Genomic DNA, 57,671 nt, shown 5'->3' on the forward strand with positions numbered 1-57,671 from the left:
GAATGTAAACGGGAGGAAATTAGATTGAAGAATCAAGTTTTATTTACTAGGGTTGGCTATTCATATTTACCAACTACAAAAATGGAAGATTCCATCAATTGGTACACAAAGAATCTAGGGCTAAAGTTAATCACTAAATTTGAAGATCGAGGGTCATTTATTGGTGTTTTGCATTATCCACATAAAAATGCTATAGCAGTAGTATTGATTGAAACAGAAGATTACAAGCCGCTTGAAATCATCCGAAATGGCATCAAATTTCCAGTAATGGCTATCAATTGCCCAGATATTGAATACACTCATAAAATACTAAAGGAAAATGGAGTAGAAGTTGAGAATATCAATGTTTTAGGTAAAGGAGAGGCAAAGTATTTTTATTTTAAAGACAATGAAGGTAATTTATTAGAAGCTGCATGGTCGACATGGGACGCAGAAGATGAGATTAAAGAAGACTTTTTTAAAGACTGAGTCGATGTTTCGGAACATTGGGCTTTTTTGCTATTAGGTATTTATGGTAAAGTTATTTGGCTGATTGCATCTGCTATCATGATTGGTATAGGACATATAGGAATACACATTCAGCATTTAAAAGCGATAAAATAAGTTTTGCAAATTCCAAATTTGTCTGATTGAACAAAACGAACATAATGTTTGGTTGAGTCAATGCATGTTTTTCTTATTTAACATAACAACTGAAAAAGCGAACAAACCGCATTATTTAAAATGAAACTTCACACATTATTGTATTTTGAAGTATACATAATTTTTGGGAGGAATTAAGTGAAAGATAATACAAATTGCATTAGAGAAAACTGGAGTAAAATTATAAACGAATACAATAAGTTATTAAGAAGACGTTTTTTAATAAAGAAATATGATAATAATCTTAATAAAGGAATAACAGATGAGCAAATAAAAAAAGCAGAACAAGTATTAGGATTTTCATTTCCAAGTGAATTAGCAGAACTGTACAAATGTAATAATGGAAATATTACTAATGGGGAGAAAAATGTTTATCTAGGTGCTATATTAGGATTACAATTTATATCACTAGAAGTACTTATATATACATGGAAAGAGTGGTGTGAATTTACCAATGAAAAAGCTCTAGATGAATATTGTACATCAATTGATGAAGGTAAAATAAAATGTTTATATGCTAATGATCATTGGATTCCATTTGCTTCTGATGGGTGGGGAAATTACATTGGTATAGATTTAGATCCAAATATAAATGGAACCATAGGACAAGTTATAAACTTTGGAAGAGATAAAAATGATAAGATTGTTTCATCAAATAATCTAAATGAGTTTCTTGAGCTTATGATTAATATTATCAAAAGTAAAGATTTTAAATTGGTAAAAAAAATAGGAGAAGAAGCAAAATTTTATCTTGGCAGTGGAGATAAAGGAATACATGCTATTGATTATTTAAAAAAGACATTAAGAAATAAATAACGCTTTTACAAATTAATTTTAGGAAAGAATTAAAATACCGTAGTATTCAAGTGAATTTGCTATAATCATGAAAATATATAGAAGACGTGGTATAATTTTGATATCAATTAAGTCATAGTCGTAAATTACTACGATGTTAAGGAGGCTTTTATGTCAGATATTATAATCAATTTACTTGAGGAGTCAGATGCACAGGAACTTTTTACATTCGAACTTAAAAATAGGGCTTTTTTTGAGAGAGTAGGTTTCCCAAGAGGAGATAACTATTATGAATTAAATAATTTCAATACAATAATAAAGGAATCAATCGAGGAACAAGAGAAAGGATTAATAAATATGTATTTGATAAAGAATCATAACGGAATGATTCTTGGCAGAATAAATTTAGTATCAATAGTAAGAGGAAATTTTAATAAGGCTGAACTCGGTTATAGAATTGGTGAGGAACATCAGGGGAAGGGGTATGCAACAAGTGCAGTAAAAGTTATTTTAGATAAAGCAGTCAATAATCATAAACTTCATAGAATAGAAGCAGGAACATCACCTGATAACATAGGTTCTCAAATAGTATTAATTAAGAATGGCTTTCAATTTGTTGGACGTTATAATAAATATATTTATAAAAATGGAAAATGGTGTGATAGCATATTTTTTGAAAGAATACTTGATTGAATATATGCTGTAAAATACAGTTAAGGCGCATTCTTCTTATTTAACGTAATAATCGAAAAAACGAACAATTTAAAAAACACTGCATTATTCAATTTTGAATTCTGCAGTATTTTTACGTCGCATTTCAAATACTATGCGTAAGATTAAGAGTAGAAATGCTCTTTTTATTTTATCTTTTATTAGATTAATACTTAATATGAAAATTATATGTATTAATCTATAAACCTAAATATATGCATATCCTTTGAAAATTAAATAATATGGTGTTCAAAGCGCTTATTCCTTTATTGTAAAACTTTATGTAATAATGTTACAAATGTGCTATAATTTCTATATGTATAGGCCGAAGTTGTAATATATAACGAACTAATTAAAATAATGGAGAGATACATATGAAAAAATCTACAGTTAATATATTAAAATTTATATGGAATTGCTTATCTTTTGCAATTGGTTATTATTTGCATAATACTTATGGTATTGGATTATGGAAATATATACTTATAGTATCCCTATTATTAATAATTGGAGACCTTTTAGCTAAAAGATTTACTGAAGTAAATGAATAGTATGTATTACAATGTTCTTATAAGCTTTATTAATCATGAACTCATGAGATTTGAACAAGCTTTATTGTGGCTTAACATAAATAAGTGAGGTTGAAAATATGAATAATAGAATTCCCAATATAATAAATCCTTTGCTATATGAATATAAATCAAAAATTAAAAACTGTTTTGGTAATAAAATATTTGGTGTATATCTGTATAATTCAGTTGCATTAGGAGCATTTGATATAAATAAAAGTGATATTGATTTTATTACTGTAATAAATGAAGAATTCACAGATGAAGAAATAATTAAATTAAAAGCAATACATAAGGAATTAAACACTAAGTTCAAATATGCTAAAAGAATGGAAGGAATGTATATAAATATAGATAAAATTGGTAAGATTAATACTGATATAACCCCATACATATATTTTGCCAATAAAAGTCTCCATGATTATGGGTATTATGATATTAACTATGTTACATGGTGGACATTGAAAAATAATGGTATAGGTATAAATAGTCCTGATATTAGCAATTTAAATCTAAATGTTGAATGGAATAATATTATAGATACAATGAATTATAATTTGAATGAATACTGGAAAAAGAAAATTAATACTAAACTTATCTTTCTTACAGATTATTGGGTTGAGTTCTCTATTTTAACATTGTGCAGAATTTTATATACACTTGAACATAAAGAGATAATTTCTAAAACTGAATCAGCAAAATTTCAAATGAACAATCTGCCCTATAATTATAAATTGATTATTCAAGAAGCGTTACGAATAAGAGAGAATACTTCTAAAAAGTCTTTATATTCATTAAGAATAAAAAGATCAAAGGAAGTTAAAAGCTTTATCGGTTATATCATAAACTACTGTAACGAAAAATATAATTTTCTTTCAGTACAATAAAGTAATATTTTTATTTAACGGCACAACTGAAAAGACGAATAATTTATCTGAATACCGTATTATTCAAACTTGAATATTGCGGTGTTTTTTGTGTCACAATATAAAAAGAATATCTATTTATTCAGAGTTTACTCTCCTTTGGGATAGTACCTAACAAAAAAGTACATACTTGCTATTGATTATATATTAATTTATCATAGAGACAACAAATATTCAAGGAGGATAATATTATGAAAAAAGAAATACAAGTATTTGATTATGCCAATGTGATTATGAAAGCGCTTAAAACAGGTGTTTTATTAACAACAAAGGCAGATGATAAAGTTAATTCTATGACTATTTCATGGGGAACGCTAGGAATAGAATGGGAGAAACCGATTTTTACAGCTTTTGTGAGAGAAAATCGCTTTACAAAACATCAACTTGAAAAAAATCCTGAATTTACTATAAATGTACCCTTTGGTGAGTTTAATAAAAAAATATTAGGGATTTGTGGCACAAAATCTGGTCATTCAAGTGATAAAATTAAGGAACTAAACTTGACACTGGAATCACCTAATAGTGTTTCAGTTCCTGCTATTAAGGAGCTTCCACTTACACTTGAGTGTAGGGTTATATATAAACAAAAACAAGATGAGAGTGAGATTAAAGAAGAAAATAAAAATAAATTTTACCCACAAGATGTTGAAAGCTCATTTCATGGTGCAAACAAGGATTTTCACACAGCTTACTATGGAGAAATTATAAGTGCATATATAATTGAATAATGAGGTGTTAGAAAGTGGGACTATTTTACATTTATTTAGAATTATAACATTTGCTGTAATATAAATGTGATATAATTATTAATAGATAAGTCAAAATAGTAAGATATTGTGATGCTGAGATTATATATTTTGGGGCGTGATCTATCTATATGATAACTCATAGAAAAGAAACAGTCTATACTTTTTTCAATTTATCTATATAATTATTATTGTTGCAACAAATAAATAATCGAATTGGAGAAAGAATATGATAAAGAAGAAAATAGCAAATGTACCTTTTGGACCATTTATTACAGTTTTGGCAGGGGCGATGGTTAATGGAAAGCCAAACTATGCCACACTAGGCGCATATGGTGTTGTAAGTGAGAAACCTGTATTGTACATTTCATTGAAAAATTCTCACTATACAACTTCAGGGGTAGTGGAAAATGGATTCTTTAGTGTAAACATACCATCCTCTGAATCTATTGATAAGACTGATTATTGTGGGTGCGTCTCTGGTAATAAAGAAGATAAATCGAATGTTTTTGATTCGTTTTATGATGATGCAGGAAATGCGCCAATGATAAAAGAGTGTCCTGTAAATTATCTTTGCAAGGTAATACAGACAATTCCTATATTTGATTTTACGATGTTTATTGGAGAAATTGTTGCAGTATATGCGAACGAAGACTGCTTGGAAAATGGAAGACCAAATGCTCTAAAAGTTAAACCAACAATAATGATGGGTTCAGGGTACTTTGATCTAAAGGATAGAGTTGGTTCAATATTTGAACATATAGTACCATAAGTAACGTTGATTCTAAATAATAAGTATTAATATAAGGATGATACAGAATTTTCTTATTTAATAACTCAACTAAAAAACAGGAATAATTTACTGGAGCACCGCATTATTCATATTTGAATTTTGGGGTGTTTTTCGTCGCATTTCAAATATAACATTAAGCTATTGTAATTTTATAATAGTTTAATATTATGAAAATATATAGATATAGTGGTATAATTTTTGTAAAGATTAAATTAGGAATATAATATCATACAATAATTGTTGGGAAAAATTGTATTTATTAAAGCATAATAGATGAATATTAAATAGAGGGTGAAAATTTGAATTTTATCGAGGTGTTTAGAGAGTATAATAGGTATATTTATTCTTATGCATATAAATTAACTAACCATAAAGAATCAGCAGAAGATTTAACACAAGAGACATTTCTTAAAGCATATAAAGAGATATCCCAATTAAGGGATAAAGATTCCATTAGGTTTTGGCTTCGAAGAATATGCTTTAATACTCATTTAATGAATCTGAGGAAGCTGAAAAAATTAGCAGAAATCCCATACGGCGAAATGCTTGAGTTACAGCAACTTGGAAACTTGATAAATATTGACAATTCAATTCCGAGCATTGAAGATGAAATAATAGTGGAAGAAACTATTAAAAAAATTCAAAATGGATGTTTCTTAACAATGGTTCATAGATTATCTGAGAACCAAAGAATAGTATTTTCTTTAGTTGATATGTTTGGTTTAAGCACAGAAGAAGTTTCGAAAATAATAAACTTAACTGAATCAGCAACAAAGGCTTTACTCTATCGTGCTAGAGTTAAATTAGATAAGTTCTTTGGAGAGAATTGTAGTTTAGTAGATGTTAAGAATCCATGTAGTTGCAAAGCTTGGAATGAGTTCACTAATCATAGAGAAAAGATGAAAAAAAATTTTTTGGAAAGTAAGAATGATAGAAAAGGTAATTTAACTTGTTCTTTAGAAATAATTGATTCAGATATAGAAAAAAAATTAAGATATTTGTATGCTAATATGCCTGACCATAAGCCATCTAATGAATGGTATGAAGATGTGTTATCAAATTTAAAAAAAATGTTTTAAAAAGAACAAAAATGGCACAACTTTAATTATTTTAATGCATCTTATATAGTATAGGTCAATAAATGATTAAGGAGTTGTGAGATTATGTCAAAAATTTTTCCGGAAGTAGTTGAAAATTTACCATTTGCAGACATCCCTTTGAAAGGGGTGACAGCTTTTTTGTCTCAAGGAGAGAATCAACAAATATTATTTATGGAATTTGAAGAGGATGTTGATTTGCCTGAACATCAACATGAAAGTCAATATGGCATTGTTCTTGAAGGTAAGATTGAACTAGTTATTGGTGGCATAAAGAATACTTATGTAAAAGGTGACAGATATTATATTACATCGGGTGTAAAGCACTATGGTAAAATTTATGCTGGATATGCAGATATCACATTTTTCAATCAAAAGGATAGATATAATACAAAATAGCATTTTAATACTGTACTTATTACTTAAGCACTGCATTATTCTAAACTGAATGTTGCAGTGTTTTTTGTCGCATTTTCAAGATGATATCTAGTTGCTATAAATTTATAATAACTAGGTATTATGAAAAAACTGAGAAATAATTAATTGCATATGGTCTTTGAAAATTGGATAATACGATATTTGAAATATGCTATAATATGTATAATTGGAATATTTTTAAATCCAATTGTAATTTATTATTACATAATTAAGAATATATTTAGGAGCATAATATTTATGAGTAAGAGAATAGGCATGATTTACAAACTTGAACCTCAAAAATTACAAGAACACTACAGCTTTAATAGGATAAGCGCTAATGATATAGATGACTTAGCGACTTCTATGTTAGATGCATTTAGAGATACAGAAGACTTCGAAGGTGAAACATTAGAGGAGTTAGGCGAAGAACTCCGTGAGATTGTTGAAAGTACTTTTGGCATATTTATTTCCGATGCTTCATTTCAAATTAGGCAAAATGCAGAGATTGCGTCTGTAATTCTTATCAGTTTATATGAAAGTAAACCATTAATTTCAGAATTATTTACCAGAAAAAAATATATGAATTTAGGTATGGCAAGTAGCCTTTTAAAGAAAAGTATAAACGCATTACTGAGGTTAGGATATGAAGAATTAGTTTTGTACGTACACCCTAAAAATGTACAAGCGATTAATCTTTATAAAAAAATTGGATAATTTACTCAAACACCGCATTATTCATAAATATCTTTTATATGTAAATTATGATATAATTCCTATTGATTAAGTAAAAATAATGAAATATTGCGTAATACTTACAGTATCAACTTGTGAATAGGTATACTTTGGGAGGAGTTTGTAAATGAATTTAGAAACAAAAAAGATAAAAGAAAAATAAAACAAATAGGTGTAAAAGGATTTAGAAAGTATGTATTTAGAGCTTTAATTTGTATAGCTATTATTTTATTAATTGGTTTTTCATACGAAAAAATTGGTGAATATAAGGATGCTAACAACTACCCTCCAGTGGGAAAAATGGTTGATGTAAATAATCATAAAATAAATGTTTACAGCAAAGGTGATGGGAATGTTACTGTAGTTTTTTTATCAGGGATGAATACTCCAAGTACATATGCAGATATGTACCCCCTTTATAACGAAATTTCAAAACATACTAAAGTAGTTGTTTATGACAGACCAGGGCATGGATGGAGTGAGATAACAGATAAGCCAAGAGATATAGATTCTATTGTAAAGGAATTGCACACTGCACTAATAGAATCAGGACAAAAACCTCCATATATATTAGTTGGCCATTCACTAGCATCTTTATCAGTACTAAGATTTGCACAAACTTATAAAAATGAAGTATCTGGATTAGTGCTAATAGATGGTGGCGCTCCAGAGTTTTATGCAAAAAATAGTTTGGTAGTTCCTAATAGTACAGCATTTAAGTATAAGTTACTAAAGACTACGGGTATAGCAAGGTTAGTACTTTATCATACAGATTATTATTCAAAAAATCTTAACTTCATACCTGATGATTTAAAACAATTATATTTAGGAATGATTCTAAAAACTATGTATAATAAAAATATTATTGACGAAGGTATTATGGAAAGCTCTGGTGCAAAAACCGTTTTAGCAAACAATCAGTTAGGGAATATACCACTTAGAATATTTACTGCTGAAAGCAGTAGTTTAGATACTGAATGGGAAAATAGCCAAGAAGCTTTGAAAAAATGGTCTACAGATAGTATGCAAATGGTTGTTAAGGGTTCAACACATGCTATACACCATACTTCTCCTGATGTTATAAATAATGAAATAAAAAAATTGATAAAAAATCAGAAGTAGAATGTACCTAGCTTTAATGCGAGTAAAGTGCCCATAATACTATAAACAGAAGTCTTGGCTTCAGTTGGAGCTTTGACTCCATTTAATGATTCAAATATAAAAACAAACAATTTACTAAATAGTAATTTATCGAGTTGTTTATAAATTATGAAGATAATTTATAAATAATGAAACCTAAAATCAGAATTTTACGCTTGAAAATATCACCATCCGTTTGCCGGAGGGGTTTATCATGGGGCTGATCGGCCCCAACGGTTCAGACAAAACAGATTGGTGTTTCCGTCAACAGCTATATAATAGCGGCGTTTTTACAGGCAGACAGTAAACTTAACTGTACTTGACTTACCAACAACTTATGGCGGCTGCAAAATTGAAAAGATGCAGAACTTAAAAGAGAAAAATGAAATAACAGCAAGTAAAATCAAGCAGTAATCTCTCTATTTCTTTATAATAAATGTAGGACGGTTGAAACGGGGTGAACAGACGAATGTACGAGTGGCAGAAGCAAATTCAAATAATCGTTGATGAAATTGACAAATGTATTAAAAATTATAATGATGAAGCCTTGACACTACGCTTTCTTTCTCGCAGGCTGGGTTATTCCGAATTTTATACAACGAGAAAATTCAAAGAAATATCGGGTATGCAATTTAGGGATTATCTGCGGCATAGAAAATTAGCCTTTGCACTAAAAGAGGTTCGGGATAGTGAAAAAAGCATTTTGGATATTGCCTTTGATTATGGTTTTTCATCACATGAAGCTTTTACCAGAGCTTTCAAGGGAACATATGGTGTAACTCCAAGTGAATACCGAAAAAAGCCTAATCCTGTCGTTCTTCGTACAAAAATAAACCCTTTCGACCGCTACTTTTTAGGATTGGGAGAGATTGGTATGATGAAATCTACAGATGATGTTAAAATTTATTTTGTAACCATTCCCGCACACAAATTTTTGCACATTAAAAACTATGAGAGTAATGGGTATTGGGATTTTTGGCAAAAGCAAAGTCTTATTCCGGGACAGGACTGCGAAACAATTTGCGGCTTACTCGATAGTATCAAGGGCAAATTGGATGATGATGGTGGGAGCGAATCTAACAGCGGCAGCGGTCAGATTATGGCATACATTAATGACCCGGACGGCAGACTCTGCGATTGGGGTATTCCACGTACAGAGTGTTATGGTGTACGTCTTCCTTTTGATTATAAAGGCGAAGTACCACCACAAATGCTTATGATTGATGTTCCCGAAGTCGAGTATATTGTTTTTGAACATGGGCCATTCGATTATGAGCAGGAAAATCGTAGTGTGGAGGAAAAGATTGAAAAGGCAATGGCAACTTTTGATTTTGCAGGCACTGGTTACTGCTTTGATACTTCCCCCGGTAGAATAATTTACTTTTATTTTAATCCGGAACGGTTTTTTAAGTATATCAGACCAGTGCGGAAGTAAATAAAATCGACTGCCTATCCACTATTGTTTCTAACGAGAAAACCAAACAGGAAATAACAAATTCCAATTTAAGAGTGAGTAATATAAATAGTAATTTAGGGAGGATAATCTATGATAAAGCAGGCAGAAGAACATGATATTTTAGTGATTGAGGAGATATTATTAGATGCAGTGATGTGGATGGAAAAAAATAAATTACAGAATCAATGGAATGAAAACAGTATAAAATGGAATTCTCTATCAAAAGATTATCAGATTAATGATTTTTATATTGATTATCAGAATGGGGTGCCTGTAGGATGTATGGCTATAACTGATTTAGACACAAAGTATTGGCCTGAAATTCCAAAGGGAAAGTCACTTTATATACATAAGTTGGCTGTTAAGAGAGTGATTGCAGGTAAAGGTATTTCAAAAGAACTTATTAATTTTGCCAAAAATTTATCATTAAAAAATGGTATTAATTCACTAAGATTAGATTGTAATTTACAAAGAAATAAATTGAGGATGTTATATGAAAATGAAGGCTTTATATATGCAGGTAAGAAGAAGTCAAAAAATAATTATGATATGGCACTATATGTATGGCATATATAAAATTTTACTTAACTATAAATTCCAATTTAAGCTTGAGTATTATAAATAGTAATTTGTAGAGGTGATAAATATGTTGATTCAAGAAGCTACCCCAGGAAATGGTTGAGAGGTGGAAAGTAGTCTGGAATAAATACAAAGACAAATTACTTCCAAATAGGAAGTCAGGCAAAGAAGTTGTGGAATATTTAAAAAATAAGTATCTTCTAGAGGAAGTACATGATGATAATGCAAAGCAGGTAGTAATTAATAATGTACTTTATAACAAGCCCTACGCGGATAAATTGCCTATAGGAGCAGAAATGTCAGCAGTTACTTTTGTCGTAGAAAATGAAGGTAATGGAAAGTTTCTTTATGAAAATCAAGATGAAATTTTTAAGGGAAACAATGTCTTTGTTGGAGTTGAGCTGGAATCAGGATTTTTCTGTGTTGAAGGTAGTAGTCTACTTTGGGATGAACTATATGTATTTCGAGGGTTGGATGAAAAGGACATTCAGAATTATTTTTGTGTTGCAGAGTATATTTTCTGTCTGAAAAAATTTGGACTTCTCGAAAGTGAATTAGGTTAAATTCCAATTTGTAGAGTTGAGTTAGCATGATTTTAGATTCAGTTCTGTCGGAACTTTCTTGATGAGCGTCACAAGTGTAATTAAATGTGAAGTAATTTAAAAAACAAAAATTTAAATTACTTTCTATATTGGAGGTTAGTTTAGTGATAAAAATACTCATATTAGGTGCAAGTGGATTTTTAGGTGGAAAGGTTTATCTTAAATTCAATAGAAAAATGGCAAGAAAGTTAGGATTAGATGAAAATTTAGTTATCGAAGATACAATTAGTATTGAAAATGCGATAGCAAATGGAATACCTTTAGATACTTCGATGAACACTTCCAAATGTAAAATGATTTTTAAAACAAGTTTTAGAAATGTGTGAGATAAATTAGTTAGATCGTAATCCTCTTATATTTTGGGTAATCGTAAATCAGTGATATATGAAGAATAGCAATTTTATGTGTTACAATCGCAGATTATTAATAAGTAAGTTTTGTGGGGGAAAAAATGAAAAAAATAATATTAGTAACTTTGTTTTTAGTATTTGTATTTACAGGGTGTTCTGCAGTAAAAACACAAACGACTAATTCTAAAGAGCTTAATTCACAAAAGCAACCATTAGAGCCAAAGCAAGTAGTAGAAAATTATTTTAAATACTACAACGAAAAAAATTTAGAAGGAGTAAACTCAACACGAACCCAATGGAGTCAAATAACAACTGGAGTGGACGAAAACTTGAAATATATCAAGCTAAACAGTATATCAGAAGATGTTGCCTCGAGTATGAAGGAAGGGTATATAAAATATGGACATGGGATAATAACTGGTGCAAAAGAAGAAAATATAATAATTTATAAGATTGAATACACAGTTAAATATAAAAAGGATGGAGTTGGTCCGCAAGATAGTGGGAAATACATTAAGTGGTGTACTCTTATTAGAAAAGATAAAAACTCACCTTGGCTAATTGATGAGATAGGAGAAGGTTAGCTTTTGTTGGCTGCACTCCAAGCACACTTATATCAAAAATACTGTTTAGTTGAAAATCATACAAATTAGGAGGCTTTTATGGGACTTGAACATAAAATTTTTTTAGTAACCAAAAGTGATTATGAGGAAATACCTTGTAATGTAGGTGATGTATCATTAGAAGACATGAGTAATTGCGTATTAATTCATAATGATATAATCCAGTATATAGGAGACACGTTGAGATGGATACCATCAATTAATCCTGGTAATGGTTATGAAAAAGGATTTGGGTTAAATAATTATGGAATTACATTGTTTGATAAAGAAGGAGCTGCAGTTATTTTGAATATAGCAAAATTATGGGCTGATTTATTTTCAAATGGTACACCTATTTTAAAACTTAAAGGGAGTTATTGCTGGACAACAAATGATAAAGGTGTTCTAGAAGGTGAATATGAAATAATAGAAGTAAACCGAGATGAACTTGTTAGTAACATCAGAAAACTGCAATCACTTGCAGAAAAAGTCATACATGATTCAAGTAAATATTTTATAATCCATCATGGTATATAGAATTAGAGATAATAACAACATTCGTGTTATGTACTGAAAAGTAAGTGCATTTATTCGAGAGTTGGATTTTATTGCGTGTGATGGAGAAGTAACTTCTACATCCATAAAATAGCATAGATAAACGAATTCCCATGCTTCAATTTTACTTTTTCTTTTCACAAAACCAATTTCTCTTGCTATTTCTTCAATCTCATCTTTTGAAAAACATCTTTTAAGTTCGTCTGCAAAAAGCTTTATTTTTTAGGATTCTTTTAGCTTGATGGATATGGGGTATCGCCAACATTTCCGACTTGTTGGCTGCAATTAGTAATTAATGCATTCTGATAGAGGGTCGCAGCATTGCTCAAATAATTACCAATGTTAAACAAAATGGTTTGATTTACTTGTATAATGTTACGAAAAGGCAGTAGTAACAAAAATTTTACAAAAACATTACAACTTATAGACAACTTATGGTAAGGAATTTATTATGATTTATATATAGAGAAGAAACTTTTACACTATTTTCATATTTAATAGGGAAGTTGCTCCTCTATATTATAAGAATTTATTGAAGGTGGCGAATTTATTACAAATGGAATAAGTTTTGATTGTAGAGGATGATGTATCAATTTCAGATTTAATCAAATTGAATTTAAATATGATGAATTATGAGGTGAAACAGGTTTACGACGGCGAAGAAGCATTAAAATTAATTAAAGAAGAAAAATTCGACTTAATCATTTTAGATGTAATGCTACCTAAATTAGATGGGTTCAGCATTATGGAAAATATAAGAGGCATTCAAATACCTGTACTGCAACCGCCAAGGTGATTCCTAGTGAAGCTGAAATGTTATTTAAAGTACCTGATATAATATACTCCGATGTTCCAACTAAAAAACTTATTAGTGCTAAAACATAAATCTTAAATGTATTAGACAAAATAATCACTCTTTAATACAGTATATTTACTTTAGATCTCTTGTTCAAAAATGGTTACAATTCTTTTAATGGCTTCTTCATCTCTTTTATAATACGTATACTTTCCAATACGCTTTGTCTTAATTAAACCAGCTCGCAAAAGTATAGCAAGATATTCAGAAACTGTTGATTGCGTCATGTAAAATTAGAGAAAAGTTAAATCAAAGAACATAGAATTCTCTCACTTGATTTTTTCATATTCCTAAAGCATACTGTAAGAGAGCAGTAGAGAAATAAAAAAGTATACGGATTAGAAGTAAAAAATCTTAATGCTGATATTAATGATTACAATCTTACTGCGTCTTACTCTTAGTAAGTTTATAAGGACACAGATGGAGGTTATGCTATGAATAAAATATTAGTTGTAGAAGATGAAGATATATTGCGTGAAGTAATAATAGACTATCTGATTGAAGATGGATACCAGGTATTAGAGGCTGCAGATGGTGAAAAAGCTTTAGAACTTTTTCAATCAAATTCTGTTGATTTAGTTATATTAGACATTGTTCTACCAAAAGTTGACGGCTGGTCAGTATGTCGTAGAATACGGAAAAATTCTAGTATCCCTATAATTATTTTAACTGCTCGTTCAGATGAGGACGACTCTCTCCTAGGGTATGAGCTGGGAGCGGATGATTATCTTATTAAACCATACAGTCCCCGTGTTTTAATGGCAAAAGTGAAACGGTTTCTTGAAAAATATTCAGGCACTATAGATGGAACACTGATGTCAGTTGGCGATATTGTTTTAAATATGGGATCAAGACTTGTTTCTATAGATGGAAATACAATTAATTTAACTCATACAGAATTTGAAATCCTTGCTTACTTAATGCAAAATAAAGGGATTGTAATTACCAGAGAGCAATTAATAGCAAAAATATGGGGTTATGATTTTTATGGTGATGAAAAGACAATAAATAGCCATATAAGGAATCTCCGTGCTAAGCTTGGAAGTAAAGGCAGCTGCATTGTTACAGTTATCCGTTCGGGATATAAATTTGAAGAGGAATAGCTATGAAAAAAAGTGTTGTTTTTAAATGGTTTGTACTGACGGCTCTATTATTTTCCATGATGTTTTTATTCGTTGGAATCACGCAGAATTATTTTTTTGAGAAATATTATATTAATAAGAAATTGGACACTATGAAAACGTATATGAATGTTTACTCAGATATGTCAGCGAAGAAAGGAGCAGAAGCAGCATCCAAAGAACTATATAAAAATAATCATATTTGGATTACAAAATTAGATGAATATGGACGCATCTGTGATGTGGAAAATTACTATATCGAAGTGAAATTGAAAAATGAACCTAAGGGCAATTTTAGAATACCAATGTACTCCTTTGAAGGAGAATTTTCTTCGAATATGCTATCTTTATTAAAAGTTGGCGACGAGGTAGTTATTGATGCAGTTAATATAGCAGATGAAAGGATACCTTATCAGATACAGACTTATTCAACGGGAGTATTAAATTTAGACATCGCAGACAAGTTACATGGTCCAAATGCTGACAAAGCATATAGTCATCTTATAACTAATGTATATAAGGGAACGATAACGAAAACTGTATTTCCAGAACGTGAGGAGGATATTTCCTTTCCTTACCGGGAACGTTTTTTTCTTAAACAGGTAAAAGAATTTCAAACTAGTATGTTTATAAATACTGCGGAGCCACTGCAGCATGCAAAAGAGCTTAATGTGTCGGAAAATTTTGCAGAATATAGGATAATCATTAAACCAATTCTTGAAAATGGGAGAGCAAGATATATTTTTGCTATGATTTCTCTTCAGCCGGTAGATGAAGCAATATCGATTATACGGCAATTCTATCCTTATTTTTTTGGATTTTCCTTCCTGTGTGTTATGCTTTTAGCGTTTATTTTGTCTAAGTGGCTAGCCAAACCGCTATTGTCCATCAACCAGATCACAGGAAAAATAGCAAATATGGATTTTACAGAAAAGTTGCCGGTGCATTCCACTGATGAAATTGGTCAATTATCTAAGAATATAAATTACCTGTCAAACCAGATGGAAGAATATATTGGCCAGCTTAAACAGGATATCGATAAAGAGAAAAAGTTGGAAACTACGCGGAAGAAATTTATTGCAGGAGTATCCCATGAGTTGAAAACGCCTCTTGCTGTTATGAAAAGTTGTCTGTCTATTTTAAAAGATGGAATCGCAGCTGAAAAACGAGAACATTACTTTCAAGCTATGGAAGACGAAATACAGCGAATGGACTTGTTGGTTGTGAACATGCTGGATTTAGCTAAGTTTGAATCTGGAACTTATAAGCCGAAAGTGGCTCCTTTTGCAATAGATAAATTGATTACCGAAGTATGCGGATCGCTGGATGAGCAAATACAGGAGAAAAATCTCTCTCTTACGTTAAAACTTCATCCACGGGTAGTGATAGGGCATAGAGGGTTAATTAGTCGAGTAATCACTAATTTTCTCAGCAATGCAATTCGTCATACGGAGAATGGGCATGCAATCGTAATTGCTATAAGATGCGATGGACAGACAGCAGAAATCAGTATAGAAAATAAAGGGAACTTGATACCAGAGGAAGACAGAAAAAAGATTTGGAATCAATTCTATCGTGTCGAGGCGAGGACATCCAAAGCAGGTACTGGTCTTGGGCTTTCCATATCTAAGGAAATACTGGAACTTCATCATGCGGTTTATGGTGTGGAAAATACGAAAGATGGCGTCCGCTTTTTCTTTTCACTGCCGATACAACCATAAATCATTGGTTATATTTTCTGAGAAAGATATATGCCTTGTTTGAGATACTCTTATCTAAACAATTTAATATTTTACCGGCGAAACAGCTATGAAGGATTCTTCATGGCTTTTATTTTAAAAAAAATTAGAACAAAAATAATATCTAAGCTTTATCTCATCTGCACCTGTTCTGCATTTTGCTGCTGTAATATTTATGTATCAAATAAAGAAAAGAGGTTTTTTAAATGAAAAAATTAATGATGTGTTTCCTCGTAGGTATCCTTCTGGTTGGTATGGCTGCCTGCGGGAATAAAACTGCTGAAAAGGCTGATAAAAAGGATGCTAAAAAGGATGTTACAGCTCAGTTTAAGAATAGTGTATTTATCGGAGATTCCATCACTGAAGGTTTTGTAATTAATGAAATTCTGTCTAAAGATTGTGTAATAGCTGGGGCAGGAGCCACAGCTGGATATACGTATGATCAAATTGGAGACTTAGCTAAAAAGAAACCGGATAACGTCTTTATCATGTTGGGGTCAGATGACATGCTCATGCCTGAGGATAATCCTAAAGAATTATTCAGAAAAGATTTAACGAAACTGGTTGACAAGATAAAGAAAGAGGTGCCCGACTCAAAAATATATCTCCAATCCATTACACCTGTAGCACAGAAGGCTTTAAAAGAGCAACCACGTTATAAAGGAATAGACGAATATAATGATCTATTAAAGGAACTGGCGGGCAAGTTATCAGTTAATTATGTAGACATAGGAGCATTGGCAAAGAAAAACCCCAATTTATTTGCCGAAGATGGTGTTCATTTCAAAAAAGAATTTTATCAGTTGTGGCTGAATAAACTCTCTGAATCATTATAGCGGAGGGATATATGGTATTTAGTAGTCTATTTTTTACATTTGCTTTTTTACCGATCACAGTAATTCTATATTATTCTTTAGGAAAGCATTTGAGAAATATTGTCCTGCTTACTGCAAGCTTATTTTTCTATGCATGGGGAGAACCTGTCTATGTGTTATTGATGTGCGGTTCCATAATGATTAATTACTTTATAGGAACTCTTTTGGGCAGAGATGATGCTGGTAAACGAAAAAGGAAGCTTTTTTTAATAATAGGCCTTGTTTTCAATTTAGGCTGTCTCGCTTATTTTAAATACTTCGGCATGATCATAAGCACAATAGCATCGATTGGCAGTTGGAATTTGAACGCGGGAACACCAGTGCTTCCCTTAGGGATTTCATTTTATACCTTTCACGCACTATCTTATGTAATTGATGTATATAGGGGAAAAATAAATTCGCAGAAAAGCCCGATTCTTTTTGCTCTTTATATCACTATGTTTCCGCAGTTGGTGGCAGGGCCTATTTTGAAGTATGCAGACATTGAATCACAGCTAGCTGACAGGAGCATAAGCTTTGAAGAATTTTACTCCGGGATGCGGCGCTTCCTGTGCGGCCTTGCGAAAAAGGTGCTTCTTGCTAACAATATTGGTTTGCTATGGTCCGAAGTAAAAGCCATGCCTGGCGCAGAAATTTCGGTGCTCATGGCATGGGCCGGGATTATTGCCTTTACTTTGCAGATTTATTTCGATTTTAGCGGGTATTCTGATATGGCCATCGGATTGGGAAAAATGTTCGGATTCCGTTTTGAGGAAAACTTTCGGTATCCATATATTTCTCAAAGTATCTCGGAATTTTGGCGGAGGTGGCATATCTCCCTCGGCTCATGGTTTAAGGAATATGTATATATTTCTCTTGGCGGGAACCGTGTCGGTAAGTGGAAATTGATACGGAACATGTTCATCGTATGGTTTCTCACAGGACTCTGGCATGGTGCAAGCTGGAATTTTGTTTTATGGGGGCTTTATTTTGGAACCTTAATAATAATAGAAAAATTGTTTTTGCAGAAGAGCATGACACGATGGCCCAAAGCTATCCGTCACATATACTCGCTATTGCTTATTGTTATAGGCTGGGTGTTTTTTGAATTTCCCAACATGGCGGATGTGGTGAGTTTTCTGCGGAGCATGTTTGGAGTAGGAAGCAACGCGTTTATTGATATTCAAACAATTACGAAGCTTGAAGCGTATGCCGTCTTATATCTTGTTTGTATCATAGCAGCCACACCCTTGCCGAAGAAGCTGGCGTTATCATTTAAAAGGATTCATTGCAATATTTTCAAGTTTGCAGAAAACGTGTATTATTGTGTACTAATGTTTTTTTCAACGGTGTATATGGTTGGTTCAACCTACAACCCATTTATATATTTTCGATTTTAACCTGGAGGATTGATATGCGAATGAATAAAAAGAAACGTTTTGTTGTTACACGAAATATTGTGTGTGTTTTCCCACTTTTATTTATATTTGCTATGTTTATATTGCATCTAGCCTTACCGGATAAAACTTTTTCGAAGGAAGAGATGCGTTACTTAGCTCCATGGCCTGTTTTTCATGTTGAAAGAGTATTAGATAGAAGCTATGAAACTAAAGTTGAATCATATTTTTCAGATCAGTTCCCTTTTAGAAACTTTTGGGTTCATATTCAGGAGAGTTCCAATAAACTCTTATTAAAAGGGTGATTTATTATTCTATTCAGATTTTATAAATCCATAAAATCTGAATAGAATAATACAAAAGTTAGTAAAATTTTAAATTACTTATATAAATTTTAGAAATAATTAACGTATAGAATAGATATTGATGTAGATAACGATTTTTTAGTAGGAATAAGGGGAGAGAGATGAGAAAAAAAATTAGAAAAAAAAGAAGAAAATTAACCTTATATCTAATAGGTATTTTTATAGGTACTTTTATTTTGTCATATAAAGGTTATGAATGTTATCATAATAAAATTGTACAAGCTAATAAAGAAGTAACTGCTAGTAAAGTGGTATCAACTAATAAAGCTAAAGAATCAGATATTAAAATAGAAACAAAAGAAAATATGATAGTAAATAGATCACATAATATAAATGACGAAGGACAAAAATATACCTATGATGTAAAGAGGGTAAAAGATATTTTAGATAACAAAGAAGAAAGTGATGGTAAAAAAATAGCATTCTTAACTTTTGATGATGGCCCATCCACAACTGTAACACCCAAAATACTAGACGTATTAAAAGAACATAATGTAAAAGCTACCTTTTTTTTAATTGGGAAAAGTATAAATTCTAATGAAGCAAGTAAAAATTTAGTCAAGAGAACTTTTAGAGAAGGACATGCATTAGGAAATCATACTTATTCTCATAATCTTAAAAGTTTATATCCAGAAAACAAGATTAATGTAGATTGCTTTGTGGAAGAAGTTGTAAAAACCAATGCTGCAATTAAAAACATTATTGGACAAGACTTTGATACAAGAGTCTTAAGAATGCCAGGCGGTTATATGTCAAGAGAACACTACAAAGATCCTAATCTAGCAGAACTTAATAATAGGCTAAGAGATATGTATAGTATAGATTGGAATGCCTATGATTTCGATTCAGAGGGTAAAAAGAAAAATGCAGAAGAATTGTTGAAAGAAGTAAAAAAAAGCGTAGGAACAAAAGAAAAAGTAGTTATACTAATGCATGATGCATATGGCAAGGAAGAAACAGCTAAAGCATTACCTCAAATAATAAAATATCTTAGGGATCAGGGATACGAATTTAAAACATTATCATGATTAGATTTGAAGAATACTCAGAAGGTTATAGAAGGCATATTGCCTTGGGTGAAGAAAATGATGAGAATACTGAATTACAAGCAGTAAGTTACGTATTATTTAAATACAGACTTTAGCAGTTGCTGGAGTACATAAATATCAGGTTGATCTAGTAGTATACTACGAATTTGCTACTAATGAACAGACAAATAAGAAAAGTTAAGATAATTTAAGAAATGCTAATAAAATAATTGAGATAAAAGAATAGCAAATCTAATAGATTCGTTATCCTAAAATCAGACAATACATTTAACTAAGAGCTTATTGTTATTTTACACAATAACAATAAGCTTAAAATCCATAAAAAATATACTAAAAAGTTTAATGATGTACTAACTCCTTTTGATCAGGGGTATTAAAAGAAGGTGCTTCGGGTTGAGTTAGATTACCAAAGTATTTACCAGGAGTTGACAAATCAAAGTAAAGTTTAGAATCTTGAGTAATTCCCCAATCCTTTAGTGAACCTGTATCCTGTAATTTATTAAAGGCTTCTCTAAAAAGAGTATTGTGAGCCTCTTCTCTGTTTAGAAGGAAATCTATAGTTTCTTTAACTTTTTTATCATTAATTTGTCTGTATAAATATTGATATACAACCTTTGCTCTTTGCTCTGCAGAAATATTAGATAATATATCAGCAGCTAAATCACCAGTCTCCTCTATATATGCAGCAGTCCAATATTGTCCAGACGCACTTGTAAGGGCAGGTGTAAGTCCTGTTGAAACATGTGCCTGTATGTTTCCAATTGTTGCATTGTTTGCATCTAGAGTATGACCATTTAGAAGATTCACAGTCTGAGCAACCATTTCCATATGTGCTAACTCTTCAGCAGCAATATCTAGAAATAAATCTTTTATTGCTTGATCTTTTATACGAAAACTTTGAGACATATACTGAAGAGCAGCTTTCAATTCACCATGAGGACCGCCTAATTGTTCTTGAAGCATTGCAGCATAACTAGGGTTAGGTCTTTCTACTCCAACCTCATGTAATAATTGTTTCTCATGTTTAAACATGTAGTTACCTCCTAAAAATAAATTTTTCAGCATTAGTGTTACCCTTTAGAATTCCTATTATGCCTTGATGGTGTTTTATCAACAAGATGCAATCATATGTATGAAATGAAACTTGAATTTTGCAATTAAATACAACCAGTGTATAAATGTCAACCCAGAAATGTAACTTTTTGATCATTTAAGAATGTAGTTTTTTAATCTTCTTCTTGCTTAAAATGATCTTTCAATCTATACGATTTTCCGTTAATTGTAACAACATGAGCATGGTGTAAAACTCTATCTGATGTTAGTATAATATTGTAGACACGAAAAGCCGAACACTTTACAATAAAGAAAAGAGAAGGAAGTGTTACAATGGCAAGAGGCAAAAAACAATATACGGAAGAATTTAAAAATACAATAATAGAATTGTACAACTCTGGAAAGACTTTAGCAGAGTTAAGTAGTGAATATGCCCTTTCTAAATCAACCATAACTGGATGGATTAAAAAAAATAAACCTGTCGCTATAGGTAAAGATACAGCAATAACAGCAGCAGATTATCAAGCAATGATTAAGAAAATGGCAAAGCTTGAAGAAGAAAATGAAATACTAAAAAAAGCTATGGGCATATTCGCAAGGAAGTAGCATCGGTATTCGAATTTATAAAAGCCAACAAGAAATATCATGATATTAAACTAATGTGCAAAGTTCTTAAGGTATCTAGGAGCTCTTATTACCAATACCTAAAAAAGAAGCCTAGCAAAAGAGATTTAGAGAATAATAACATTGCGAAAGCAATTATAGATATACACAAAGCTAGTAAAGGCCGTTATGGAGCCCATAAGATACACGCATCTCTAAATGCAATTGGTGTAACAATCAGCATAAAAAGAACTCAAAGGTTGATGAAGAAAATCGGAGTAAAATCTGTAATAACAAAGAAATATAGACCATCTACTTCTAAGCATAAAGTAGAAGAGAAAGAAAATATACTCAAAAGAGACTTTCAAGCTGAGAGCATCAATAAGAAATGGGTAACTGACATAACCTATATTCATACTATCAAGGATGGATGGTGTTATTTAGCCTCGGTTATGGATCTATATAGTAAGAAAATAATAGGCTACGCCATGTCCAAATCAATTGATACTACATTAGCGCTACAGGCAGTAAAAAATGCCGTAAGGCTTCAGAAGCCAACTAATAACCTTATACTTCACAGCGATTTAGGCTGTCAGTATATAAGCTCCGCCTTTAAAGAATATATAGTAAGCACTAATTTGATCACTCACTCTTTTAGCTCTAAGGGATGTCCTTATGACAATGCTTGTATTGAATCTTTTCATGCATCCCTTAAGAAGGAGGAGGTAAATCTTGTTACATACTTAGATTTTAATTCTGCTAGGCTTGCTATTTTTGAATATATAGAATCCTGGTACAACATAAGAAGATTGCATAGCAGCATTGGATATATGACTCCACAAAAATGTGAAGATTTAGCTAGAAAATCTTCATAATTTGTTCAACTTTTGGTGTCCAAGATATTGACATAGATCCACTTCTAAACGAAGATTGCGCGCAATCTAGCCCGTGATTATCTTTAAGATACTGCCATAAAATGCGCTTATAATAAAATACCTGAATTGAATCTTTACCAAGAAGCTCTTTTATAATAGGATCAAAAGCTTCTATTTTAGATTTGCATTTTCTAGTGGTAGGTTTGACATATCCATTTAAATATTTGCCTACGGTTCGAGGATCAACACCAAGCTCTCTAGCTATCTGACTTTTATTTACTTTCAAATTGTTTACTTCCATAATTGGCTTTAGTTTATGAAGATCTTCTAGTTTATTAATTTTAATTTCTGAATAAATATTTGTTTGTATAATCATAATTACCCCCAATAAATCTTGAGTAATTATAATTTATAAAAACTAAATTGTACATTCTTATATGATCGTTTCATTGCATTCTTATCTTATCATTTATATGGCGGAGATGATTTTTACTATAATGCACGTGAAAGAATGAGGAAGGCTCTTGATTATTGGAAATTTGGGTATGACCGAAAAGGTTTTGTAAGATGATCTATTATAGATAAAAAAGATAATATTGTAATTGGAACAATAGAATTATTTCATAGAGAGTCTAAAGATTATTTTAATAATTGTGGGCTTCTTCGTTTAGATTTGAGAAGTGATTATGAAACAAAAGCCAATATAATAGATATTTTAAAATCATTTATTGATAAAACCTATCAACTGTTTGAATGTAATATGATAGCAACAAAGGCACTTCCTATTGCAAGCGAAAGAATAATGGCTCTAAAGGAATTAGATTTTTCACCTACTGAAAACAAGTTGATTGGGCATGATGGGACGGAATATTTATCATATTATTTTAAAAAGAGGTAAATTTCAATTTAGAGAATATATAATAAAAAGGTTATCCCTTATAACTGATATGGACAACCATATCATAGCTGAATATTCAACTTGTTGTTCCCCAAAACGCGGATAACCTATTACTAAACCGTTTTGTTGAAATTGTCCGAGCACATTGTTGTTAAGGAGAATTATTAGACATTTAGTAGAACATTTAGGGACGCCAGGATGTGCGATAATGAAGCAATCTAGGTAAGTTGGTGTACCTTGGCAGCTATATTAACACCGATAATTGCACTACTAGTTCTCTGCTTCTTAGAAGAATAGTAGTAAAATAAACCCAGAAATCTTAATTAACTAGATTTCTGGGTTTATTAGTTGTAACCTTGAAAAACATGGCACCACGGTCATGTAAATCAACATTGGCTGCAATAGTCTTCGAATTCGACCTGACTCAAAACAGAATGGCAGGTTCAAATGATTTTTGCAACATCCTTGGATATATGTTCATAATTTTCGAAAACATTCACATCATGGAAGCATAATGCTACTAATTTTTTATTGTTTGCATCACATAAAAAATCTAAATTTTTTTCTATATTAAAATAAATTCCAACCGGCCTTTTTTCCAGCATATTTTTCAGCATATAACTCTCATCACCAGTAAGTACGTATGAAGTATCTCCATCTTTAAAATAGACTACGGATGAACCCGGAGAGTGTCCCCCAATTACCTTAAACAAAAATTTATCTTCATATAAGAATTCGTCATCTACTATTGTAACATCACTCTGCGAAAGTCTTTGAACCACAGCTTTTGAACATTCTTTCATCGCAATATCATATTCGACTTTTGATATAACAATAGAACACTTTTGATATAAATCAAGATTTCCGATATGGTCAAAATGGCTATGCGTTAAAAATATAACATCAACATTGTCATAATCACCTATAATGCTTTTTAGCTCTTTTTCAATATTATTGTAGGTCATTCCGAATTTCGAGGCAATCTCTTTGTCACGATATCCAGTATCGAAAAGCAATATCTTATTATTATACTTTGCCACGTAATACATCCAAAAAAAATTTTCTCGTTCTTCAGACTTGCACATATCTGCATATATTTTCTTTGTTTCGTAAAGTGGAGATTCACCATATTTCATTGCATATAATTCCACTGTTTTACACCATCCTTAGATTTAGTATATTTCATTTTTTGTGTAAATAGTTAATTTGCATCATATCTTCACTTTCATACTTCACACTCCCTTTCCCTGCTATACATTGTATCGAAAAAATTAATATGATAAAATAACATATATAAAGAGATTTGCTATACTATTTGCAATGAGAGGGTGTATATATGCCTCAGAACGACAGACGCAGGTCAAAGAGCGTGCCTATTGAATTTGAACCAATCCAGAATCTAACTGAACTTCCTTATACTGACCGCATTACACTTGTACTCGTAACAGATGGGAAGGCTAGTTTATTATTGAATAATAATTTCATTACTATTACTGCACCCTGTATACTGTGCATATCTCAGCACGACCAAGTGCAGGTTATAGAAAACAACCTATTGTTTGCACAATCTTTTAGCCTAAGCCCTAACTTGTTGACCTCTTATTTCACTTCCAAACAAATTAAGGAAAGTGCTGCTGATATGACAAAATGGAATTACACCAGTAATATGCTTAGGCTTTTTTTCACACGTAACGAAACTTACAATAGCATACTTGTTCTGCCACCACATGTTTATCTCAAGATATTTGAATGGATTTCTATCATAGGAACCGAAACTAATGCTCAAAGCGATGGCCGCTGGATTTGCAGAATTAGACGTTATTTTATTCAGATACTTAATCTTCTTGATGACATCTACGAAAATAGAGAAAAAACAAATGATATCAACAAGGGTTTTTCTCCGGTGGATGCCGTCATAGAATACATTCATGTTCACTATATGAATGAAATTACCTTGGATATGCTATGTAATCTCACGCATATGAACAGAACGTCGCTTAATAAAATATACAAAGAACGCACCGGAAAAACGGTAATTGATTATCTCATTAGTTACCGGTTACGAATTGCAAGAGAGTTACTTAACTATACAAGCTTGACATTAGATGAAATTGCCCGTTCAACGGGTTTTGTCTATGATACGTATCTTATTCGGCAATTTACAGCAAAAATGGGTGAAACCCCAACAGAATATCGGAAAAATTACCGAAATAAGCTTGACATAAATGCATCGTCCCAAATATAAACTCCCTACGTATTCATCGATTGCTTGTTCCAATTCTTCATATGTATAAAACTTTTGCAAATAGTACATCTCGCATTTCAGAGTTCCCCAAAAACCTTCCATTGGTCCGTTGTCAATACACCTACTAACACGTGACATGCTCTGAATTGCCTTGATATTATCAAGTTTAGCTTTAAAATTTTTATTAGTATACTGAAATCCTCTATCGCTATGAAAAAGTGGCTTCGCAGTCGGATTAGCAATTACTGCTAAGTCAAATGTGAGACGCCCCTTATTTTTTACTTTTTCAAAAAACGTGCCATATTTTTTCCAAGTGTTTTAAAGGTTTGAATACCTTCATCATCTTTTTGTAAATCTCCTATATCACGTGATAAAGTCATATTCCAACCAATTGAACTAGGTATTGTTATTTCATTGCTACCAAAGAAAAAGTTTATAGCAGAATATACAAAACTACTTCCAGATCTTCTTACAGATACTACAGCTGCTCCAACTTTACCTCTAAACGAAGATTGCGCGCAATCTAGCCCGTGATTATCTTTAAGATACTGCCATAAAATGCGCTTATAATAAAATACCTGAATTGAATCTTTACCAAGAAGCTCTTTTATAATAGGATCAAAAGCTTCTATTTTAGATTTGCATTTTCTAGTGGTAGGTTTGACATATCCATTTAAATATTTGCCTACGGTTCGAGGATCAACACCAAGCTCTCTAGCTATCTGACTTTTATTTACTTTCAAATTGTTTACCTCCATAATTGGCTTTAGTTTATGAAGATCTTCTAGTTTATTAATTTTAATTTCTGAATAAATATTTGTTTGTATAATCATAATTACCCCCAATAAATCTTGAGTAATTATAATTTATAAAAACTAAATTGTACATTCTTATATGATCGTTTCATTACATTCTTATCTTATCATTTATAACCAGTGATGTTATATATATACTTAATAATATATTTCAGTCATATGATATAGTGTAGAAATATTCAATGGAGGGAAATTTTGAAAACTTGGGATTATAAGAGTGAAGCATTATTTGAGCACCGGTTTTGGCTGCAGATATTAGGAGATCATTCCAGATTTATACTAGGGGCTTTGTCAGAAGATGCAAGGGAGAATATACAGAGAGCAGAGCAATTTAAACATCTATTTGATAACCTTTTAGAACAATCTAGAATGGAGTTAGGAGAAGCAGAACTTGCGAGGTTAAATAATTTAGCATATAATGCTGCTTGTCAAATTCGCACCTTTAAACTTCATATTATTAAGGAACATCTAGGCGGTAAGATAAAGATTAATTTATCACCAACATCTATAAATCATATGGTCAACGAAGTAGAAGAATATATACTTATTTTAAGCTGTCTTATAAATAAACAACCGAGTTTATCACACCCTATTCATTACCATAAGCTATGGTTACTTGATGGATCTGGCCATGCTGCGTCAATTTCAAATTCGCTTGATATGGTGGAAAAAGATTTAATAAAAATGAGCATGAAATATCGTAAAACATTTGACGCGTTATATGGAAAGTCAAATGAAATGAAAGGTTATATGAGAACTGGATTAAATAAGTTCCCTGCATTAAGAAAACTAAATCAGGATGCAGATGAAGAAATGTTGTGTTTCAAAAAATTCTTAAAGGAATTAGAAAAATTAATTAAAGAAAAGAAGGTCTTAGGAACTTTGCAACCTCTTGTGCCTGATCATATGTACAGGGAGGAATGTTATTATTTAACAAAGTTATCCATGGTTTCAGAAGTTAAAAGGCCAGATTGTGATCCTGGTGAGCCAAGAGTTGAAGACTAAACCAGATTAAATTCATCATAGATACCTTAGCACTTAAAGAAATATCGGTGCTTATGCATATTGTTTAGTAAGGCATCATTTGAGTTCCACACATCATAGATGTAATACTAGCTGGATTACATCTATGATGTGTTGCAACTTAAAGTGAAAATTTAAAAAATCAAGACTTATCTTTTTGAAACTCTTTATGTTGCTATGAAATAATCAGTAATAAACTGGAGGGATTGGGGTATTGCAAAATCGACAATGTCCTTTAATAGAAGTAAAGAATACGACATCAAGGAGGCTTACTCAAGAGGCAATAGAACTAATTAATAGCAATAGAGCTCTTAGACTAAATGCAATGTGGCTTGAAGTTACAGGCTGTTCCGGAAATATCATATCTTTTCTTAATAGTGAAAACCCAGATCTAACTTATATACTAACTCAATTGGTGAATTTAACTTACAATAATACACTTATGGGAGCGGAAGGCGAGTTTGCTTTTGAACAATTCCTAGAAACATTAAATACTGAATTTATACTTTTAGTTGATGGTGCAGTTTCAACTAAGGAAAATGGCTATTATAACATTATTGCTAATTATAAAGGCAAACCAATCACAGCTTTGGAGGCAATAAAAACTGCAGGAGAAAAGGCGAAATATGTGCTTGCAGTGGGCACATGTGCCTCTCATGGTGGAATCTCTGCTGCAAAGCCTAATCCCTCGGGATGTAAAAGTGTGCAGGAAGTTATAAATAGAGATGTAATAAGGCTGCCTGGTTGTCCCTGTCATCCAGACTGGGTAGTTGGGACTATAGCTCATTTAGTAGGTTATGGTATGCCAGAGGTAGATAATGAAGGAAGACCTCTTTTATTTTATGGAGTGACTATTCATGATAATTGTACGAGAAGAGGATTCTTCGATAAAGGAATATTTTCAGAAAAATTTGGGGATGAAGGATGCATGTTTAAACTAGGTTGTAGAGGTCCTGTTACAAAGACAGATTGCCCAAGAAGACAATGGAACGGCCACGTTAATTGGCCTATAGGGGTCAATACTAATTGCATTGGGTGTTCACAGGCATATTTTCCTGATGGCATGGAACCCTTTGTAAGATATTAGGAGGAATCGATGAGTAGAACTATTAAAATTGATCCTGTAACTAGAATAAGTGGTTTTTTAGAAATAAAAGTAGAAGTAGATAAAAATATTATAGTAAATGCAGAGACTAGTGGTTTGCTATACAGAGGCTTTGAAAAAATGCTTAAAGGTAGATCGCCTTTAGATGCTATATATTTTACGGAAAGAATATGCGGTATATGTTCCACCTCCCACGCTATGGCTTCATCACTAGCTCTAGAGGATGTTTTAAAATTAGAGGTAGATATAAATGATTCTTATATTCGTGATTTAATTCACGGCTTTGAATTTCTACACAATCATATGAGACAATTTTACTATTTTACAGTACCTAGTTTTGTTAAAATGCCTGATATTAAGCCAATATCTCCTCAGGGATATGCTGATTTTAGAATTCCTGAAACATTAAGTGAAAAAATTATAGAAAATTATATGGAAAACATTAAATATAGCAGATTAGCACATGAAGGATTAGCTGTATTAGGCGGAAAAGCACCGCATAGTCATGGTATTTTTGCTGGAGGGGTTACTGTCAATATTGATTCATCTAAATTAATAAAAATTAAGTCAATTATATCGGAACTTAAGCAATTTATTAATAATTCTATGATAAATGATATAAACATTATTTCTCAGTATTATCCCGATTATTTTGAAAAAGGAATATCTTATCCAAACTTTATGAGCTATGGAATTTTTAATAGATATTCAGACCCTGAAATAAGTTATGTAGGCCCATCAGTTATGGTAGCTGGGAAAAAACATCCTCTTGATCCTAGCAAAATTACAGAAAGTATTAAACATGCATGGTATGTAAATGACAAAGATGTAGAAATACCAGGAGAAGGTAATGCTGAAGAAGTAGATATAGCAAAAGCAGGTGCCTATACTTTTATAAAAGCACCTCGTTATGATGGTATGCCTATGGAGGTAGGACCTTTAGCAAGGCTTATGCTTACGGGAGAGTATATAAGAGGAAACTCCTGTATGGATAGAAATATAGCTAGAGTAATAGAAACAAAGAAAATAGTCCAAATAATGGAGAAGCTAACGGAAAGAATTCAATTAAAAAGGAATAATCAGAAGGCATATAAAATTCCAGATAAAGCCTTAGGAGTAGGTTTAATTGACACCATTAGGGGTGCTTTAGGTCATTGGGTACAAATAGAGAATAAGGTTATAAAATATTATGATGTTATTACGCCTACAATGTGGAATTTATCGCCTAAGGACAATAAAGGTCTACCTGGAGCTCTGGAAAAAGCATTGATAGGCTCTAAAATAAATGATACAAATCAACCAGTAGAGATAGGAAGAATAGCTAGGTCCTTTGATCCATGCGTATCCTGTGCCACACACATAGCAGGGAATAATCAAGAACCGATAAGAATCGAGATTTTAGTATGAAGGTTAAAGTTATAGCTATAGGCAATATTTTAATGGGTGATGACGGTATAGGTATTGCTGTTGCAGAAAAAATAAAGTATGAACTAGAAGAAGACAACATAGAAGTTATAATAGGAGAAACTGATTTTAATTATTGTACTTCTACGATAGAGGAAGGGGATTATATATTTATTTTAGATGGAGCCTATTATGGTAAAAAACCAGGAGAAATAACCCTTTGTCCTATTAGAGAATATAAATCCTTTAAAAAAGAATATAGTCAGCATAGTTTTGGACTGCTGGATTTAATAAGCCTGAATTATAAAGATGTAGAAGGATATATTGTTGGAATTGAAATAAGTAATGTGGATTTTAATTTAGGCTTAAGTGAGATTTTAGCAAATAACCTCCGCATGATTTCTAGAGAAACTATAAATATTGTAAGGAGTATTTTGAAAAATAGGGAGTAAAACAATGAATAAAAGATGTGAGTTATCACAAAAGCTCTATTGTATTCGAGCTAAAATATATTATTACAGACAGTTGACAATCTTTAGCTTATGTCCATACCAAAGAAATTATTATCTAAATTTATTGCAAAGAGAGATAAAAACTTTAGAAGATATTAAGGAAAGATGCACTAGTAATCGGGAAAGTTTAGAAAAGCAAAGAGAATTTACTATAGAAGAACTGGCAAAATACAATGGAGAAGGTGGAATGCCAGCCTATGTTGCTGTTAACGGAGTGGTATATGATGTTAGTATGAATATAACTTGGGCTGGCGGAACTCATTTTGGTTTATACGCCGGAAAAGATTTAACAAAACAGTTTTCAAGTTGTCATTTAGGTGTATCAATAGTTTTAAGTAATCTTCCTAAAGTAGGAACCTTAAAGAAATGAAGGTGATATATCTGAAAAATAGTAAATTATTTAATGATAAAAAAAGATATTTATTAAAAATATATGGTATTGTACAAGGAGTCGGATTCCGGCCTTTTGTATATAAAAAAGCTAAAGAATATCTGATAAATGGTTGGGTGAACAATGCTGGTGGCACAGTTGTTATAGATTGCAGCGGAATAAAAGATAACCTTAAAAGCTTTATACTAAGTCTTATTAAGGAGCCTCCATCTTTAGCAAAAATAGAAAAAGTGGAATGCATTTCTCTTGAAGGCTCCCCTTATGAAGACTTTACCATTAAGGAAAGCACAGAAAAGTTAAGCAAGATAAAATTCGTTTCACCGGATGTTGGAACATGCCCTAAGTGCATTGAAGATATAATGAAAAAGAAAACAGACAGGTATAGATATGCCTTTACTAATTGTACAGAATGTGGACCTAGATACTCTATTATTAAAGCTTTACCCTATGACCGGAAGACTACCACAATGAAGTCTTTTGAAATGTGTTCAAGTTGTAAAGCAGAGTATGAGGATCCAATGAGTAGGCGTTTTCATGCACAGCCAAATTGCTGTGAAAAGTGTGGTCCGACTCTTACTTTAACAAATAATAAAAAAGAGATTATAAAATGTGATGATCCTGTTTTAGAAACTAGCAAATTGATAAAGCAGGGTAAAATTATTGCCATAAAGGGTATAGGAGGATTCCATTTAGTTTGTAGCGGTAAAGATGAAGAAGCCATAGAAGAACTTAGGATAAGAAAGAAAAGACCTCATAAACCTTTAGCATTGATGATGAAAGATTTGGAGGTTGCAAGGAGGTATTGTGAAATATCTCAGGCTGAGGAAAAGGTTTTAACAAATAATAAAAGACCTATTGTGCTGGTTAATAAAAAAGAACTGTGTGAGTTGCCGCAAAATATAGCAGCTAAGCAAAATAAACTTGGGATTATGTTGCCATATACTCCGCTGCATTATTTATTATTTGAAGAGGATATAGAGGTTATTGTTATGACTAGTGGAAACATAAGCGGAGAACCTATTCAGTATAAAAATAATGAAGCTATAGAGCACTTAGGGAAGGTTGCAGACTATTTTTTAATACACGATAGAGAAATATATGTACCTATTGATGATTCTGTTGTAAAGGTAATTTTTAATAAGGAAGCTGTAATTCGAAGAGCTCGAGGTTATAGTCCTTATGGGATAAATTTACGGATAAAAAGGAATATAGGAGCTTTAGGCGCAGAACAAAAAAATACCTTTTGCTTGTCACGAAATGGCTATGCATATATGAGTCAGTACTTAGGAGACTTAAGGTATTTAGATGTATATAAAAATTACCAGTATATTATAAAACATCTTACTAATTTGTTAGATATACAGCCTGAAGTATTTGCACATGACAATCATCCTGACTATTTATCTACTTATTATGCAAATAAACAACAGGGAAGAAAAATTTCAGTGCAGCATCATCATGCTCATATGGTTAGCTGCATGGCTGAACATGATATTTATGAACCAGTTATAGGAGTTATTTATGATGGAACTGGACTAGGTATAGATGGAGCTGTATGGGGTGGAGAATTTTTTATCGGCACAAGAGACTCCTTTAAGAGAGTAGCTCATCTCAAATATGTATCAATACAAGGTGGAGACAAAGCTATTAGAGAAACATGGAGATGTGCCTTAAGTTATCTACATTCCATAGGATATGATGAATTAAATTTTATTAATGAGGAAGAAAAGGAAAAAGTAGGACTAGTTAAGCAGGCTTTAAATTTAGGCTTAAATTGTTATAAGTCTTCAAGTATGGGACGTTTATTTGATTGTGTTGCTGCATTAATAGGAATTAGAAAATGCATTACTTATGATGCTCAAGCTGCTATTGAGTTAGAAAATATCGCTGATTGCTCAATTACAGAGCATTATAAATATGATATATATACGGAAAATAATATGTATCAAATAGATTACAAAAGTATCATAGATGGAGTGCTGAAGGATTTAAAAGATGGTGAACTTGCTGGTGTAATATCAGCTAAATTCCACAATACCATAGCAGCCTTTACTGAGGATTTAGTTTTGAAAATAGGAAGGTGCTATAGTATTAATAAGGTAGTGCTTAGTGGAGGAGTATTTGAGAATCAATATTTACTAAAGAGTATATATCAAAGTTTAAAAGCAAAACAGTTTCAAATTTTTTATAACGAGCAAATTCCCACAAACGATGGTGGAATATCTTTTGGGCAGTTAGTTATTGCAGATGCTATTATTGAGAAAGAGGAGAGAGCAGATGTGTCTTGCCATACCAGCTAAAATTATAAACATTGATGGAGACTATGCTGCTGTAGATATCATGGGGCTAGAGAGCAGTGTAAATATACAGCTTATAGAAAAAGTTAACGTAGGAGACTATATTTTAGTTCATGCAGGATGCGGCATACAAAAAATTGATATAAATTATTTTGATTATCTACAAGGGGTACTTAAGGAAGTAGTTAACAGTGAGGATAGTTATGAATGATAAAAGTCTAATGTCTAGGTTAGTTAAAGATATACAAGCATCACCTGCAGAAGGTTTAAACATTATGGAAGTATGCGGTACCCATACTCAGGCTATATCAAAACTAGGTATAAGAGAAGTGGTTTCTCCTAAAATAAATTTATTATCCGGACCAGGATGTCCTGTATGTGTTACACCGGCTTCGTATATAGATGCAGCAATAGAGCTTTTAAATAAAGAAAATGTTATTTTGACAACCTTTGGAGATCTGATGAGAGTAAAGGGAAGCAGCGAAAATTTAATCAATCAGAGGGAAAAAGGAAAAAAGATTCGAATTGTATACTCACCATTAGAAGTTCTCCAAATTGCAAAAGAAAATAGAAATGCAGAAGTAGTATTTCTAGCTGTAGGTTTTGAAACCACGGCACCTTTAATCGCGCTATCCATAGAAACAGCTAAAAAAAATAATATTAGCAATGTTTCTTTTCTTACAAGCTTAAAATCCATGAAACCAGTTATGAATAGAATACTAAAAGATAAACATCATGAAATAGGTGGAATAATTTGTCCAGGACATGTTGCAGTTGTTAAAGGGGCTGAGTACTTTAGATTTATATCAGAAGAATATAATATCCCAGCGGTGGTAGCAGGTTTTGAGGCACTAGATATATTAGGGGCTATATATTTCCTAGTACAGCAACGTAACAGTAAAAAAAGAAGCTTTGAAAATTTATATAAAAGATGTGTGACTCCACAGGGAAACTTATTTGCAAATGGGCTGATGGAGGAAGTGTTCTCACTACATAATTCAGAGTGGAGAAGCATAGGTAATATAGAAAATTCTGCATTTCACATTAAAGATAAATATGAGGACTTTGACAGCTTAAAAAAATTTGATATTGATATAAAAGATAATATGTATGATCAAAACTGTATTTGTAGTGAGATACTATTAGGACGAAAATTACCTAGTTTATGTAGATTGTTTGGAACTTCCTGTAACCCTGAATCTCCACTAGGACCTTGCATGGTATCCTCTGAGGGGTCCTGTGCTATATTCTATAAATATCAAAGGAGGATTGAGCATGAATGATATTATTAAGTTAGTACATGGTGATGGAGGTAGGCATACCCATGATCTAATTGAAAGTATTTTCTATGAATACTTTAGAAATGATTTATTGATTAATGGAATAGATGCAGCAACCTTTGCTGTGAAACAGGGTAGGATGGCTTTTACTACAGACTCATTTGTTGTAAAGCCTCTTTTTTTTAAGGGAGGAGACATTGGAAAACTTGCGGTATATGGTACTGTAAATGATTTAGCGGTATCAGGTGCAAAACCATTATATTTAAGTACGGCATTTATTATTGAAGAGGGATTCCCTTTGGAATCACTTAAACGTATAGTTGTATCTATAGGGGATGCCTGCATGCAAGCAGGAGTTAAAGTTGTGACAGGAGATACTAAGGTTGTAGAAAAAGGAAGAGGCGATGGAATCTTTATAAATACTTCTGGAGTAGGAATTATAGAAGATGATTTTAGTATAAGATCTATTGAAGAAGGAGACAGAATTATTGTAACTGGCGGTATTGGGGAACATGGCACAGCCATAGCACTTGATAGATATGATATAAAGGTTAAGGGGAATTTTGAAAGTGATTGTGCTCCTCTTAATAAAATTGTGATGAAGCTAAAAAGGTTCTACCCTTCTATAAAGATTATGAAAGACCCTACTAGAGGAGGATTAGCCACAGCTCTAAATGAGATAGCGAGTCTTTCAGGCTTAGGAGTGTGTGTAGAGGAAGGATGTGTACCTCTACGTAAAGAAGTGAAAGCTGCAAATGAACTTCTCGGGTTGGATCCTTTATATATGGCTTGCGAGGGTAGGTTAATATTAGTAGTAAGCAAGGAAGCAGCAGATAGTTTACTTGAAGAAATTATAAAAATAGAGAGATGCGAGGAAGCAAAGATAATTGGAAGCTTTGTTAAAGAACCTTATAATATGGTATATATGGAGACTTTTCTTGGTGGTAAAAGAATATTGAATATGTTAGAGGGAGAAATGCTACCAAGGATATGCTAGGAGTTGACTGAAAGGAGCGATGATGTTATTTTTCTTAAAAAGGATACAAGCAAACTAGATTTTTCGAAAATTAATGCGTCAAGTTTTTAGAAGATTGATTAAAGGGAGTAAGTTATATAGAAAAATAGTAATTTAATGTACAGGTTATTTAATAATCTTTCAGACAAGACAAAACATAACACAAAAAGTCGGGAACAATCGCTTGAAAAGAGATAAGATATATGTACAGACAGGGGTGATGATTATAGGGTGGATTGAAGGAATCGGTGAAGCTATCAATTATATTGAGGAGAATATCACTGAAGAAATCGCAATAGAAAATATTGCAAAAAAAGCATTTATGTCGACCTTCTATTTCCAAAAAGGCTTTGCAATGCTTTGTGGTTTTACGGTCGGAGAGTACATTAGACAACGCAGGCTTACCCTTGCCGGTAGTGAGATTGTTTCCACTGATGAAAAAATCATTGATATTGCACTGAAATATGGCTACGCCTCACCGGATAGTTTCACAAAAGCTTTTACTCGATTTCATGGTGTCACACCTACTGCTGTTCGAAAAGATGGAGCAATGATTAAATCGTTTGCTCCGCTGAAAATCAAATTTTCATTGGAAGGCGGTTATATTATGGATTACAAAATTGTTGAAAAAGATTCGTTTACTATCATGGGTGTATCAAAGGTGTTTAAATATGATAGTGCAACTACAGAAATCCCACAGTTTTGGACAGAGCATTATCAAACAGAAAAGGGGAAATTTGTATGCGGAATGTACGGAGTATGCATAGATGAGAGTATGGATTCAAATGAGTTTGAATATTTGATTGCAGACAATTATAATCCGTCTATAGAGATGCCTAATGGTTTTGTTACAAAGATTATTCCTAAACACACGTGGGCTGTTTTTGCTTGCAAGGGTGCAATGCCGAAATCTCTGCAAGATGTGAACAAAAAAATCTTCTCAGAATGGCTGCCTAATTGCAAGGATTATGAAATTGCAGCAGGTTACAATATTGAAATGTACGCCAATACGGCTGATTATCCGCAAGGTAATCAAGATGAAAACTACTACAGCGAAATTTGGATTCCTGTTAAGAAAAAATAACTACGTAAAAGAGCATAATTCGGAGTTCATCAAATTCCAATTTGCTTGACTGAACAAGATGAACATAATGTGTGGTTGAGTTGATGCTATTGTAAAACTAACAAGTCCTACACCCTTGGTTAAAAGGATGTAGGACTATTTATTGCTAGAATAAAGTTCCTTTATTTATGTTGGAAAAAATTTGTATAATCTTATTAATATATAAAGTCATATTCAATGGATAAAATTACAACAAATACTTGCATTTAACAGTCATCTGTGATATTCTGTGATAATCTAAATTTTTATTGGGGGATGTAAAAATGAGAACAAAAAATGTGATTGTTATTTCATATGATTCCAATTGGAGTCATGAATTTGAAAAAATAAAGGTATATCTAGAAAAATCACTTGGAGATACAATTCTTGGAATTGAGCATGTAGGAAGTACTTCAATAGAAGGGTTAGCCGCTAAACCTATTATAGACTTAGATGTTGTTATAGAAAGCTATAATAATTTTGAAGAAGTTAAATCTCGTCTAGAAAGTTTAGGATACTATTATGAAGGTGATTTAGGAATAAAGAATAGACAAGCTTTTGCATATGATGAAAAGCAAAAAAAGAGTTTATGACTCACCATTTATATGTTTGCCCCAAGTATTCTGAGGAGTTAAAGAGACATCTAGCTTTTCGCAATTATATGAGAACACATAAAGAAGATATAGACAAGTATAGTGAGGTTAAACTACAAGCAGCAAAGCTGTATCCAACAGATATTGATAGTTATTTAGAATACAAAAGTCCTTGCATTATTGAAATTTATAGGAAAATCGGATTAGAAAAGTAAAATAAAAAAGTTACTACATGACAAATGTTATTACGTATTCTTCTTATATTGTGATGGAACAAAATTTATATTTTACTTGATTTGGAGGCAACGCATGAACATTATTATTGAATTGGGAAAAGAAAATGATATTGATGAATTAGAAAATCTTTATAATGATTTAAATGATTATTTGGCAGATGGAGTAAATTATCCTGGATGGATAAAAGGTATATATCCTATAAGGCAAAATGCAATTGATGGAGTAAAAAATAGAAATCTTTATGTAGCAAAGAATAATGGAAAAATCATTGGTTCTATTATTTTAAGTCACGAGCCTGAACAGGCATATTATAATGTTAAGTGGGGATTTGAATCTGACTATTCAGATGTTTTTGTTATACATACATTTGTCGTCCATCCGAAATTTATGCAATGTGGTGTAGGTAAAACACTAATTGAGTTTGCTGATGAATATAGTATTAAGTCAAAAGCCAAATCAATTAGGCTGGATGTTTACGAAGGTAATATACCCGCCATTACACTTTATGAAAAATGCGGTTTTAAATACATTGATACTGTTGATTTGGGACTTAAAAATTACGGATTGGATTGGTTTAAACTATATGAAAAATTAATATAAGATAATATGTATAGTCTTATATTAATTTTTTGCACACTTTTTTTATATCATAAGCTAACAAGTCCTACACTCTTGATTAAAAGAATGTAGGACCATTTATTGCTATAATAAAATTCCTTTATTTTCATTGGTGGAAATTGTATAATTAAAGTGTTCTATATCATTAGATTTTTGGAGGTTTTAATATGAATGAAAATGAACCTATAGAAATAGTTGTCGAGCAGACATTAGATATCGATGCTTGGAAAGATATTATTAAAGAAGTAATTGATAACGGACACTTTGTAAACGTTTACAAAGAATTAAACATTAAAAATTATACCGAATTTTTTACTGTACATGATAAAGAAGCCTATTCTATAACTATTACTTGTTACATAGATGATTTTTACGATATTCTATCATTCCTACAGGAAAGGCATAAAGCCAGAGATATTATATGTGTTAATCAAGGCATAGAAGAATTAAATGATGAAATTGAATTCTCTGAGGATGATAAATAAAAGGAAAAATAAATTGATAACTAAAGTCTGCATCTACTTTTAGATACAGGCTCTTTATAGATTACAGGAGGCTAATCGGAGAAATTTTTATCTATAGTTTATACAGTTATAGGATAATTATTATAAAAGCTATATAACATTGCTTAACCGACATCAAAGTGGTTATAATTCAATATGTATTCCTATACTGGGATGCTTTCCTTACTAAATTTATACAGCTGGCTTAATGCCAGCTTATTTTTTATATAATTCTTATAGTGGTTATAATTTTCTTTTGCTGTTAACAACTCAATTAGAAGTGATATTTTGAAAAGTTACATAAGAATAGATCTACTTTTAACTATAGCTTGATTTTTACTATAGAAGTTATTTGTAGAATAATATTTAGAAAGATTTTCATGGTTACCAAAACTTATTGGGCGATATGCCAAATGTAACATTTAAACTTTATGCGAACTTGAACCATTTGTTTATGCCTTCTGTTTATGGCGAGATATTAAAAACAAAAAAGAGTATAAGGTTGCACAGCATGTAGATAAATAAGTTATAAGTGACATTTCCAACTGGGTTCTTGGGATTTAGAGAATATATATAGAATTTTTAAAAAGTTCATTATTCACACTAAGTTTCTTTTTAGGTAGTACATTACAAAAAAGTGCATTCTTGATTAAATGAAAATTACTGTTAGAATAATAGCATGAATTAATTCAACAAGCAAAAGTAGTCATGATTACATTAGGAGGAGAAAATTATGCCAGTAATAACATTAGAAGGATCAAAATTAAGTAAAGAACAAAAGAGCAAATTAGTAAGTGAATTAACAACATCAGCTGCTAAAATTATGAATATACCGGAAAAAGCATTTGTAGTTTTAGTGAAAGAAAATGAAAAAGAAAATATTGGTGTAGGAGGACAACTAATATCTGAAGTATAAAGTATTGAAATATGAGTTTTAGATTAGATAAATTAGAAAGATGAAAGCAATATCTTAAATTTACTACAGTTAGATATAGGGGAAAATTACCAGAAACTATAATAAGACACATTTTTCTTATATCGTAAAACTAACAAGTCCTACACTCTTAATTAAAAGAATGTAGGACTATTTTTTACTATAATAAAATTCCAATGTAGAATAGTGGGATTGTTTATAGCTTATGCAGTTATATAATAATTATTACAGAATTTACATATACTATTTAAAACAGTTATATTTATCAACGACTTTGAATTAATGGATTTTTAACAACTTCTGGGAAGTTTGAAAAATTATAGTTGTTAAATTAAAGATTAAGTGATAGAATATCTCTGGGTAGTATCTTAATAGAGCTATACCAGATTTTTTGCATTAAAATTATAATACAACTCATATCTATTGGAATGAGATTGAAATTAAGATGTTGTATCACACATATGGAGGTGATACTATTAAAATTGGTTTTATTGGGCCTGGGAAGGTAGGCGTAAATTTAGGACGCTACTTTACTCATAAGGGGTTAGACTTAAGTGGTTTTTATGGAAAAGACATAAAAAGTGCTTCAGAAGCAGCTAATATTACTAAATCTAAATTTTATGACAATATTCAAGAACTTATTAAGGAAAGCGATATATTATTTATTACAACATCTGATGACATCATCTCAATTATAGATAGTAAATTATCCAAATTTGATCTAAAAAGCAAGTCAATTTGCCATACAAGTGGATCACTTAAATCAAATGTATTATGTAATGCCAAACATTCTGGTGCATTGATCTATTCTATACATCCAATATTTGCGTTTTCAAATAAAAATATGAACTTAGAAGGATTTGAAAAAATCTATTTTTCCATTGAAGGTGACATTCTTGAAGATTCAATAGTTTTAAAATTGTTTAAAGTTCTAGGAAATAACTTCTTTATAAGAGATAAAGAAACATCTTCAACTTATCATCTGGCTAATGTATTTATTTCTAATCTTATATTATCTTTACTAGAAGTAGGAATTAATTATTTTAAAGCACTTGGACTAAGGGAAGAGGAAGCTTTAAAAGCTGTAAAACCACTTATAAATGGAAATATAGAAAGCATTTATTCAAAGGGATTTATAAATTCTTTAACAGGGCCTGTCTTAAGAGGAGATGTTAAAACAATAGAGAAACATCTTTCGGTTTTAAAAGAAAAGGATAAAAAGCTTTATAGTTTATTATCTTTGAATTTATTAAATCTTGTTGCTTTGAAAAATTTTGAAAAAAAAGATTATACTCATTCTTCTATTGTTAATAATGGAGATATACTGAAAAATTTATTAAAGAATTCTAAAAAACATTTGGAGATCTATGAAATTTTAGGAGGAACAGAATAGTGAAAAATACAGTATTGACTTTTAAAAATGCTAAAGCTGAAGGAAAGAAAATAAGTATGCTTACAGCATATGATTATTCAATGGCTAAAATTATTGATGAAAGTGGCGTTAATGGAATTTTAATAGGAGATTCTCTTGGTATAGTTATTAAAGGAGAAGAAGATACTTTAGGTGTTACAGTAGATGAAATAATTTATCATACAAAGGCTGTTAAAAGGGGAGCTAGAAATGCATTGATTGTAAGTGATATGCCATTCTTATCCTATAGTGTTTCAGTAGAACAAGCTGTTTTGAATGCAGGAAGGTTAATTAGGGAGGGCGGAGCTAATGCAGTAAAACTGGAAGGTGGAGCTAATGTTGTAGAACAAATTAAAGTGATTGTAAATGCTCAAATTCCAGTAATGGGGCATTTAGGACTAACTCCTCAATCTGTTAATGCTTTCGGAGGATTTAAAGTTCAAGGAAAAGATGAACTTGCGGCTAAAAAACTTATAGAAGATGCAGTTCTTATCGAAAAAGCAGGTGCATTCTCTATTGTGCTTGAGGGAATTCCAGAAAAAGTGGCAGAAATTATTACAAAATCAGTTTCTATACCAATTATAGGTATTGGAGCAGGCAAGCATTGCGATGGACAGATTTTAGTTTATCAAGATATGCTTGGAATGTTTAATGATTTTGTACCAAAGTTCGTAAAACAGTATGCAAGTGTTGGGACGATTATGAGAGAAGCTATTAGTTCTTATGTTAAAGAAGTACAGGAAGGAACTTTTCCAGAAGAAAAACATTCCTTTAAAATTGATGAAAATGAATTAAAAAAACTATATTAATTGTAAAAAGGATATCGGACAATGTTAGTAAAAGAAATAAATGAGCTTAGAAGTTTAATTAAAGCATGGAGGAAAGAAGGACTTTCAATAGGTTATGTTCCAACTATGGGAGCTTTGCATGAAGGACATGAAAGTTTAGTTAAAAAAGCAGTAAAAGAAAATGATAAGGTAGTTGTCAGCGTTTTTGTAAATCCAACACAATTTGGTCCAAATGAAGATTATGACAGTTATCCTAGAGATATTAATAGGGATTTGGAAATATGTATAAATGTAGGTGCAAGTATAGTTTTTAGTCCTGATCCAAGTGAAATGTATTATGATAATAGGTCTACAATCGTTAGTGTCTCAAACCTTACAAGTGTACTTTGTGGTGCGAAAAGACCAGGACATTTTGATGGAGTCTGTTTAGTGGTCTCTAAGCTTTTAAATATTGTAACTCCTGATAGAGCTTATTTCGGACAAAAGGATGCGCAACAAGTGGCTGTTATAAAAAGAATGGTTAGAGATCTAAATATAGATGTAGAAATAATAGAATGCCCAATAATCCGAGAAGATGATGGATTAGCTAAAAGTTCAAGAAATGCTTATTTATCAAAGGAAGAAAGAAAAGCAGCCTTAGTATTAAGTAGAAGTTTAAACAAAGCAAAGGAAATGCTAAAACAAGGAGAAAGAAAAGCAAATATTATTAAAGAAATAATAAAAGAAGAAATTAGTAAGGAACCATTAGCAAAAATTGATTATGTAGAAGTAGTGGATAGCGAGTTATTAGAGAATGTTGAGATGATAGAAAAAAACATTTTAGTTCCAATAGCTGTATATATAGGGGAGACAAGATTAATAGATAATTTTATTTTTGAAATATAATTATTCTTGATGTCGATAACAGATAGATTTGAATACATTTCTAATTGGGCAGAAAAATTTGATTTATATGACGAACTATTAAACTCAATATTTGCTTCACTATGGAATGATAAAATATACAAACCTTTAATTGAACCAGAAGGATTTCAGAGGAATTTACCAGTACTAAAGTCAGCTGTAATAGGTGATTTGAGTTGGTTTAGTTCGCATCTCAAAATATTTTATACGCATGATGAATTTTACCCACCAACAGGACTATATCATCCTTCATACTTGATGACAAAGCAATACTACATAGATAAACGAGTTTGATATATAATTATAAAAATATATATAAATTTATTTAGAAGGGACATTTATGGTGGAAATTATAGCACAATTTTTTATAAAAGATGAGAAGATAGAAGAAGCTCTATGAAAAATACAAAGAGGGTTTATCCATAAAAGTTCTTTCTGAAATGTATTATTTGTCTCCCAAAAGTATTCAAAAAATTATTTTAAAAATGAAAAGAGAAAACCAATAACAAAATGTGCCGTAAGATAAAAAGCTTAATGGCGCATTTTTAGTTCAGAAAAATGTTATAGGTTGATGCGCTGATGCATCGAATGATATCATTTAAATAGAATTTATCAGCTCAATAAATAGTTTGCAAATTAAATAAGAAATTTGAAGTGTAGTAATGATGAAGTGGAAACTTGAATCAGATGGGGTAGTCATCGGATAAACATAAGATGTATTTCATAGAAACATAGATGTTAATTAAGGCTATAGATTTTTTACGGGGGATTATTAATTATATTCAACTTAATTTAAGAGATGATGAAAAACTAATTAGGAGACTTAAGCGTCTTGGATTATATAAAAATATGGACACAATAAATGTTGCTGCAACTGATGTTTTTATATTGATTAAGTCAAAATGGTAGGATATGACACAAGAAGGTGATGTGAAATTATGGGAAATAAAAAGTATAATAACTCACAAAAAGCATTATTAGTGATAGACATTCAAGAAGACTATACTGGAACAACGGCAAAAGCTCCATATCCCTACAAAGACTCTGAAAGATTGATTACAACAGTGAATAAGATAATAGAGGAGGCCTCCAAGAAGAATATAATCACTGTATATATTCGCCAAGAATTTGACGGCTTTTTTGGTAGGATGCTATCGAGAGTCGTTGGACATAGAACAGCTATCAAAGGAAAACCAGGAACTGAGTTTGATAAACGAATCAATATCATGTCCAACCATTGTTTTTCAAAACCAATGCCAGATGCGTTTTCTAATCCTAAATTTGAAGCTTTTTTAGCTGAACAAAAAATTAACGAACTATATCTTGTTGGACTAGATGCAGCAGGGTGTGTTTATTTTACAGCAAAGGGAGCCTTAAAACGAGGATACAATGTCTCTATCATCAAAGACGGAATTGTCTTACTAGCTGAAAATAAATGGGGCAACCTTTTAAAGAAGTTTAAACAGGATGGCATTACTCTTATATCGAGTAATGAATTTTAGAAATAAGTTTATAAAATAAGAGATATGCATACAAAATACGAATAACTGGTACCAATATTAAAATTACTTATTATGGTAAAGAAATAAATTATTTTTAAATGGGACAAGGATATTTTAAGAATGAATAATTTTGGAGTACAGTATTTAAAAAAATCATCAGGAGTATCCTTGGAAAAAAATAATACATTGCAAAAGATTAACATCGAGATTTCGGAGATTAAAAAGGTTCTTTGTCAATTTCAAGATGGATATACAAAGAGAGACAAAAAAAATGTTGAAGATTTTGTTGAAAAACTCTTTATAATGGGAGATGGCACATGTGTTCTTGGTACTGGAACTGGTGAACTATTTTTAGGCATCGAACAAGTAAAAACTTTGATTAAAAATGACTGGGAATATTGGGGTGATGTCAATATAGATTTGGAAAACATACATATTGACAATAAAGATGAGGTTGCTTGGTTTGCTACTACAGGTACTGTGAAATACACTTTTGAAGATACTCAAGAAAGATATGATAATTATCTTAATTTTATCAAAAATAAAACTAAAGAGTCTAAACTTACACCAAAGCAAAAAATTACATTTATTAACTGGGTTTTAGCTCTAACATATCACCAAAGGTTAGAGAAAAAAGAGAATATTTGTGGCCTCTACGTTTAAGTGGAGTTCTTTTAAAAGATAATAGTAAATGGAAATTTGCCAATATTCAATTTTCCATTCCAAAAGCAAATTTCTCGGATGAACTATCTTCACGTGTTTTAAGTGAACTTGAAAGTCTGTTTCAATCAGACCTTACATCGAAAGAGAAAATATTCGCTATACATAGAAGAATCGCCTGTGCACTAAAAGAAAGTGCTACATGGCAAAATTATACTTGCCCTATTAGACTTACCGCAGTAATTTTAAATCATGTTGAAAGACCTGTCTTTCAACATATACATTTTTCATTTCCTTGCTATTGGATACTTGAAGGGAAAATGGATAGTCTTTAAATTTTAAAAAGAAAAATAAATCTATAGAAATAATAAAATAGTAATATTTATGATTTTAATTTGACTCCACCCTAAGGGTGGAGTTTATAATATAATAAAGGAGGATGAAAGTGAATAATCAAATCAAAATAAGCGATTTTGTTAAATTAACCAGAAGCACATTAAAAACTGTTTTGTATTATCATAAAATTGGTTTATTGCAGGAACCAAAACGTTCATCAAGTGGTTATCGTTTGTATGGAGCAGAGGAACTTGATCGAATGAGAATGATTAAACATTTAAAAAACTTAGGGCTAGATTTGAAACAAATAAAAGAAATATTGAGAGATACAAAGAATCAAAATAATTTAAGTGATGTGCTAAAGTCATTGCAAGCTGAGCTTTTAAAAGAAAAAAAGAACATCGAAGATCAATTATCCAAGATAGAAATATTATTAAAGCAACAAACAGTACTTCTTGAAAAAGCTTCCTTTGAATCTGAAGCATTTCAAATGATTACAGAAATATTGGAACCAGTTCAGGTTGAAAATTATGTCAAAGTATCTCCTGAACTATTTGAACAACAGCGGAATACTTTTGGTATCATAGAAGATTTTCAATGGGGAGAAGATTACAAAGAAAGTTTTAGAGCAATAGCAGAATATTTTAAATTACATCCTGAGCAATATCAAATAGCTTTAGATTTTGGCAAACGTCTCGCCAAGTTGAAAGAAATGTCTGAAGAAGATCCAGAAGTTGAAATTCTAGCCAGGGAAGGTGCAGAATTTATAAAGAGCATACCTTTTCTGAAGGAAATGCTATGTGATAAGTCTGGATTTGGAATAACGTATGAAAATTTATTTAATGAGATGGCAAAGGATGTTCTATCACCAGCTCAAATGAAACATAAGCAGCTTATACAAAAATATCTTAATTATAGACCATAAACATATTGAAAGGAGGTAATGTTGTTGGAAAATGACGCCAATAAATCAAAGTCTAAGACTTATATAGTTCCAATAATCCTTATGATAATCATGTGGGTTATTTTATTTATTCCAGCAGGAACAATTAAATTTTGGGAAGCGTGGATTTTATGGTTAGGATTTTCCTTAATAACTTTTTTTATTACAGTATATTTTGCAAAAAGAACCCTGAACTTTTATCAAGAAGAACAAAAGCTAAGGAAAAAGAAACTTCTAAAAAAGCTCCTGCATTTTTTAAACTATATTATTTAGGTTTTATTTTGCCTGGTATTGATTTTCGGTTTCATTGGTCTAATGAACCAGTTTGGTTTATAATTGTATCAAATATTCTTGTTTTTGGAGCATATATTTTTATATTCTTTGTTTTTAAGGAAAATACTTATGCTTCAACTGTTATTCAAGTAGAGAATGAACAACATGTCATTACAACTGGTCCTTACTCAATAATTCGCCATCCAATGTATTTAGGAATGGTAATTATGTCAATATTTATGCCATTATCACTTGGATCTTATTTTTCACTAATACCTATGCTTTTCATAATACCTATAACTTTATTCAGAATAAAAAATGAAGAAGAAATTCTTTTAAGAGATCTTAAGGGGTATAAAGATTATTGTTTAAAAACACCTTATCGGCTAATTCCTTTAATTTGGTAAATAAATTAATAGATCATAATCTTTTATCTATATTATTTACTAAATCAATGTATATTTTAGAGTTATAATTTGTAATTCAAACAAGTTTGCATCTCCAATAGATACAGGCTCTTTTACTCTAATAAGAGTACTTTATTTATACTAGAGGAATTTATATAATAATATTAATACATAAAGTCATATTTGTAACTTTATGTGTAATAAAGATTATTTATTTTAGGCTAGGTGGTCAGATGAAAGCAATACCGAATTATATATCGATAAGTAGAATAATTTTTTCTTTGATTTTGATTTATATTAAGCCATTAAGTGTAGCTTTTTACGCAATATATATTATTTGTGGATTCAGTGATATTATGGATGGGTTTATTGCCAGAAAGACAGGGACAGCAAGTAAACTTGGCGCAAAGATTGATTCTATGGCTGACATGATAATGGCAAGTGTATTATTAATTGTGCTTTATCCAATCGTAAATCCTACAACCGAAATCGTCATCTGGATTATTTTAATTGCTATTATCAGATTAGCAGCGATGGTTGTAGCCATGAAAAAATATAAAACCTTTGCAAGTATTCATACTTACGGAAATAAAATTACTGGCATAGTTTTATTTATATTTCCAATATGTATTCCTTATATTAATACAACTCTGCTGATATATATAATTTGTGTTTTGGCAAGCATATCAGCAACTGAGGAATTGATTATTCAGTTGACATCAAGTCAACTACAATTAAATAAAAAAAGTATATTTGTAAAATGACCATAATCTACAGTTCAAATAATTCACATTCTTCTTATTATAAAACCAACAAGTCCTACACTCTTGATTAAAAGAATGTAGGACTATTTATTGCTATAATAAAATTCCTTTATTTGTATTGGTAAAAACTATATAATTACATTAATGCATAAAGTCATATTTGTAAGATATCACGAAGAAAAAATAATTTATGTAATGAGAAGGATAACATTTATGGAAGAGCAAGATTTATCATTTAGGACCAGTCAAGGCAGATTTAATTATAGAGTTGGAGCAATTATTATTAGAGACAAGAAATTACTCATGGTTAAAAATGATAGTGCACCTTATTATTATTCAGTTGGTGGAAGAGTAAAATTAAATGAAACATCTGAAAAAGCTGTTATTCGTGAGACATTTGAGGAGACAGGTGTAAAATTTGAAATTGATAGATTAGCATTTATTCATGAACACTTTTTTGTGAAGAAATAACAAGGGAGCATTATCATGAAATTGCTTTTTTCTATTTAATGAAAGCAAACACCAACATGAATTTTGAGTGTAACAGCTTTGGAGAACAAGGTTCAAAAGAACATTTACACTGGTTGCCTATTGAGGATTTAAATAAATATCACTTATTTCCAGAGTTTTTTAAAACTAAATTATTAAGAAGCATTATTGGTATCGAACATATTATTTCAAATGAATAGCATTATCTGTTATAAGCATAAGCCCTGTCGGAAATATCCTGTATGGTAATGTCATCAAAATCTTTTTAAGACATCAATTCAATAATAGCTTTCTTGATCGCTTCTTGATTCTATGTACTTTAGACAGTATGAGTATCACCAAACTTTCTTTAAAAATAATTAACAAAGGAGGATAAAATGAGTTGTTATATTCGTTATGCAAATATAAATGATTCAAGAATATTAGGATATATTCATTCAGAATCATGGAAAATCGCTTATAAAACAATTATTCCAGACATAGTGCTTGATAACATGACTATTGAAAAAAGAGAAAAATACTTTTACAAAGCACTATTTGAAAAATTGGAAGAAGATATTTTAATTTTTAAGGAAAATAATCCAGCTGGATTTATGACTTTAGGAAAATGTAGAGATGAAGATTTAGATAGTTCTTGGGGTGAGATATGGGGAATATATCTATTACCTTCCTATTGGAAACAAGGTATAGGTACTGAGCTGATTAAATGGGGAATAAATGAATTAAAAAATAGGAAATTTAAAAGAGTTTCACTTTGGGTACTTAAAGAAAATGTTAACGCACGAAGATTCTATGAAAAAGTAGGATTCTATCATGACGGAACGGTGAAAAAATTAAATATTGGTAAAGAATTAAACGAGTGTCGGTATATAAAAAATATATAAATTATGCAGAGAGTAAAATTATAGACCACATAGATTATATGCAGTCTATGTATAAAATAAGTTTTGTAAATTCCAATTTGTCTGACTGAATAAAATGAACATAATGTGTGGTTGAGTTGATGCGTATATTTCATATTATTATGCATCAAAGGAGGGAATATTGAAAATGAAAAAAGTAATATGTTTTCTAATTTTATGTATAATTTCATTTGGTTTTGGTGGATGTTCAAAAGCTAAACAAACTGAAAATAATTCATTACAAACCAATCAAGTAAAAAAGCAATTAACCTCTAATGAAATTATAGAGATTGTCTATAACCAGCTACCTAAAGAACAAAAAGAAGATGTAGACTTTGATTTAAAAGAAGCAAAAATTAATAAAATTATTTTAAAGGATAGTATGGGAGGGGGTACTTATTTTAAATCTTATATAGGAAAAGAGGTTTATGAAATAGAGTTTAAAAGAAAAGCTAAAAACGTACAACCTGATAATAAAACTGTATTTGCGTCTATTGAAGATTATAAATTAATTGGATATGGTTATGTTGACTAATGAACAATTTTCTTATTATGTTCATTAACTTTAAAATAGCGATAATTACACAATAGTAATAAAATACGACATAAGTAGAAATATGTTCTTGAAAATAGAATAATAGAGAATGAATTAGAAAATAAAGATTATTTAAGGAGTGATTCTATGAAGAAATGTATTGTAATAATGGGATAGTTGGAAAAATAACATAATACTAAGGAGAGAGTTAAACATGACTATTCCAAATTCAAACAAAATATATCCAAGAAGTAATGATTATCAAACTATATATATTAAAAATGTAATTACAAAAGATAATATAAAAGTTGGAGATTATACAATATATAATGACTTTTATAATGACCCAAGAGATTTTGAAAAAAATAATGTACTATATCAGTATCCTATAAATAATGATAAATTAATAATTGGGAAGTTTTGCTCAATTGCATGTAAAGCAAAGTTTCTCATGACCAGTGGAAATCACACAATGAAATCACTATCTACGTACACATTTCCAATATTTTATGAGGAATGGGGTTTAGACGTCAGCCATATAACAGATGCTTGGGATAATAAGGGAGATATTGTAATTGGAAATGATGTGTGGATAGGTTATGACGCTATAATTATGTCAGGTGTGAAAATTGGTGATGGTGCAATTATTGGAACCAGAGCAATAGTTACTAATGATGTTCCACCTTATACTATTGTTGGAGGCATACCTGCAAAAGTTATAAAGAAAAGGTTTAGTGATGATATAATTTCAAAATTATTAAAAATTAAGTGGTGGGATTGGTCATACGAAAAAATTCAAGCAAATATTCAATACATTCAGTCAGGAAATATTAATAAATTAGTTTAATGTTTTGTGACTAATTTTTCTTATTTTGTAATTCAATATGTATTCCTATATTGGGATGCTTCCTTTACTAAACTTATACAGCTGGCTTAGTGCCAGCTTATTTTTATATAATTCTTATGATTTCCTTTTTGTGTTAACAATTAATAAAATTCCTTTATTTGTATTGGTAAAGGTTGTATAATTATATAAATACATAAAATCACATTAGTAGGAAATTGTATATTTGTTGCTAACTCTGATATGATATAGTTTGCAGATTAATAATTGCTCTCACTACCATGCCTATTATGGAAAGTAACTAAAAAAAGATTGGGGATACATAATGAAGCAGAATAATATTAAAATAATACAATACAATTCAGCATATGCTGAAGATACAGTACGAATGTGGCGGGAAAGTAAGGAAAGAGCCATAAGTCAAAAAGAAATACATTCTTTTGAAGACCACGTATTTTTCTTAAATAATATTTTAAATAGGGATAATGAAATATACATTGCTACTGATAATAATAAAGTTGTTGGAATAATTGCCTTTAATGGAAATGAAATAAATCAATTATATATTCATAATGATTATCAAGGGAAGGGATTAGGAAAAAAGTTACTTGATATGGCGAAAATCAATTCGAAAGGGAGATTAACATTATATACATTTGAAGTTAACCACAAAGCACAGCGATTTTATGAGAGGAATGGATTTAAGATTATTGGTAGGGGAAATGAGAATGAAGAGAACCTGAATGATATTAAGTATGAATGGGTTAGACAGAACGAGGATTACAAAGAGTAACAATTTGTTCTTATTATTGTTTAGTAAATCAACAATAATAGTCATGAATACTATATTATTCAATGGTGAGTTTTAAAGTTTTTTATATCCTCATGATAAGATTTGTAAGATAGACTTAATATAAGATTAGAAGGACTTACTATACTAATGTAAGTCCTTATTATATATTTGCAAAGATATGGCGATATAGTAATTAGTTTGAAATATTTTACAAATTAGTTTGTTTAGCAAATCTTACTCCCATATCAAAGGCTGCTTGACAGTCTTTAGGAAATTGTTCTTTCCTGACTATTGCTTTTTTCTTTTCATCAAATACTGTTACAACATATTTTGAATAATCATCAAATTGGTATGTGTCGTTGACAGTTAATGATTCAAAAGAACCAAAGATTCTTTTAATTGACATTTCTAAAGATTTAAGACTTTGTTCATATCCTAAATCTTTCATTTGTTCATTAGTTATATTCATGGTATAAATGAATCCAGTTTGCATTTTTCTTCCAAAGAGGCTTGGATAACCAGGAGCATAAACTGAATATGGAAACATGAACCTTTCTAAAAAAGACCTCATAGCTCCTGTAACTGATTCGAAATATATTGGGGAACCAAGAATAATGGCATCAGCATTTGCAGCTTTTTCAATAATAGGTGTTAAATTATCCTTGAAACCACACTTACCATAGCTTTTACCATTTTTCATTTTGCAAGCAAAACAACTAACACAACCTTTATAATTTTGGTCATAGAGATGGATAATCTCTGTTTCAGCTCCTTGTGAAGCTGCGCCTTCAAGTGCTTTATTAAGAAGAGTAGCAGTATTTTTATTCTTTCTTGGACTTCCATTGATCGCTATTACTTTCATTAATTTTACCTCCATTTATATATACTTGACTTCATAGTATGAATTATATATCATTATAAAAAAATGGGTAAGTATGCACTTATTTGTTATACACTAACTTAATAGTAAGTAAGGAGGTATTACATGAATAGTTTTGAAAGTAAATATGGCAGTTGTCCAATGTACCATACAATATCTATACTTGGAGGAAAGTGGAAATGGATTATATTATGGGAAATATACGAGGCTAAAGTAATAAGATACAACAAATTGAAAGATACATTAGAACCCATTGCACATAAAACATTAAGCGAACAACTAAAAGAATTGGAAGGCAGTAACCTAATTCATAGGGAACAGTATAATGAAATTCCGCCAAAAGTTGAATACTCGCTGACAGAAGATGGGAAAACATTAGTGCCAATACTTAAACTTATGTACCAATGGGGTGAGGGACATATCACTAGATAAACATATTATAACAAAATCATCATGTTGCATTAATTTGGGGTACAGTGAGCTTGATGAGGACTTTATTATACAAGGCAATAGCGAAGAAAGAATAATTCAGTTATTTTCAAATGAAAAAATAAGAGAGTTATTAGAAATGCAGTCATCAATAAATTTAAAAATTAAAGATGATGAAGGTTTTTTGCAAATCATTTTCCAAGCAATGTAGATGAATTATATTTTACTGTTGTTTGAAAAATAAAGGATATAAATTAATATTAATTTTAATATAATATAATATTAATTTAAGGAGAAAATTATAATGTATAATAGTATAAAAAAAGATTATAAGCCAATAGGGCCAACTAATCTATATGCTTACTTTATTGGAGAAAATCCAATTACTTCATTTAATCCTGTAAGTAGATATCCTCAAATAAGTGAAAGTGCATTTATAGGACCATTTTCAAGTGTAATAGGTGATGTAATAATAGAAAAGAATGTATTTGTAGGTGCTAATGTAGTGCTAAGAGCAGATGAGGGAACACCATTTTATATAGGTTATAATTCTAATATACAAGATGGAGTAATATTTCATGGGTTAAAAGATGCTAAATACTCTGTAAATGGTATAGGGTATTCAATATATGTTGGGAATAAAGTAAGTATAACTCATGGAGCATTAATTCATGGACCAGCTATTGTAGGAAACAATACATTTGTTGGGTTTAATTCAATTGTATTTAACGCCATAGTAGAGGACAATTGCTATATTGATACTGGAGCAATTGTAACAGGAGGAATTAGGATAGCTGCAAATAGATATGTTCCAGTTGGTACAATTATAAATACACAAGCTAAGGCAGATAATCTTTTAGAAGTACCAAAGGAACAATCAGATTTTTCAGAAAAGGTTATTAAAGTTAATGTAGAGCTTTCAGAAGTTTATGACTTGAAATTTGGTGATACACGTTGTAGTTGCGGTCTTTGTTGTAATCATAATACTTTAATTCACAATTAGACTAAATGAACTTAAATAAAAAGAGCTTACATTTTAAGGTTACTGTAAGCTCTTTTTATCATCAGAATTAGTTTTATTTATACTTAATAAAACTGTCAGGGGAAGATTGAATAAACCACCTAGGGAAAGTCTGTCTTAATGACTGTATATCAGTATCACTTATTTGACTGTTATATAGCTCAAGATGATTCAAATGAATTAACTCTTTCAATGCACTTGTTAATGCACTTATATCATTAATTTGAATATTAAACAAACAAAGACTTTCTAAGCTTGGTAATTCTTTTAATTTACTTATATCGCTGATTTGAATATCATATAATTTAATGGTTTTTAAACTAGTTAGTTTTTTTAATGTATCTATATTGCTCATCTGGTTCCTAGATAAAGAAAGAGATTCCAAATTAGTTAATCCACTTAATGCACTTATGTCACTGACTTGATTGTCGGCTAAAGAAAGATATTGTAAATTAGGTAATTCCTTTAATACACTTATGTCATTGACTTTGGTACTAGCTAAAGAAAGCCATTGTAAATTAGTCAACCCTTTTAATGCACCTATATCACTAATTGGGTTATCGCTTAAATAAAGATATTGTAAATTAGGTAACCCCTTTAATATACTTATGTCACTGATTTTATTGTCGTCTAAAGAAAGATCTTTTAAATTAGGTAATCCCTTTAATGCACTTATGTCACTAATTTGATTACTGCGTAAAGAAAGTTCTTCTAAATTGGTTAATCTACTTAATGTACTTATGTCACTAATTTTATTGTCGTCTAAATAAAGATTTTTTAAATTAGGTAATGCACTTATATCACTGATTCCACCATTAACTAAAGAAAGCCCTTGTAAATTAGTCAATCCTTTTAATACACTTATATCACTAACTGGATTATCCTCTAAAGAAAGATGTTGTAAATTAGTTAACCCTTTTAATGCACTTATGTCACTGACTTTGCTCCTAGTCAAAGAAAGACTTTTTAAATTAGTCAATTCTTTTAATACACCTATATCACTAATTGGATTATCGCTTAAAGAAAGATATTGTAAATTAGGTAACACCTTTAATGCACTTATGTCACTGATTTGAGTATCGCTTAAATAAAAAAATTGTAAACTAGTAAAATTTTCAATTCCACTAATATCTGAGATATTTTTACCATAAACATCTAAGCTTGTAATCTTTTCAACATCACTTTTATAAATATCTCCTGTTGTTTTTCTTATTTTATTTCTTACTATTTTTTCCAAATTTGTATCTTTAAATGTTATTACTTCATTGTTGCTTTTAATATTAAAGTGTACTTTACATTCATTTTTTAACGTTTTTCCTTTACTAGAATGTACTTTACTCCCAACATTCAATATATAACTTTCTCCTGAGGTATATCCGCCTTGAGGAGCTGTTACTATGACTGTTTTATTATCTTGTCCTAGCTGAACACCTACAGTTGTTAGAGGTCCTTTGCTATCTGCTATAGTTATACCTTGTTTGGTTGCATCATCAAATTCAACATCATCTGTAAACTTAATTGTCCATGTTTTATTTGTGTCTACTGTTTGATTGTCGGTAAAATTTGCTGCTTTTACATTAGGTGCTATTAATAAGACAGCACTAAAAGAGATTGCTGTTAAAAATTTTTTGTTCACTTTACTTCCTCCCTTATTATGATCAGCTAACCGTATCATGTATATTATATATTAAAATTGAATCTGTTACAATATATTCCAACACAAGGTGAAAAGTGTTTAATGCTGCTAAGTTGTGACCATATGAAACTATAATTGTAACAGGTAATTCCTATAGAGGGAATGCCAATCCTGTTATTTGTTATGAAGAATAGAACTATATAGTTAAAAGGACATATACCTGCTTATGGAAGGCTTTCAAAATATCAGTTTTATGTTGTTATGATAAAGGGAATAAAGGTATAATGGGTATATATGGTTAGCACGAAATAGTAAGATGGGGGAGATATATTTGAAAAAGAACAAATTGGTTATTAAGGCTTTGTTTGCAACATTAGTGTGTATAATATTGGTAACACTGCTTAATTTCATTTTGAAGGGTAAATGGTCTATTGGAGAAATATTCTTGTTTGGAGTAAATTTCTTTATATTATATAGCTTATTACTTTTTTTATTTCGGAAACTGGGATATAAATTATAAAATAGTAATCAAAAAATGAAGAAATAGAAAGAGAATAACTTTTCGAGAATGCTATATTTATAGGAGGGGTAAAATGGCGTTATTTGGACCAAGTAAAAGAGAAGTTTGGGAACAGTTATCTAGAGAAATTCAAGCTGATTATATTAATGGTGGATTTTGGTCAGGTGATAAGGTACAAGCTCATGTAGATAATTGGATTGTCTTGTTTGATACATATACCGTGTCTACTGGAAAATCTTCAGTAACATATACAAGGGTTAGGGCCCCCTTTAAAAATTTGGAGAGATTTTATTTTAAGATTTACAGAAAAGGTTTTTTCAGTGACTTAGGTAAACTTTTAGGAATGCAAGATATTAATGTGGGGCACAGTGAGTTTGACGAGGACTTTATTATACAAGGCAATAGCGAAGAAAGAATAATTCAATTATTTTCAAATGAAAAAATAAGAGAGTTATTAGAAATGCAGTCATCAATAAATTTAGAAATTAAAGATGATGAAGGTTTTTTCGCAAATCATTTTCCAAGCAATGTAGATGAATTATATTTTACTGTAGCTGGAGTAATAAAGGATATTGACCGACTTAAAGAATTATATGAGCTATTTGCGGAAGTGCTAAAAGAACTATGTGCTATGGGAATAGCTAGCAATGAGCAAGTAGAGGCTAATCTTAGGTAAGTAATTAGATAATTTATCCGATGACTTACCCGCTCTAATACTCCCTCGCACTCTGTGAAAGCGATTCACACAAAATCAGCACTCTGTGTAAGTGACTATCACCAAATCACAAATTTGGGATATCTACTTAAGATTTTGGTTTTCTGCTTTTCTCAAAGTGGGAGTAAAGAGCGGCTATGTCCCTGGATAACGACTTCTAAGCTTCAGATGGAGGTTAAATGCCTAAATGGCATTTAACGGGCAGAATTGCCCAGTGGTCGCAGACAAACTCTACCTGAAGCCAAGAATTCTGTTTATACGTATGTACCATATTTACTTTTACCATATGGCAAATCTATTTAAGTAATTGAACCATTAAGTTTAAAGAAAAAAATTATTGGAACTTTACTAGAATTAATTAAATATTATAAAGTTTAATAACTTCACTGGCCCAAACTGTCAGTGAAGTTGTTTTATAATAAGTTATGTAACTAGCAAAGTTATTTGAAATAAGATATAAAAGTAGATATAAAAGGAGCGTATATTATGAATACAAAAAAAGTTTATCTTTATGTTTTTGATACTATGTCAGACTGGGAAATAGGTTATTTAACTGCAGAATTAAACTCAGGAAGATATTTTAAAAAAGGAGTACAACCTATACAAGTAATTACGGTAGGAAATAATAAAAGTCCTATTATTACAATGGGAGGGCTAAAAGTATTGCCAGAAATCTCTCTTGATGAATGTAATCTTAAAACTACAGATGTTTTTGTTCTACCAGGTGGATTTACATGGGCAGAATCAATTCATGATACTGTATTAGAAAAAACTGAAAAAGCCTTAATGCAAGGTACTGTAGTTGCAGCTATTTGCGGGGCAACAGTAGGACTTGCAAAGAGAGGGTTGTTAAATTCTAGAAGCCATACAAGTAATGATTTAGAATATCTTAAAATGGTAGTGCCTAATTATATTGGAGAAAAATATTATAAGTTTGAATCAGCAGTGACAGATGAGAACTTAATTACTGCATCCGGAATAGCACCATTAGAATTTACTATGCAAGTATTGAAAGTGTTAGATGTATTTAAATCAGAAACATTACAGGCTTGGTTTAATGTTTATAAAACTCAAGAGCCAAAATATTTCTTTGAATTAATGAATTCAATGAAATAAATTTTGTAAGAGCTGAACAGCAAAATAAAGAGATTTTTTTCATACGCTTCATCATACCGTATGAAAAAATGAGTCAAAATTGACATTAGCAACTCAAATAGTATAATATGAAATAGGAAGGAAGTGGATTTACGATGTTTCTATGTATAGTAGTTAGCTCCGTGCAAAGATTGTAGGATATGAAAAACTTTTGCTTGGAGCCAAT

General features: G+C 30.9%; 67 protein-coding genes and 4 pseudogenes. 63 read left to right on the forward strand and 8 right to left on the reverse strand.

The annotated features are described in order from the left end of the window. The first annotated feature begins 24 nt into the window (after positions 1–24). From RCG18_RS19320 to RCG18_RS19405, 18 genes are all read left to right on the forward strand, one after another. Positions 25–468, forward strand: a complete 444-nt coding sequence (locus RCG18_RS19320; protein ID WP_308037659.1) for a VOC family protein — start codon at positions 25–27, stop codon at positions 466–468. Between the two features lie 312 nt (positions 469–780). Next, complete coding sequence (locus RCG18_RS19325) at positions 781–1,458, forward strand: SMI1/KNR4 family protein (RefSeq protein ID WP_308037660.1); 678 nt, start codon at positions 781–783, stop codon at positions 1,456–1,458. 150 nt (positions 1,459–1,608) lie between these two features. Next, a complete protein-coding gene (locus RCG18_RS19330; RefSeq protein WP_308037661.1) occupies positions 1,609–2,130 on the forward strand; it encodes a GNAT family protein in 522 nt (173 codons plus the stop codon). Between the two features lie 392 nt (positions 2,131–2,522). Further along, positions 2,523–2,699, forward strand: coding sequence for a hypothetical protein (locus RCG18_RS19335; protein WP_308037662.1), 177 nt, complete (start codon positions 2,523–2,525; stop codon positions 2,697–2,699). A gap of 98 nt (positions 2,700–2,797) precedes the next feature. Next, positions 2,798–3,604, forward strand: coding sequence for an aminoglycoside adenylyltransferase domain-containing protein (locus RCG18_RS19340; RefSeq protein WP_308037663.1), 807 nt, complete (start codon positions 2,798–2,800; stop codon positions 3,602–3,604). Between the two features lie 230 nt (positions 3,605–3,834). Further along, positions 3,835–4,371 (forward strand): flavin reductase family protein, encoded by a 537-nt coding sequence (locus RCG18_RS19345; RefSeq protein ID WP_308037664.1) that lies wholly within the window; start codon positions 3,835–3,837, stop codon positions 4,369–4,371. Positions 4,372–4,618: 247 nt separating this feature from the next. Continuing rightward, positions 4,619–5,161, forward strand: coding sequence for a flavin reductase family protein (locus RCG18_RS19350; RefSeq protein WP_308037665.1), 543 nt, complete (start codon positions 4,619–4,621; stop codon positions 5,159–5,161). A 320-nt stretch (positions 5,162–5,481) separates the two neighbouring features. Then, positions 5,482–6,261, forward strand: coding sequence for an RNA polymerase sigma factor (locus tag RCG18_RS19355; RefSeq protein WP_308037666.1), 780 nt, complete (start codon positions 5,482–5,484; stop codon positions 6,259–6,261). Between the two features lie 84 nt (positions 6,262–6,345). Beyond that, positions 6,346–6,678: a cupin domain-containing protein gene (locus RCG18_RS19360; protein ID WP_308037667.1), complete on the forward strand. Its 333-nt coding sequence runs from the start codon at positions 6,346–6,348 to the stop codon at positions 6,676–6,678. A gap of 276 nt (positions 6,679–6,954) precedes the next feature. Beyond that, on the forward strand, positions 6,955–7,413 hold the full coding sequence (locus RCG18_RS19365) for a GNAT family N-acetyltransferase (protein WP_308037668.1): 459 nt from the start codon (positions 6,955–6,957) through the stop codon (positions 7,411–7,413). 318 nt (positions 7,414–7,731) lie between these two features. Then, positions 7,732–8,553: an alpha/beta hydrolase gene (locus RCG18_RS19370; protein ID WP_308042061.1), complete on the forward strand. Its 822-nt coding sequence runs from the start codon at positions 7,732–7,734 to the stop codon at positions 8,551–8,553. Between the two features lie 487 nt (positions 8,554–9,040). Then, on the forward strand, positions 9,041–10,006 hold the full coding sequence (locus RCG18_RS19375) for a helix-turn-helix transcriptional regulator (protein WP_308037669.1): 966 nt from the start codon (positions 9,041–9,043) through the stop codon (positions 10,004–10,006). 111 nt (positions 10,007–10,117) lie between these two features. Continuing rightward, entirely contained in the window at positions 10,118–10,603 is a 486-nt protein-coding gene (locus RCG18_RS19380) for a GNAT family N-acetyltransferase (RefSeq protein WP_308037670.1), read from the forward strand. Between the two features lie 98 nt (positions 10,604–10,701). Next, entirely contained in the window at positions 10,702–11,169 is a 468-nt protein-coding gene (locus tag RCG18_RS19385) for a hypothetical protein (protein ID WP_308037671.1), read from the forward strand. A 143-nt stretch (positions 11,170–11,312) separates the two neighbouring features. After that, on the forward strand, positions 11,313–11,534 hold the full coding sequence (locus RCG18_RS19390; RefSeq protein ID WP_308037672.1) for a hypothetical protein: 222 nt from the start codon (positions 11,313–11,315) through the stop codon (positions 11,532–11,534). Positions 11,535–11,659: 125 nt separating this feature from the next. Then, positions 11,660–12,142: a DUF4829 domain-containing protein gene (locus tag RCG18_RS19395; protein ID WP_308037673.1), complete on the forward strand. Its 483-nt coding sequence runs from the start codon at positions 11,660–11,662 to the stop codon at positions 12,140–12,142. Between the two features lie 78 nt (positions 12,143–12,220). Next, positions 12,221–12,697: a hypothetical protein gene (locus RCG18_RS19400; RefSeq protein WP_308037674.1), complete on the forward strand. Its 477-nt coding sequence runs from the start codon at positions 12,221–12,223 to the stop codon at positions 12,695–12,697. Between the two features lie 586 nt (positions 12,698–13,283). Next, positions 13,284–13,511, forward strand: a complete 228-nt coding sequence (locus RCG18_RS19405) for a response regulator (protein WP_308037675.1) — start codon at positions 13,284–13,286, stop codon at positions 13,509–13,511. A gap of 140 nt (positions 13,512–13,651) precedes the next feature. Here RCG18_RS19405 and RCG18_RS19410 read toward each other — a convergent pair whose 3' ends face one another. Further along, the gene (locus RCG18_RS19410; RefSeq protein ID WP_308037676.1) at positions 13,652–13,798 is read right to left on the reverse strand and encodes a helix-turn-helix domain-containing protein; all 147 of its coding nucleotides are present in this window, start codon (positions 13,796–13,798) and stop codon (positions 13,652–13,654) included. 207 nt (positions 13,799–14,005) lie between these two features. Here RCG18_RS19410 and RCG18_RS19415 point away from each other — a divergent pair, with 207 nt between their 5' ends. From RCG18_RS19415 to RCG18_RS19440, 6 genes are all read left to right on the forward strand, one after another. Next, a complete protein-coding gene (locus tag RCG18_RS19415) occupies positions 14,006–14,674 on the forward strand; it encodes a response regulator transcription factor (RefSeq protein WP_308037677.1) in 669 nt (222 codons plus the stop codon). Between the two features lie 2 nt (positions 14,675–14,676). Further along, positions 14,677–16,413, forward strand: a complete 1,737-nt coding sequence (locus RCG18_RS19420) for a HAMP domain-containing sensor histidine kinase (RefSeq protein WP_308037678.1) — start codon at positions 14,677–14,679, stop codon at positions 16,411–16,413. 224 nt (positions 16,414–16,637) lie between these two features. Beyond that, the gene (locus RCG18_RS19425) at positions 16,638–17,267 is read left to right on the forward strand and encodes an SGNH/GDSL hydrolase family protein (RefSeq protein WP_308037679.1); all 630 of its coding nucleotides are present in this window, start codon (positions 16,638–16,640) and stop codon (positions 17,265–17,267) included. 11 nt (positions 17,268–17,278) lie between these two features. Then, entirely contained in the window at positions 17,279–18,685 is a 1,407-nt protein-coding gene (locus RCG18_RS19430) for an MBOAT family O-acyltransferase (RefSeq protein WP_308037680.1), read from the forward strand. Between the two features lie 20 nt (positions 18,686–18,705). Next, on the forward strand, positions 18,706–18,987 hold the full coding sequence (locus RCG18_RS19435; RefSeq protein WP_308037681.1) for a hypothetical protein: 282 nt from the start codon (positions 18,706–18,708) through the stop codon (positions 18,985–18,987). Between the two features lie 161 nt (positions 18,988–19,148). Next, positions 19,149–20,075 (forward strand): polysaccharide deacetylase family protein, encoded by a 927-nt coding sequence (locus RCG18_RS19440; protein ID WP_308037682.1) that lies wholly within the window; start codon positions 19,149–19,151, stop codon positions 20,073–20,075. A gap of 360 nt (positions 20,076–20,435) precedes the next feature. Here the strand turns inward: RCG18_RS19440 and RCG18_RS19445 are convergent, their stop codons facing one another. Continuing rightward, on the reverse strand, positions 20,436–21,128 hold the full coding sequence (locus RCG18_RS19445) for a manganese catalase family protein (protein WP_308037683.1): 693 nt from the start codon (positions 21,126–21,128) through the stop codon (positions 20,436–20,438). Between the two features lie 354 nt (positions 21,129–21,482). Here RCG18_RS19445 and RCG18_RS19450 point away from each other — a divergent pair. Further along, a protein-coding gene (locus tag RCG18_RS19450) for an IS3 family transposase (protein WP_308037684.1) occupies positions 21,483–22,627 on the forward strand; the annotation gives its coding sequence in 2 pieces (ribosomal slippage) (positions 21,483–21,729 and positions 21,729–22,627; 1,146 coding nt in all). Positions 22,628–22,670: 43 nt separating this feature from the next. On the opposite strand, the pseudogene RCG18_RS19455 reads toward RCG18_RS19450, so the two are convergent. Further along, positions 22,671–23,003, reverse strand: a pseudogene (locus RCG18_RS19455) (helix-turn-helix domain-containing protein); the annotation flags it as partial. A gap of 297 nt (positions 23,004–23,300) precedes the next feature. On the opposite strand from RCG18_RS19455, the gene RCG18_RS19460 reads away from it, so the two are divergent. Beyond that, complete coding sequence (locus RCG18_RS19460; protein WP_308037685.1) at positions 23,301–23,525, forward strand: hypothetical protein; 225 nt, start codon at positions 23,301–23,303, stop codon at positions 23,523–23,525. Positions 23,526–23,968: 443 nt separating this feature from the next. On the opposite strand, the gene RCG18_RS19465 is transcribed toward RCG18_RS19460, so the two are convergent. Next, on the reverse strand, positions 23,969–24,676 hold the full coding sequence (locus RCG18_RS19465) for an MBL fold metallo-hydrolase (RefSeq protein ID WP_308037686.1): 708 nt from the start codon (positions 24,674–24,676) through the stop codon (positions 23,969–23,971). Between the two features lie 185 nt (positions 24,677–24,861). Between RCG18_RS19465 and RCG18_RS19470 the strand changes: the two genes are divergently transcribed. Continuing rightward, a complete protein-coding gene (locus tag RCG18_RS19470) occupies positions 24,862–25,770 on the forward strand; it encodes an AraC family transcriptional regulator (protein WP_308037687.1) in 909 nt (302 codons plus the stop codon). 18 nt (positions 25,771–25,788) lie between these two features. Here RCG18_RS19470 and RCG18_RS19475 read toward each other — a convergent pair. Next, positions 25,789–25,989, reverse strand: a pseudogene (locus tag RCG18_RS19475) (IS3 family transposase); the annotation flags it as partial. 281 nt (positions 25,990–26,270) lie between these two features. Beyond that, a pseudogene (locus tag RCG18_RS19480) lies at positions 26,271–26,603 on the reverse strand (helix-turn-helix domain-containing protein); the annotation flags it as partial. Positions 26,604–26,780: 177 nt separating this feature from the next. On the opposite strand from RCG18_RS19480, the gene RCG18_RS19485 reads away from it, so the two are divergent. The 31 genes and pseudogenes from RCG18_RS19485 (at position 26,781) to RCG18_RS19635 (ending at position 51,149) form a co-directional block, all read left to right on the forward strand. Next, a complete protein-coding gene (locus RCG18_RS19485) occupies positions 26,781–27,590 on the forward strand; it encodes a DUF2935 domain-containing protein (protein WP_308037688.1) in 810 nt (269 codons plus the stop codon). A 232-nt stretch (positions 27,591–27,822) separates the two neighbouring features. Then, positions 27,823–28,695, forward strand: coding sequence for a hydrogenase small subunit (locus RCG18_RS19490; protein ID WP_308037689.1), 873 nt, complete (start codon positions 27,823–27,825; stop codon positions 28,693–28,695). 9 nt (positions 28,696–28,704) lie between these two features. Continuing rightward, positions 28,705–30,120: a nickel-dependent hydrogenase large subunit gene (locus RCG18_RS19495; protein ID WP_308037690.1), complete on the forward strand. Its 1,416-nt coding sequence runs from the start codon at positions 28,705–28,707 to the stop codon at positions 30,118–30,120. Beyond that, positions 30,117–30,569 (forward strand): hydrogenase maturation protease, encoded by a 453-nt coding sequence (locus RCG18_RS19500; protein WP_308037691.1) that lies wholly within the window; start codon positions 30,117–30,119, stop codon positions 30,567–30,569. Before RCG18_RS19495 ends, RCG18_RS19500 begins: the two co-directional genes overlap by 4 nt. Positions 30,570–30,573: 4 nt before the next feature. Next, complete coding sequence (locus RCG18_RS19505; RefSeq protein ID WP_308037692.1) at positions 30,574–30,999, forward strand: cytochrome b5 domain-containing protein; 426 nt, start codon at positions 30,574–30,576, stop codon at positions 30,997–30,999. Then, on the forward strand, positions 30,996–33,320 hold the full coding sequence (hypF, locus tag RCG18_RS19510) for a carbamoyltransferase HypF (RefSeq protein WP_308037693.1): 2,325 nt from the start codon (positions 30,996–30,998) through the stop codon (positions 33,318–33,320). The genes RCG18_RS19505 and hypF overlap by 4 nt, the downstream gene beginning before the upstream one ends. After that, on the forward strand, positions 33,298–33,528 hold the full coding sequence (locus RCG18_RS19515) for a HypC/HybG/HupF family hydrogenase formation chaperone (protein WP_308037694.1): 231 nt from the start codon (positions 33,298–33,300) through the stop codon (positions 33,526–33,528). Before hypF ends, RCG18_RS19515 begins: the two co-directional genes overlap by 23 nt. After that, positions 33,521–34,600 carry a hydrogenase formation protein HypD gene (hypD, locus tag RCG18_RS19520; protein ID WP_308037695.1) on the forward strand — a complete coding sequence of 360 codons (1,080 nt, stop codon included), beginning with the start codon at positions 33,521–33,523 and terminating at the stop codon, positions 34,598–34,600. Before RCG18_RS19515 ends, hypD begins: the two co-directional genes overlap by 8 nt. Then, entirely contained in the window at positions 34,593–35,594 is a 1,002-nt protein-coding gene (gene hypE / locus RCG18_RS19525; protein ID WP_308037696.1) for a hydrogenase expression/formation protein HypE, read from the forward strand. Before hypD ends, hypE begins: the two co-directional genes overlap by 8 nt. A gap of 244 nt (positions 35,595–35,838) precedes the next feature. After that, positions 35,839–36,696, forward strand: coding sequence for an AraC family transcriptional regulator (locus RCG18_RS19530; RefSeq protein ID WP_308042062.1), 858 nt, complete (start codon positions 35,839–35,841; stop codon positions 36,694–36,696). 302 nt (positions 36,697–36,998) lie between these two features. After that, positions 36,999–37,522, forward strand: a pseudogene (locus RCG18_RS19535) (GrpB family protein). 94 nt (positions 37,523–37,616) lie between these two features. After that, positions 37,617–38,144, forward strand: a complete 528-nt coding sequence (locus RCG18_RS19540; RefSeq protein WP_308037697.1) for a GNAT family N-acetyltransferase — start codon at positions 37,617–37,619, stop codon at positions 38,142–38,144. A 185-nt stretch (positions 38,145–38,329) separates the two neighbouring features. Then, positions 38,330–38,647, forward strand: coding sequence for a hypothetical protein (locus tag RCG18_RS19545; RefSeq protein WP_308037698.1), 318 nt, complete (start codon positions 38,330–38,332; stop codon positions 38,645–38,647). 751 nt (positions 38,648–39,398) lie between these two features. Beyond that, positions 39,399–39,581: a 4-oxalocrotonate tautomerase DmpI gene (dmpI, locus tag RCG18_RS19550; RefSeq protein ID WP_308037699.1), complete on the forward strand. Its 183-nt coding sequence runs from the start codon at positions 39,399–39,401 to the stop codon at positions 39,579–39,581. A gap of 463 nt (positions 39,582–40,044) precedes the next feature. Further along, positions 40,045–40,992, forward strand: a complete 948-nt coding sequence (locus RCG18_RS19555; RefSeq protein ID WP_308037700.1) for a DUF2520 domain-containing protein — start codon at positions 40,045–40,047, stop codon at positions 40,990–40,992. Continuing rightward, a complete protein-coding gene (panB, locus tag RCG18_RS19560; RefSeq protein WP_308037701.1) occupies positions 40,992–41,819 on the forward strand; it encodes a 3-methyl-2-oxobutanoate hydroxymethyltransferase in 828 nt (275 codons plus the stop codon). Before RCG18_RS19555 ends, panB begins: the two co-directional genes overlap by 1 nt. 21 nt (positions 41,820–41,840) lie before the next feature. Then, on the forward strand, positions 41,841–42,683 hold the full coding sequence (gene panC / locus RCG18_RS19565) for a pantoate--beta-alanine ligase (RefSeq protein ID WP_308037702.1): 843 nt from the start codon (positions 41,841–41,843) through the stop codon (positions 42,681–42,683). A 9-nt stretch (positions 42,684–42,692) separates the two neighbouring features. Beyond that, positions 42,693–42,995, forward strand: a complete 303-nt coding sequence (locus RCG18_RS19570) for a hypothetical protein (RefSeq protein ID WP_308037703.1) — start codon at positions 42,693–42,695, stop codon at positions 42,993–42,995. Positions 42,996–43,436: 441 nt separating this feature from the next. Next, positions 43,437–43,610 carry a hypothetical protein gene (locus RCG18_RS19575; protein WP_308037704.1) on the forward strand — a complete coding sequence of 58 codons (174 nt, stop codon included), beginning with the start codon at positions 43,437–43,439 and terminating at the stop codon, positions 43,608–43,610. A gap of 29 nt (positions 43,611–43,639) precedes the next feature. After that, positions 43,640–44,203 (forward strand): cysteine hydrolase, encoded by a 564-nt coding sequence (locus RCG18_RS19580; protein ID WP_308037705.1) that lies wholly within the window; start codon positions 43,640–43,642, stop codon positions 44,201–44,203. Between the two features lie 120 nt (positions 44,204–44,323). Continuing rightward, positions 44,324–44,866, forward strand: a complete 543-nt coding sequence (locus tag RCG18_RS19585; RefSeq protein WP_308037706.1) for a nuclear transport factor 2 family protein — start codon at positions 44,324–44,326, stop codon at positions 44,864–44,866. After that, entirely contained in the window at positions 44,848–45,198 is a 351-nt protein-coding gene (locus RCG18_RS19590; protein ID WP_308037707.1) for a hypothetical protein, read from the forward strand. Before RCG18_RS19585 ends, RCG18_RS19590 begins: the two co-directional genes overlap by 19 nt. Positions 45,199–45,308: 110 nt before the next feature. Further along, on the forward strand, positions 45,309–46,124 hold the full coding sequence (locus RCG18_RS19595) for a MerR family transcriptional regulator (RefSeq protein WP_308037708.1): 816 nt from the start codon (positions 45,309–45,311) through the stop codon (positions 46,122–46,124). A 149-nt stretch (positions 46,125–46,273) separates the two neighbouring features. Then, complete coding sequence (locus RCG18_RS19600) at positions 46,274–46,822, forward strand: isoprenylcysteine carboxylmethyltransferase family protein (protein ID WP_308037709.1); 549 nt, start codon at positions 46,274–46,276, stop codon at positions 46,820–46,822. Between the two features lie 233 nt (positions 46,823–47,055). After that, the gene (locus tag RCG18_RS19605) at positions 47,056–47,586 is read left to right on the forward strand and encodes a CDP-alcohol phosphatidyltransferase family protein (protein WP_308037710.1); all 531 of its coding nucleotides are present in this window, start codon (positions 47,056–47,058) and stop codon (positions 47,584–47,586) included. Positions 47,587–47,799: 213 nt separating this feature from the next. Continuing rightward, the gene (locus RCG18_RS19610; protein WP_308037711.1) at positions 47,800–48,057 is read left to right on the forward strand and encodes an NUDIX domain-containing protein; all 258 of its coding nucleotides are present in this window, start codon (positions 47,800–47,802) and stop codon (positions 48,055–48,057) included. 38 nt (positions 48,058–48,095) lie between these two features. Then, positions 48,096–48,275 carry a hypothetical protein gene (locus tag RCG18_RS19615; RefSeq protein WP_308037712.1) on the forward strand — a complete coding sequence of 60 codons (180 nt, stop codon included), beginning with the start codon at positions 48,096–48,098 and terminating at the stop codon, positions 48,273–48,275. A 177-nt stretch (positions 48,276–48,452) separates the two neighbouring features. Then, positions 48,453–48,959 carry a GNAT family N-acetyltransferase gene (locus RCG18_RS19620; RefSeq protein WP_308037713.1) on the forward strand — a complete coding sequence of 169 codons (507 nt, stop codon included), beginning with the start codon at positions 48,453–48,455 and terminating at the stop codon, positions 48,957–48,959. Between the two features lie 166 nt (positions 48,960–49,125). Continuing rightward, positions 49,126–49,512, forward strand: coding sequence for a hypothetical protein (locus tag RCG18_RS19625; RefSeq protein ID WP_308037714.1), 387 nt, complete (start codon positions 49,126–49,128; stop codon positions 49,510–49,512). Between the two features lie 214 nt (positions 49,513–49,726). Further along, on the forward strand, positions 49,727–50,359 hold the full coding sequence (locus tag RCG18_RS19630; RefSeq protein WP_308037715.1) for a CatB-related O-acetyltransferase: 633 nt from the start codon (positions 49,727–49,729) through the stop codon (positions 50,357–50,359). A 322-nt stretch (positions 50,360–50,681) separates the two neighbouring features. After that, positions 50,682–51,149, forward strand: coding sequence for a GNAT family N-acetyltransferase (locus tag RCG18_RS19635; protein ID WP_308037716.1), 468 nt, complete (start codon positions 50,682–50,684; stop codon positions 51,147–51,149). 208 nt (positions 51,150–51,357) lie between these two features. On the opposite strand, the gene RCG18_RS19640 is transcribed toward RCG18_RS19635, so the two are convergent. Then, entirely contained in the window at positions 51,358–52,011 is a 654-nt protein-coding gene (locus RCG18_RS19640; protein ID WP_308037717.1) for a flavodoxin family protein, read from the reverse strand. A 123-nt stretch (positions 52,012–52,134) separates the two neighbouring features. Here RCG18_RS19640 and RCG18_RS19645 point away from each other — a divergent pair, with 123 nt between their 5' ends. From RCG18_RS19645 to RCG18_RS19655, 3 genes are all read left to right on the forward strand, one after another. After that, positions 52,135–52,461: a helix-turn-helix domain-containing protein gene (locus RCG18_RS19645; RefSeq protein ID WP_308037718.1), complete on the forward strand. Its 327-nt coding sequence runs from the start codon at positions 52,135–52,137 to the stop codon at positions 52,459–52,461. A 34-nt stretch (positions 52,462–52,495) separates the two neighbouring features. Then, on the forward strand, positions 52,496–52,669 hold the full coding sequence (locus tag RCG18_RS19650) for a hypothetical protein (protein ID WP_308037719.1): 174 nt from the start codon (positions 52,496–52,498) through the stop codon (positions 52,667–52,669). 93 nt (positions 52,670–52,762) lie between these two features. Beyond that, positions 52,763–53,461: a DapH/DapD/GlmU-related protein gene (locus RCG18_RS19655; protein WP_308037720.1), complete on the forward strand. Its 699-nt coding sequence runs from the start codon at positions 52,763–52,765 to the stop codon at positions 53,459–53,461. Positions 53,462–53,534: 73 nt separating this feature from the next. Here RCG18_RS19655 and RCG18_RS19660 read toward each other — a convergent pair whose 3' ends face one another. Then, complete coding sequence (locus RCG18_RS19660; RefSeq protein WP_308037721.1) at positions 53,535–55,115, reverse strand: leucine-rich repeat domain-containing protein; 1,581 nt, start codon at positions 55,113–55,115, stop codon at positions 53,535–53,537. A 593-nt stretch (positions 55,116–55,708) separates the two neighbouring features. Between RCG18_RS19660 and RCG18_RS19665 the strand changes: the two genes are divergently transcribed. Both RCG18_RS19665 and RCG18_RS19670 read left to right on the forward strand, forming a co-directional pair. Further along, positions 55,709–56,311: a DUF3137 domain-containing protein gene (locus RCG18_RS19665; protein WP_308037722.1), complete on the forward strand. Its 603-nt coding sequence runs from the start codon at positions 55,709–55,711 to the stop codon at positions 56,309–56,311. A 525-nt stretch (positions 56,312–56,836) separates the two neighbouring features. Beyond that, on the forward strand, positions 56,837–57,466 hold the full coding sequence (locus RCG18_RS19670) for a type 1 glutamine amidotransferase family protein (protein WP_308037723.1): 630 nt from the start codon (positions 56,837–56,839) through the stop codon (positions 57,464–57,466). Positions 57,467–57,671 lie beyond the last annotated feature (205 nt).

This window comes from Clostridium sp. OS1-26, assembly GCF_030915445.1.
Lineage (GTDB): Bacteria > Bacillota > Clostridia > Clostridiales > Clostridiaceae > Clostridium_AM.

Coding starts and splice junctions, on each gene's coding strand:
- RCG18_RS19440 (WP_308037682.1), top strand. CDS start 19,149: ATGAGAAAAAAAATTAGAAAAAAAAGAAGAAAATTAACCTTATATCTA.
- RCG18_RS19580 (WP_308037705.1), top strand. CDS start 43,640: ATGGGAAATAAAAAGTATAATAACTCACAAAAAGCATTATTAGTGATA.
- RCG18_RS19400 (WP_308037674.1), top strand. CDS start 12,221: ATGGGACTTGAACATAAAATTTTTTTAGTAACCAAAAGTGATTATGAG.
- RCG18_RS19470 (WP_308037687.1), top strand. CDS start 24,862: ATGCCTCAGAACGACAGACGCAGGTCAAAGAGCGTGCCTATTGAATTT.
- RCG18_RS19630 (WP_308037715.1), top strand. CDS start 49,727: ATGACTATTCCAAATTCAAACAAAATATATCCAAGAAGTAATGATTAT.
- RCG18_RS19575 (WP_308037704.1), top strand. CDS start 43,437: ATGTTAATTAAGGCTATAGATTTTTTACGGGGGATTATTAATTATATT.
- hypF (WP_308037693.1), top strand. CDS start 30,996: ATGAAGGTGATATATCTGAAAAATAGTAAATTATTTAATGATAAAAAA.
- RCG18_RS19375 (WP_308037669.1), top strand. CDS start 9,041: ATGTACGAGTGGCAGAAGCAAATTCAAATAATCGTTGATGAAATTGAC.
- RCG18_RS19570 (WP_308037703.1), top strand. CDS start 42,693: ATGTCGATAACAGATAGATTTGAATACATTTCTAATTGGGCAGAAAAA.
- RCG18_RS19655 (WP_308037720.1), top strand. CDS start 52,763: ATGTATAATAGTATAAAAAAAGATTATAAGCCAATAGGGCCAACTAAT.
- RCG18_RS19625 (WP_308037714.1), top strand. CDS start 49,126: ATGAAAAAAGTAATATGTTTTCTAATTTTATGTATAATTTCATTTGGT.
- RCG18_RS19540 (WP_308037697.1), top strand. CDS start 37,617: ATGAACATTATTATTGAATTGGGAAAAGAAAATGATATTGATGAATTA.
- RCG18_RS19365 (WP_308037668.1), top strand. CDS start 6,955: ATGAGTAAGAGAATAGGCATGATTTACAAACTTGAACCTCAAAAATTA.
- RCG18_RS19420 (WP_308037678.1), top strand. CDS start 14,677: ATGAAAAAAAGTGTTGTTTTTAAATGGTTTGTACTGACGGCTCTATTA.
- RCG18_RS19445 (WP_308037683.1), bottom strand. CDS start 21,128: ATGTTTAAACATGAGAAACAATTATTACATGAGGTTGGAGTAGAAAGA.
- hypE (WP_308037696.1), top strand. CDS start 34,593: ATGAATGATATTATTAAGTTAGTACATGGTGATGGAGGTAGGCATACC.
- RCG18_RS19395 (WP_308037673.1), top strand. CDS start 11,660: ATGAAAAAAATAATATTAGTAACTTTGTTTTTAGTATTTGTATTTACA.
- RCG18_RS19645 (WP_308037718.1), top strand. CDS start 52,135: ATGAATAGTTTTGAAAGTAAATATGGCAGTTGTCCAATGTACCATACA.
- RCG18_RS19380 (WP_308037670.1), top strand. CDS start 10,118: ATGATAAAGCAGGCAGAAGAACATGATATTTTAGTGATTGAGGAGATA.
- RCG18_RS19670 (WP_308037723.1), top strand. CDS start 56,837: ATGAATACAAAAAAAGTTTATCTTTATGTTTTTGATACTATGTCAGAC.
- RCG18_RS19330 (WP_308037661.1), top strand. CDS start 1,609: ATGTCAGATATTATAATCAATTTACTTGAGGAGTCAGATGCACAGGAA.
- RCG18_RS19600 (WP_308037709.1), top strand. CDS start 46,274: ATGGTTAGGATTTTCCTTAATAACTTTTTTTATTACAGTATATTTTGC.
- RCG18_RS19410 (WP_308037676.1), bottom strand. CDS start 13,798: ATGACGCAATCAACAGTTTCTGAATATCTTGCTATACTTTTGCGAGCT.
- RCG18_RS19430 (WP_308037680.1), top strand. CDS start 17,279: ATGGTATTTAGTAGTCTATTTTTTACATTTGCTTTTTTACCGATCACA.
- RCG18_RS19555 (WP_308037700.1), top strand. CDS start 40,045: ATGTTGTATCACACATATGGAGGTGATACTATTAAAATTGGTTTTATT.
- RCG18_RS19370 (WP_308042061.1), top strand. CDS start 7,732: ATGGTTGATGTAAATAATCATAAAATAAATGTTTACAGCAAAGGTGAT.
- RCG18_RS19415 (WP_308037677.1), top strand. CDS start 14,006: ATGAATAAAATATTAGTTGTAGAAGATGAAGATATATTGCGTGAAGTA.
- RCG18_RS19665 (WP_308037722.1), top strand. CDS start 55,709: ATGGCGTTATTTGGACCAAGTAAAAGAGAAGTTTGGGAACAGTTATCT.
- RCG18_RS19635 (WP_308037716.1), top strand. CDS start 50,682: ATGAAGCAGAATAATATTAAAATAATACAATACAATTCAGCATATGCT.
- RCG18_RS19515 (WP_308037694.1), top strand. CDS start 33,298: ATGTGTCTTGCCATACCAGCTAAAATTATAAACATTGATGGAGACTAT.
- RCG18_RS19435 (WP_308037681.1), top strand. CDS start 18,706: ATGAATAAAAAGAAACGTTTTGTTGTTACACGAAATATTGTGTGTGTT.
- RCG18_RS19615 (WP_308037712.1), top strand. CDS start 48,096: ATGAAAGCAAACACCAACATGAATTTTGAGTGTAACAGCTTTGGAGAA.
- hypD (WP_308037695.1), top strand. CDS start 33,521: ATGAATGATAAAAGTCTAATGTCTAGGTTAGTTAAAGATATACAAGCA.
- RCG18_RS19545 (WP_308037698.1), top strand. CDS start 38,330: ATGAATGAAAATGAACCTATAGAAATAGTTGTCGAGCAGACATTAGAT.
- RCG18_RS19360 (WP_308037667.1), top strand. CDS start 6,346: ATGTCAAAAATTTTTCCGGAAGTAGTTGAAAATTTACCATTTGCAGAC.
- RCG18_RS19585 (WP_308037706.1), top strand. CDS start 44,324: ATGAATAATTTTGGAGTACAGTATTTAAAAAAATCATCAGGAGTATCC.
- RCG18_RS19640 (WP_308037717.1), bottom strand. CDS start 52,011: ATGAAAGTAATAGCGATCAATGGAAGTCCAAGAAAGAATAAAAATACT.
- dmpI (WP_308037699.1), top strand. CDS start 39,399: ATGCCAGTAATAACATTAGAAGGATCAAAATTAAGTAAAGAACAAAAG.
- RCG18_RS19335 (WP_308037662.1), top strand. CDS start 2,523: ATGAAAAAATCTACAGTTAATATATTAAAATTTATATGGAATTGCTTA.
- RCG18_RS19505 (WP_308037692.1), top strand. CDS start 30,574: ATGAATAAAAGATGTGAGTTATCACAAAAGCTCTATTGTATTCGAGCT.
- panC (WP_308037702.1), top strand. CDS start 41,841: ATGTTAGTAAAAGAAATAAATGAGCTTAGAAGTTTAATTAAAGCATGG.
- RCG18_RS19495 (WP_308037690.1), top strand. CDS start 28,705: ATGAGTAGAACTATTAAAATTGATCCTGTAACTAGAATAAGTGGTTTT.
- RCG18_RS19340 (WP_308037663.1), top strand. CDS start 2,798: ATGAATAATAGAATTCCCAATATAATAAATCCTTTGCTATATGAATAT.
- RCG18_RS19500 (WP_308037691.1), top strand. CDS start 30,117: ATGAAGGTTAAAGTTATAGCTATAGGCAATATTTTAATGGGTGATGAC.
- RCG18_RS19385 (WP_308037671.1), top strand. CDS start 10,702: ATGGTTGAGAGGTGGAAAGTAGTCTGGAATAAATACAAAGACAAATTA.
- RCG18_RS19425 (WP_308037679.1), top strand. CDS start 16,638: ATGAAAAAATTAATGATGTGTTTCCTCGTAGGTATCCTTCTGGTTGGT.
- RCG18_RS19345 (WP_308037664.1), top strand. CDS start 3,835: ATGAAAAAAGAAATACAAGTATTTGATTATGCCAATGTGATTATGAAA.
- RCG18_RS19620 (WP_308037713.1), top strand. CDS start 48,453: ATGAGTTGTTATATTCGTTATGCAAATATAAATGATTCAAGAATATTA.
- RCG18_RS19605 (WP_308037710.1), top strand. CDS start 47,056: ATGAAAGCAATACCGAATTATATATCGATAAGTAGAATAATTTTTTCT.
- RCG18_RS19350 (WP_308037665.1), top strand. CDS start 4,619: ATGATAAAGAAGAAAATAGCAAATGTACCTTTTGGACCATTTATTACA.
- RCG18_RS19610 (WP_308037711.1), top strand. CDS start 47,800: ATGGAAGAGCAAGATTTATCATTTAGGACCAGTCAAGGCAGATTTAAT.